This window comes from Micromonospora halophytica, from assembly GCF_900090245.1.
GTDB lineage: Bacteria > Actinomycetota > Actinomycetes > Mycobacteriales > Micromonosporaceae > Micromonospora > Micromonospora halophytica.
Genome location: NZ_FMDN01000002.1, coordinates 1 through 57,157, shown reverse-complemented (window position 1 = coordinate 57,157; position 57,157 = coordinate 1). Strand labels below are relative to the sequence as shown.

Here is a 57,157-nt window from a genome sequence, read left to right as displayed (position 1 = left end):
GACGGTGGTCGCCGCCGGGCTCGCCTGGCGGCACCGGCCCTGGCGGGCGGACCTGCTCAGCGTCCTCGGCACGGCCGGGGCCTTCCTGCCGCTGGTGGTGCTCGCCGTGGTCGCCGACGCGACCGCGTCGGGTCGGTCGGCTGTCGTGTTCCCGACCCAGAACGCGGTGGCGGCGGCGAGTCTCTGCACGCTGGCCTGGCTGTTGTCCCGCGACGCCCGCTGGCCGCTGGCGGTGGCCGCCTGGACCGCGGCGGCGGCCGGCATCGCGGTGGTCGGCGGAGCCCGTCTCTACCTGGGCTGGAGCACGGCCAGCGGCACGGCGACCGCAATTCTGCTCGGGGTGGCGTGGACCGCCGTCTTCGTGGTCGCCTGGATCACCCGCGACCGGACGGTGGCAGCCGGCCCGGCGCGGCATGCTCCCACGCGGTTCCGCGCCCCGGTCAGCGGCGGCTCGGGCACCGGGGGCACCACCGGGCAGTGAGCGACATGCGGTGCCTCCGCGACGTGCGGGCCGTGGTGGGTGAGGGTGCCCGCCCGGACCACCGACGGGGGCCGGAGCGCGTCGCGCCCCGGCCCCCGTCCGGTCGATCCGGTCAGTCGCGCGCGGCGACCGGCTCCCGCTCGGGCGCGGCGTCCACCGCCGGCTCCCGGGCGATCCGGCCCGGCCACCAGAAGCGGTCGCCGAGCAGGAACGCCAGCGCCGGCACGAGCACGGTCCGCACCAGCAGGGTGTCGAGCAGGACGCCGATGCAGACGATGATCCCGATCTGGGTCAGGGTGATCAGTGGCAGGACGCCGAGGACGGCGAAGACCGCGGCGAGCAGGACGCCCGCGCTGGTGATGACCCCACCGGTGACCCGCAGCGCGGAGAGCATCCCGTCGCGGGTGCCGGCGGTGCGGGCGTCCTCCCGGGCCCGGGTGACCAGGAAGATGTTGTAGTCGACGCCGAGGGCCACCAGGAAGACGAACGCGAGCAGCAGGACCCCGCTGTCCAGCGCCGGGAAGCCGAGCACGTGGTCGAAGAGCAGCCACGCCGCGCCCAGGCTGGCGAAGAAGGACGCGATGACGGTCAGCACGAGCAGCACCGGCGCGACCAGCCCTCGCAGCAGCAGCACCAGGACGGCGCCGACCAGCAGCAGGATGATCGGCAGGATCAGCCGCAGGTCCTTGCCGTTGGCCTCGTCCGAGTCGTACGTGGCGGCGACGGTGCCGCCGACGACTGCGCCGTCGAACTCCTCGACGCCGTCGAGGGCGGGCGGGGCGGAGTCGGGGACGGCGGCCACGGCGTCGCGCAGCGCCTCGATCGTCCGGTCCGAGGCGGGGGTGCCCGGCTCGGCCTCCAGCACGACGTCGACCTGGGCGACACCCGAGCCGGTCTCGCCGGGGCGCGCGGAGGCCACCCCGGGCACGGCCGTGGCGGCGTCGGTGACGGCTTGTACCGCCGACGGGGCGGTGAGCACGGCGACCGGCTGGGTCGTTCCGGCGGGGAACGCCTTGGCGAGGGTCTGTGCGCCGGCGACCGCCTCGGGCTCGACCCGGAACTGCTCGGTTTCGGACAGGCCGGTGCGGATCCCGAGCCCGCCGACGGCGAGCCCGGCCAGCAGCAGGGTGGCGAGCAGCGCGACCGGTGCCGGGCGGCGGACCACGACGGTGCCGAGGCGGCCCCAGAGCCGGCCCTCGCGGACCGTGCCGCCGACCCGGGGCACGAACGGCCAGAACAGGCCGCGGCCGAAGATCACCAGGGCTGCCGGGAGGACGAAGAGCGCCGAGAGCATGGCGAGGACCACACCGGTGGCGCAGGCGACCGCGAGGGCGCGGTTGAGTTCCTGCTCGGACAGCAGCAGGGTGAGCACGCCGAGGACCACCGTGAAGCCGCTGGCGAGGATGGGTTCGGCGGTGCGCCGCAGGGCGGCCCGCATGGCGACGAAGCGGTCCGGCTCGCGGCGCAGTTCCTCCCGGTAGCGGGCGATGAGCAGCAGGGCGTAGTCGGTGGCCGCGCCGAAGACCAGGACGCTGGCGATGCCGGTGACGGCGCCGCCGGCGAGGTTGATGCCGAAGGCCGGGACGATCGTGTCGAGGGCCCGCAGCGTCAGCTGCTCGGTGGCCGCCACGATGACCAGCGGCACGATCCACAGGAACGGGCTGCGGTAGGTGATGAGCAGCAGCAGCGCGACGACGCCGGCGGTGACGATGAGCAGGGTGGTGTCGGCGCCGGCGAAGACCTCGGTGAGGTCGGCGGTGAAGGCGGGCCCGCCGGTCACCTCGACGGTGAGCCCGTCGGGCAGCGCCGTCAGCGCGGTACGGAGCTGGTCGACCCGCTCGGCGACCTCCTCCTGACCGCCGGCGGTGGAGAGCGGTACGGCGACCAGGGCCACCGTGCCGTCGGGGGAGACCTGTGGCGGGCTGACCTGGCCGCCGACGGCGAGCCGGGCGAGGTCGCCGGAGGTGGCCGCGAGGGCGGAGCGGTCCGCCTCGGTCAGCGGGCCGGCGTCGTCGCGGCTGACCACGACGATCGCCGGTTGGGCGTTGCTCGACGGCAGTCGCTCCTGGAGCCGCTCGACCTGGGTCGACTGCCACTCGACGGAGAGGCCGGTGGCGGAGACGGGGGCGGGGTTGTCGGGCTTGGGCAGCCCGAAGACGACCGCCCCGAAGACGATCGCGGCCACCACGGTGAGCCAGGCGGCCAGCCGGCTACGGGCGACGCGGGTGAACAGAGACATCGGATGCCCTCACGGTCCCTCGACGTTGAAATCTCGACTCTCAAGAGTCTCGCTCAGCAAGGATAGTATGGCAACTTGTCGAGTATCTCGACAGACGAGATTGTTTCCGGCTGCTCTATGCTGCCTGCGGGCGGGGCAGACAAGGAGAAGCGACCAGACGTGGCATCGCACGGCATGTACCGGCGGCGGGACGACCCGCGCCAGAAGATGATCGCGGACATCGCCAACGACCTGCGGCGCTACTCGGTGGACGCGCAGCACATCGGGCACGCCTTCGCCAACCTGCACGGGCTCAACCCCACCGACCTGCACGCGCTGATCGCGGTCATGGACGCCGAGCTGACCGGCGACCCGATCACCCCGGGCCGGCTGGGCGAGCAGCTCAACCTCTCCTCCGGATCGGTGACCGCACTGATCGACCGGCTGGAGCGCGCCGGGCACATCCGCCGCGACCGGGACACCGTGGACCGGCGCAAGGTCCTCCTGCACTACGCCGACCAGGGCGCCGCCCTGGCGATGAGCTTCTTCGGTCCCCTCGGTCGGCGTACCGACGAGGTGATGGCCCGCTTCAGCGACGAGGAACTGGCCGTGGTCCACCGCTTCCTGGCCACGATGGTCGCCTCGATGCGGGAGCACCGGGACTCCGTCCGGGCCGCCCGCCCGGAGCCGCCCCGCCGTCCGGCGAGCTGACCCGCCTCGCCCGCGGACCCGGCCGGCGCAATAGTCACTGTCCGCACCGGACTGCGCCGCCGTCGCCCCGTGGTCGAACGCTCCCGTCACGGCCGACATCGTCCGTCCCAGCTGACGCACAGGTTTCTTCTATCTGAAGAAAGGGCCTGTGACCTGGGGGTTCATGTATTTCGGTGGTTATCGTTCGACCATCGCCCGACGACGTGCATCAGTGGTCGGGACTGCGCCTCATCTTTCGCGTCACCTACGCGGAGTCACCGTCGTGCCCGACCCTGATCTGACGCTGATGCAGCCGGCGAGGACGGGGCCGGCTGCGGAGAGGGGACCCCATGACCACGGCCCCGGCCAACCTGCTGGCCGTCCGCCGGCTGTTGCTCGACCACCTGAACGTCGACCCCGACACCGTACGCGCCGACGACCTCGAACCCGGTGAGGTCGGCATCGTCGGCGACGCCTCGCACCGCGGCGGCTACCACGTCGGCTCGGACCGGGTGGTGACCAACGACTACTCGGTCGTCGAGTCCACCCGGGACTCCTCGGGACTGACCCTCGACGCCTCGGCGTTGGACGTCGGCATGTTCAAGGTCCGGTCGGCGGGCCGTACCCACAACCTCTACACGTTCTCTACCTGGTGCGTCGCCCAGTGCGTGGCGAACACGGCGGACAGCCGCGACATCCGCGAGATCATCTACTCACCCGACGGCAGGACGGTGCGGCGGTGGGACCGGCTCGGCCGGCGGACCTCCGGCGACGACTCGCACCTGTGGCACACCCACTTCAGCTTCTTCCGCGACTCGACCAAGGCCAGGCGGGACCAGACCCCGCTGTTCCGCCGGTACCTGACCACCATCGGACTCCTGGAGGACGACGACATGACCCCCGAAGAGCACACCTGGCTGGAGACCGTCCACAAGAACCTGACCGTGCTGGACGGACGCAACCCGATCGGCCAGATCTACACCCGGATGGCCATGGGCGAGGACCACACGAACCCGTCGTTCGTCGTCCAGCACCCGACGCTGAAGTCGTTGGCCGCACAGCTCACCGCGTTGCAGACCGCGCTGACCGCGCTGTCGAACAAGGACTTCACCGACGAACCGGCGATCGTGCAGGGCGTGCTCGCCGGGCTCAAGCCGGAGGACATCGCCGCGGCGATCCCGCCGACCGTCGCCAGGCAGGTCGCCGACGAACTGGCCCGGCGGCTGGTGGCCTGACCGGCCACGATCGGCGCGCGCGACCCGCGCACGCCAACGGACGGGGCGCGCGACCCGCGCATCACGCCGGAGAACGCGCAGTGGCGGCGGCCCGACGGCCGCCGCCACCGGCACGGACCTACAGCGGACGGACGTTGTCCGCCTGCGGGCCCTTCTGCCCCTGGGTCACCTCGAACTCGACCTTCTGGGCCTCCTGCAGTTCCCGGTAACCGCTGCTCGCGATCGCTGAGTAGTGGACGAAGACGTCGGGTCCCCCGCCGTCCTGCTCGATGAAGCCGAAGCCCTTTTCCGAGTTGAACCACTTGACCGTGCCGGTTGCCATGCATCTCTCCCTGTTCAAGACGGGAGACCTCCGCCGTGGCGGATGATCGCCCTGTTCCACCCTGACAGTAACCGGCCGATCCCTCTTTTGCCGGCTGAAGTGCCGCAAGGCCGTCGGGAGAAATGTCGCGGGTCGCGGCGGAAATCGGCCCGGCGGGCGGCCTGGTCCGGCATGCTCGACCGGTGAGCGGACCGAGCACGGCGGCGTTGACCGTCCTGGAGCGCGAGATCGCCGCTCCCGGGGACGGGCTGGACCGCCTCCGGCTGGTCCCCACCCCGTTCGTGCCCGAGGTGTCGCTGCTGCTCGCCGAGGACGCGATCGTCTGGTGGGCCCGGATGGAAGCGGCAGCCGGCCGCGCCCTGCCGCCGCCGTACTGGGCGTCGGCCTGGGCCGGAGGCCAGGCGCTCGCCCGCCACCTGCTCGACCATCCCGAGTTGGCCGCCGGGCGGCGGGTGCTGGACCTGGCCGCCGGCTCCGGGCTGGTGGCCATCGCCGCCGCGCTGGCCGGCGCCGACCGGGTCGCCGCCAACGACATCGACCCGTACGCGGTGGCGGCGGTGACGGTCAACGCCCGGGCCAACGGGGTGATGGTGGCGGCCACCGCGGGTGACCTGCTCGACGGCGACGGGACCGACGTCGACCTGCTCGTCGCCGGGGACGCCCTCTACGACCGCGAACTCGCCGGCCGGGTGCTGCCGTTCCTGCGCCGTGCGGCGTCCGCCGGCGCGCTCGTGCTGGTCGGCGATCCCGACCGGGGTCACCTGCCCACCGACGCGCTGGAGGTGGTGGCGAGCTACCCGGTGCCCACCACCGAGCCGTCCGTCGACTCACCGGTGCGCCGGGTCCAGGTGCTCCGGCCCCGCTGACCCGCCCCCCGGCGGCGGGCCACCCGGCGGTGCTCCGGGCGCCCACCCTTTGCGGCGTGTTGCGGCATCAGCACTCGCCGACACCGCGACACGCCGCAAACGTCGGCAGCGGGCCGGAGGGTCACCGGGCCGCTCAGGGGCGACCCCTAGGCGGGATCAGGGCACTGTGGGGGATCGGGCCGGATGTGCGCCGCCGGGCCCGACCGTAGGGTCGTGGCCATGCTGGACGTCGTGGCCCAGATCGGGGAGCTGCCCACCGCACTGCTGATGGGGGTGCTGGGACTGGTCATGCTCGCCGACGCCGTACCCCTGCTCGGCGTACTGGTCCCCGGTGACGTGGCGATCCTGGCGGCGGTGGGCCTGGGCTCCCCGGCGGCCGGCGCGCCGACCCTCGTGGCGGTGGTGGCGGGCTGCGTCGCCGGCTGGTCGTTGAGCTTCGCCGCCGGCCGGGTCTACGGCGAACGGCTGCGGCACAGTCGCGTCGGCGGCTGGATCGGCGAGGTCCGCTGGGCCGCCGCCGAGGACATCCTGCGCACCGGGGGCGGACGGATGGTGCTGGTCGCGCCGTTCCTGCCGGTGTTCAACGCCCTGCTGCCCCTGGCCGCCGGTGGGCTGCGCATGTCGTACCGCCGGTTCGCCGCCTGCGCCACGACGGGCGCGGTGCTCTGGGCGGGCCTCTACCTGGCGCTGGGCACGGCATCGCGGTCGCTGGCCGGGCTGCTGCCCGGCGACGGCAGCCCGGTGCTCGTCACGACAGCGGTCGGCCTGGCGCTGGCCGGCGTGGTGCTGCTGGGCACCCGTCGGCGGTTGCGGGCGCTGACCGGCGCCGGTCAGCCGGGCTGACCGGCGCCGCGACGCCTCACCAGCCGCGGGCGCGCCACTGCGGCAACGACGGGCGCTCCGCGCCGAGGGTGCTGTCCCGGCCGTGCCCGGGGTAGAACCAGGTCTCGTCGGGCAACCGGTCGAAGAGCTTGTGCTCCACGTCGTCGATGAGCTGGCCGAACCGCTGCGGGTCCTGGTCGGTGTTGCCCACCCCGCCGGGGAAGAGCGAGTCCCCGGTGAACAGGTGCGGGGTGCCGGCCGGGTCCCGGTACAGCAGCGCGATGGAGCCCGGGGTGTGACCCTGGACGTGGATCACCTCCAGGGCGCAGTCCCCGACCGGCACGGTGTCGCCGTCGGTGAGGGTCTCCGCCTCGATGGGCAGCCCCTCGGCGTCGTCGGCGTGCACCAGGGCGCGCGCGCCGGTCTTGGCCACGACCTCCTCCAGCGCCACCCAGTGGTCCATGTGCCGGTGCGTGGTGACCACGGCGGCCAGGCCGCCGTCGCCGAGCAGTTCCAGCAGGCGGGGGGCCTCGTTCGCCGCGTCGATCAGCACCTGCTCGCCGGTGGTGCGGCACCGCAGCAGGTAGGCGTTGTTGTCCATCGGGCCGACCGAGATCTTGGTGACGGTGAGCCCGCCCAGCTCGCGGACGGCGGGCACGCCGCCCGCAGTGACGTCTCCGGTGTAGGTCATGACGTTGTCTATATCCATTCCGGTGGGGTCGGCAGGGCACCGTCCGGGGTGACGGTCAGCCCGTCGCCGCTGCTGCGGCCGATCAACCAGGCGGCCAGCTCGGCGGGGGAGCCGGTGACCAGGGGCGCGCCCTCGCGGTCGCCGACCACCAGCTCGTGCCGGCTGCCGTCGTACCGCAGCAGCATCGCCGGGGCGTCGGCGCGCTCGGCGAGCCCGCCCACCACCTCGTGCAGCAGGTGTCCGGCGAATGCCGGCGGCCAGTCGGTCGGCCGGTAGCCGGCGGCCAGGTCGACGTGGTGCACCTCGAGCTCCCGCAGCCGGCCCCAGACCAGCATCGCCGCCGGCCACGGGCCGCGCCGGGTCTCGACCGTCGCGGACCACGCCTGCACCGGCATGGCGGTGACCGCCTCGGCGAAGCGTTGTGCGGAGCGACGCAGGTCGTCCAGGTGGACCTCCGGTGCCCGGGCGGCGCCGGACTCGATGTCGGCGGCGCGGGCGGCGGGGCCGGCGTACATCGGCAGCTGTTCGCCGGTGCGGGCCGAGGTGAGCAGGTTGACGAAGCCGTCGGCGTTGCGGGCCAGGTGCGCCAGGACGTGACCGCGGGTCCACCCGGGCAGCAGCGAGGGCGCCGCGACGGCCGCGGCGTCGAGGGCGGCGGCGGTACGCAGCAGCCGGGCGGTGGCGTCGTCCACCTCGCCGGCCAGCAGAAGCGGATCCGTGGTCACGCACCGACCCTAGCGGCACCGGGCCGTCACGTCGCCGGGGAAATCGCTTTCGGCGCGTCGCTGCGCCCCCTACCGTCGGCCCGACGGCTTCAGGTCGCGGCGTCGGACGCGCCGGGCTGAAGTCGTCGCAGAACGCGGGCGCCGCGGACGACGGACGGAGGTGGTGAGCATGCCGGTCGTAGCACTCGTGTACCGCCACACCCCGTTCCGACACCGATGAGGATGCGATGACCATCGACCTTGCCGCCCTCGGCCTCGACGCCGAGCGGGCGGCGTACGCGCGACGCCACCCCGACCGCCGACCGGGCCGGGTGGCCCGGGTGGACCGCGGCGTCTGCACCGTGCTCTGCGCGGACGGTCCCGTCCGCGCCAGCCTGGGCCCGGCGGTGCTGGCCGCCGCCGCCCGTGACCTGACCACCCTGCCCTGCGCGGGCGACTGGGTGCTGCTCGCCACCTGGCCCGACGGGCCGGTGACCGTCGACGTGGTGCTGCCGCGCCGCAGCGCGCTGGTGCGCCGCACGGCGGGCAAGGACGCCAGCGGGCAGGTGCTCGCCGCCAACCTCGACGCCGCCGCGGTGGTCGAGCCGGTGCACCCCGAGCCGGACGTCGCCCGGATCGAGCGGCTGCTCTCGCTGGCCCACGAGTCCGGGGCCCGTCCCCTGGTCGTGCTCACCAAGGTCGACCTGGCCGCCGACCCCGCTCAGGTGGCCCGGCAGCTCGCCGCGGTGGCGCCCGGTGTGCCGGTGCTGCCGGTCAGCGCCGAGCGGGGCGCCGGCCTGGAGCAGCTGCGGCCGTTCGTCGCGCCCGGGCGGACCCTCGGGCTGCTCGGCCCCTCCGGGGCGGGCAAGTCGAGCCTGGTCAACGCGCTGGCCGGGGCGGTCGTCATGCCGACCCAGGCGATCCGTCGCTCCGACGGCAAGGGCCGGCACACCACCACCTGGCGGGCGCTGGTGCCGGTCCCCGGCGGAGGCGCGGTGCTGGACACCCCGGGGGTCCGCGCGGTGGGCCTGCTCGACGGCGTCGCCGGGCTGGACCGGGCGTTCGCCGACATCGCCGAGCTCGCCACCGGCTGCCGGTACGCCGACTGCGCGCACGAGGCCGAGCCGGCCTGCGCGGTGCGCGAGGCGCTGGAAGGCGGGGAACTGCCCGTCCGGCGTTGGGAGAGCTGGCGTCGGTTGCAGCGGGAGGTGGCCTTCGAGAGCCGACGCCGGGAGACCCGGGTCGCGGCCGAACGGCGGGGGAGTTGGCGAGGCGGGCGGCGTCGGACGGCGCGTCCGTCGTCGCCGCCGTCACCCGGCGGACACTGACCCGCTCAGCGGTCGCGCCCGCCCGCACCCGGGCCGGCGTGACCGTGGTGAGCTGGGGGAATGTGCGGGCGCGGGAAGTTGTCGTACCTCGGGGCTAGAGTTGCCGAGGCACCTTCCCTGCGCCTGTCAGAACCGCTCAGACCCCGCTCGGAGCGGACAGATCCGCCTCATTTTCTTCTTCCGGGAGCACACGCACCGTGGCCGACCGACTGATCATCCGTGGCGCGCGCGAGCACAACCTGCGTGACGTCAGTCTCGACCTGCCCCGGGACGCTCTGATCGTCTTCACCGGGCTCTCCGGGTCGGGCAAGTCGAGCCTGGCCTTCGACACGATCTTCGCCGAGGGGCAGCGCCGCTACGTCGAGTCGCTGTCGTCGTACGCCCGGCAGTTCCTCGGCCAGATGGACAAGCCCGACGTCGACTTCATCGAGGGTCTGAGCCCGGCGGTCTCCATCGACCAGAAGTCGACCTCGCGCAACCCGCGCTCCACGGTCGGCACCATCACCGAGGTCTACGACTACCTTCGGCTGCTCTTCGCCCGCATCGGCGAGCCGCACTGCCCGGTCTGCGGGGAGCGGATCTCCCGGCAGAGCCCGCAGCAGATCGTCGACCGGGTCCTGGCGATGGCCGAGGGCACCCGGTTCATGGTGCTCGCCCCGGTCGTGCGCGGCCGTAAGGGCGAGTACGTCGACCTCTTCGCCGAGCTGCAGTCCAAGGGCTACGCCCGGGCCCGGGTCGACGGCGTGGTGCACCAGCTCACCGAGCCGCCGAAGCTCAAGAAGCAGGAGAAGCACACCATCGAGGTGGTGATCGACCGGCTCAGCGTCAAGCCCGGCGCCAAGCAGCGGCTGACCGACTCGGTCGAGGCCGCGCTCGGCCTCTCCGGCGGGCTGGTCCTGCTCGACTTCGTCGACCTGCCCGAGGACGACCCGGAGCGGGAGCGCCGCTACTCCGAGCACCTGGCCTGCCCGAACGACCACCCCCTGGCGATCGAGGACCTGGAGCCGCGGGTCTTCTCCTTCAACGCCCCGTACGGCGCCTGCCCCGAGTGCACCGGCCTGGGCACCAAGAAGGAGGTCGACCCGGAGCTGCTCATCCCCGACCCGGAGCGCACCCTGCGCGAGGGCGCGATCCAGCCCTGGGCGACCGGGCACAACCTGGAATACTTCCTGCGCCTGCTGGAGGCGCTCGGCGAGGCCCAGCACTTCGACGTCGACACGCCGTGGCGGGCGTTGCCGTCGCGGGCGCAGAAGACGATCCTGCACGGCTCCGACGACCAGGTGCACGTGCGCTACCGCAACAAGTACGGCCGCGAGCGCTCCTACTACACCGGCTTCGAGGGCGTGGTGCAGTGGATCGAGCGGCGGCACTCCGACACCGAGTCGGAGTGGTCGCGGGAGAAGTACGAGGGGTACATGCGCGACGTGCCCTGCGCGGCCTGCGGCGGCGCCCGGCTCAAGCCCGAGGTGCTCGCGGTGACCCTGGCCGGCAAGAGCATCGCCGAGGTGTGCAACCTCTCCGTCGGTGAGGCCGCCGACCTGCTCGCCGGCATCGAGCTGACCGACCGGCAGAAGATGATCGCCGAGCGGGTGCTCAAGGAGATCAACGCCCGGTTGAAGTTCCTGCTCGACGTCGGCCTGGACTACCTCTCCCTGGACCGGGCGGCCGGCACCCTCTCCGGCGGCGAGGCGCAGCGCATCCGGCTCGCCACCCAGATCGGCTCCGGGCTGGTCGGCGTGCTGTACGTGCTCGACGAGCCCTCCATCGGCCTGCACCAGCGCGACAACCACCGCCTGATCGAGACCCTGCTGCGGCTGCGTGGCCTGGGCAACACCCTGATCGTGGTCGAGCACGACGAGGACACCATCCGGGTCGCCGACTGGATCGTCGACATCGGCCCCGGCGCGGGTGAGCACGGTGGGAAGATCGTGCACAGCGGCTCGGTGCCGGCGCTGCTGGAGAACGACGAGTCGGTCACCGGGGCGTACCTGTCCGGGCGCAAGGTGATCCCGACGCCACGGCAGCGCCGCCCGCAGACCCCGGGCCGGGAGCTGGTGGTGCACGGCGCGCGGGAGCACAACCTGCGCAACCTGACCGTGTCGTTCCCGCTCGGCCAGCTCATCGCCGTCACCGGGGTCTCCGGTTCCGGCAAGTCGACGCTGGTCAACGACATCCTGTACGCGGTGCTGGCCAACCAGATCAACGGCGCCCGACTGGTCCCGGGCCGGCACACCCGGGTCACCGGCCTGGAGCATGTGGACAAGGTCGTGGGCGTCGACCAGTCGCCGATCGGCCGTACGCCGCGGTCCAACCCGGCCACCTACACGGGGGTGTGGGACCACGTCCGCAAGCTCTTCGCCGAGACCACCGAGGCGAAGGTCCGGGGGTACGGCCCGGGCCGGTTCTCGTTCAACGTCAAGGGCGGCCGGTGCGAGGCGTGCTCCGGTGACGGCACCATCAAGATCGAGATGAACTTCCTGCCGGACGTCTACGTCCCGTGCGAGGTCTGCAAGGGCGCCCGGTACAACCGGGAGACGCTGGAGGTGCACTACAAGGGCAAGACCGTCTCCGACGTGCTGGAGATGCCGATCGAGGAGGCGGCGGAGTTCTTCTCCGCCATCCCGGCCATCCACCGGCACCTGAGGACCCTGGTCGACGTGGGTCTCGGGTACGTCCGGCTGGGCCAGCCCGCGCCGACCCTCTCCGGCGGTGAGGCGCAGCGGGTCAAGCTCGCCTCCGAGCTGCAGAAGCGCTCCACCGGCCGGACGGTCTACGTGCTCGACGAGCCGACCACCGGCCTGCACTTCGAGGACATCCGCAAGCTGCTGATGGTGCTGGAGGGCCTGGTCGACAAGGGCAACACGGTGATCACCATCGAGCACAACCTCGACGTGATCAAGAGCGCCGACTGGATCATCGACATGGGTCCGGAGGGCGGCCACCGGGGCGGCACGGTGCTCGCCACCGGCACCCCGGAGGAGGTCGCCGAGGTGCCCGACAGCCACACCGGCCAGTTCCTGCGGCCGATGCTGAAGCTCGACGGCGAGGCCAAGGGAGCCAGGGCGGCCACCACCCGGGCGGCCAAGGCCAACGGCGGCGTGGCGAAGTCGCGTACCCGGAAGGTGCCGGCCGGGGCGCGCTGAGCGGGGCGTACGACGGGCGGGCCGGGTCACCGGCCCGCCCGTCACTGTTCACGGGTCCGGCGGTGCGACGGTGAACCGTCCGGCACAGTGATGCGTGGGCACGAGTGCGGCCGCGCGTCCACGACCGGCGGCGGCACGTCGAGAGAGAGGCCGGAGATGAGTGACGATCAGGTGCTGACCGGGCCCGGAGCGCGTACACGACGTGCCCTGCTCGCCGGTGCCGGCGCGGTGGGGGCGTCGGTGGCGCTGGCCGCCTGCGGCGCTGACGACGACGGCGGCGCACCGAGCACCGCCCCGACCAGCGGTGGGCCGGGTGTGACGGACGTGCCGGACGCCGGCGGCGGCAACCGGGACAGCGCCGCCGCGCCGCTGGCGAGGACGACCGACATCCCGGTCGGCGGTGGCGCGATCTTCGCCGAGCGGGGCGTGGTGGTCACCCAGCCGAGCCCGGGGGAGTTCAAGGGTTTCGACCTGATCTGCACCCACAAGGGTTGTCCGGTGTCGAACATCGACGGCGGCACGATCAACTGCACCTGCCACGGCAGCCAGTTCGCCATCACCGACGGTGCGGTGAAGAAGGGCCCGGCGACCAGGCCGCTCGCGCCCAAGCAGATCAAGGTGAACGGCGACCAGATCATGCTCGGCTGACCGGCTCCCGGCCGGCGCGGGGTCAGCGCGCCGGCCGGGGTTCACCGGTCAGCGGGCGTACACCGCCATCTCCCACAGCGAGAAGCCGTACGAGGTGGCCCGGGTCAGCCCGCGAGTACGGACGTACCGCGCGCTCTGGGCCGGGAACGCCACCACGTCGGTGCCGCCGTCGCCCGCCGTGGTCGACCAGACCTCCCGCCAGGTGCTGCCGTCGGAGGAGACCTCGATCCGGTACGACCGGGCGTACGCCGACTCCCAGGCCAGGACCACCCGGCCGACCTGCCGTGCCGAGCCGAGGTCGACGGCGAGCCACTGGTCGTCCGACCAGGAACTCGCCCAGCGGGTGCCGAGGTCGGAGTCGACCGCCCGGCCCGGGCCGCGCAGGAACTCGCTGCTGGACGCCGTGGCCCGTCGGCCGGCGGCGAGGTTGGTCAGGTCGTCGCCCCGCCGGGCCGGGAAGGAGACCACCTGCTGGTAGGTCGGCCGGTTCTGCCAGGCGATCGTGGCGTGCTTGATGCCGCCCAGCGGGGACTGGACGATCGCGTCGGCGCACCACTGGTCGCCGGCGGCGCAGGAGGCGTCGCCGGGGTAGGTCGTGCTCGCCGGGGTGCCCGCCGCGGTGCGCAGGGTGTCGAGCAGGATCTGCCGGCAGCCGGCGAGGTCACCGCCGCCGCAGAAGGTCCGGCCGGGCCCGCCCCGGACCGGGTCACCGAGCACCGCGCGCAGGTCCTTGTCCACGTAGCCCCACCAGCCGTACTGGAACGCCGATCCCTTGTGCGCCTGGGCCTCGTTGGCGGAGCCGGGCAGGTTCGACACGTCGCCCTGCTGGTGGCCGGAGGGGGACTCGTTGATCTGCAGGGCGTTGACCAGCGACTGGTACAGGTCCGCGCCGAGCGGCGCCCGGAACATCCCCCGGACCAGCAGCGGCCACCAGGCGTCGAAGGTGCGGATCGCCTCCGCGTGCCGGTAGACCCTGGATCCCTTGGCGGTCTCCACCCGTAGCGCGCCGGCCTGCCGCCACGCCTTCAGCCGGCTGATCTCGGTGGCCAGCGCGGGGTCGGCGACGGGTTGGCTCTCCAGCACCCGGATCAGTTCGTCGAGCACCTCGGCGCCGCGCAGGTCGGTCAGGCCGGCCTGCTGCACCAGCGCGGTCAGCGAGGCCCGGTCGAACGTCCGCCCGGCCGCGACGGCCGCCTTCATCGGCCGGTCGAGCAGGTCGCCCCGGTGCACGGCGCCGAAGCTGAAGTTGCCGTCGGCGGCGCCGAAGTCCTTGGCCTGCTTGTTGTTCCAGCTCACGTAGTAGTCCTGGTCGACCGAGCGGGGGTGGGCGGCCAGCGGGGCGTACGCGGCGGTGTTCGTCGCCGGGTCGTAGCCCTGCCACTCGTACGCCTCCTCGGCCCGCATCGGCAGGTTCGGATCGGAGCCGGCGGCGCGTACCGGGTTGAGGCCGGAGTTGAAGTACGCCGACTGGGTGGAGTTGACGTAGAACCAGTTGAAGGCGTACTCGACGTTGTTCGCCGAGGCGATGAAGGCGTCGGCCGTGCCCATCTGCGCCGGGTCGTTGAACATCTGGAAGCCGATCGCCGAGTCGGCCTCGTGCCGGTACGTGGAGCGCAGCTGGGTGAACGCGTGCGGCTGGCCGGCGACGGTGCCCCGCCAGGCGACCAGCCCGAGGTTGGTGCGCCAGGCGACGAGCTTGTACGACCCGGCGGGCGTGCCGTCGGCGGTGGTCGGGCTCCACCGGTTGACGTGCGAGATCTCCTCCATCGGCAGGCAGGAGCCCCGGTACAGGTAGCGGTTGCTGGCCAGGGTCGGCGCGCTGCCGTCGGTGGTGCACAGCGGCAGGGCGTACGTGTCGGTGATGTCGTGGACCGAGGAGGTGGCGCTCCAGGCGTAGTCCTGCCCGCGCCCGAGCAGTACGTAGAGGTTGAGCCCGGCGAACGCGGCGCCCCGGGCGCTGATCCCCGGGCCCTGCAACTCCTGCACCATCAGCAGCTGCGGCGAGAAATAGCCGGTCTGCGGGCCGAAGACGGCGATCGGGTGGCCGGTGGCGGAGTGCGCGGCGTTGACCACGACCGCGTTGGACATGCCCCGCTGCTGCCGGGAGACGGTCAGCCCGGACAGCGCCGCCGCGAGGTCGGCGGAGCCGGAGCCGGTGGTCGTGGTGGCGGCGGAGCCGGTCGGGTCGGTGAACACCGGTTCCACCCGGGCGGAGCCGGCGTCCGGGAGCACCACGCTGGCGGGGTCCGGCGCGGCGGCGCCGTACGGGAAGCTCTGCCCGTCGTGCAGGGTCAGCACGGCCTCCGGGTCGTTCTGGGCCCGGAAGGCGTTCCACACCTTGTCGCCCTCGACGGTGCCGTAGCGGGCGCGGGCGGCGATGCGCACCAGCGCCGACTGCATCTCGGTGCCGCCTCCGCCGCCGAAGAGGCCACCGACCACGCCGGCGATGGCGATCAGGTCGGTCATCTCGAACGGCTGCGGGCCGCCGGCGTTGGTGATCGCGTCGAGGTGGCCGGTGAGGACGTACTCACCGGGGCAGTTCCGGTTGGCCATGCAGGTGCGGATGTAGGCGTTGATGCCGGCGATGTACTCCTGCACGTCGGCGTAGAGCTGCTCGCCCCGCGCGCCGCCCCTGGTGCGCAGCGCCTCGACCTGCGCCCGCAGGTCCGCCTCGGTGTACGGCGAGTTGCGCCAGACGCTCTGCTCCAGCGCCCGGTTGCCCGGGGCGCCGCCGGCGAACGGGGTGAGGGTGCCCCGGCCGACGTGCCGCAGCAGGTCCATGGTGAACAGCCGGTCCTCGGCCCCGGCGTAGCCGGCGCCGTACATGGTGCCGCCCCGGGTGGTGCCGGTGATGTGCGGGACGCCGGTGGCCCTGTCGCGCAGGATCCGCACGTCGGAGCGGGGCGAGTAGTCCCGTTCGACCTGGGTCGGCGGCACCCCGAAGGAGGCGTCGTGGAAGAACGAGCCGATCTGGTCCTGCTTCAGGCCGGCGTAGGAGTAGACCAGGTCGGCGTAGCGGCCGAGCTGGTCGGCGGAGTGCCGGGGCAGGGTGCCGATCGACTGGTTGCCGAGGATCTCGACCAGGGTGGCGTTGCCGTTCTGGCCGGGCGGCAGGATGTCGGCGCACTCGCCGAGGCAGTAGTCGCCGGCGGCGAAGGAGGTGGTCGCGGCGGCCGCGGGCGCCGCGGCGGCCGGGGACGGGGTGGGGCTGGCGACCAGGCCGGCGGCGACCAGGATGCCGGCGCTCAGGCCGGCGAGCAGACGTCGGGGGGTGGTGGTGGGGGAACGGTGCATGGTGATCCTCCGAGTGGGTGGGGATCAGTCGGGGGAGCGGAGAAGCATTACACGAAGAACATTCGGATACCGGATGGTAGCGTTCGCGGGCGGCACATCGGAAGTGGTCGATAACCCTGATCGCTGCGTCCAGAGAGGACGCCGGACGACGCGCGTACGACTGCTCGCCGCCGTGGTGTCCCTCGCCACCCTGGCCACCGCCTCGACGCCCGCCGCAGCGGCGGTCACGCCGGTCGCCCCCACCTCCGGCACCTTCTCGGTGCTCACCTACAACGTCGCCGGGCTGCCCGAACCCTTGTCCAGCGGGGACCCGGCCACCAACACCCGGCGTCGGTGACCCGGGTGTCACTGCGCGCCGGCTCCCGGCTCGACCAGGTCGGCGTCGACCTCGCCGACGGCGCCGCGCTGCGCCACGGCGGGACCGGTGGCACCGCCGCCTGGCTCGACCCGGCCGACGGTGAGCACGTCACCCAGGTCACCCTGACCCAGGCAGAAGGACGGCCGGACCCGGATCTTCTCCGCCCGGTTCACCACGAACCGGGGCCGTACCCTATCCGGCGGCACCCCGACCCCGGCGGTGGTGACCTTCGCCGCGCCGCCCGGCGGGCGGCTGGCCGGGTTCTACGGCCGCAGCGGGTCCGAGGTCGATCAGCTCGGCGTGATCTGGAGTGTCGGGGCCGGCGGATAGTCTCGGAGTCGTGGCTGATCCCTCGACCTACCGTCCCGCGCCCGGCACCATCCCCGAGTCACCGGGGGTCTACCGGTTCCGTGACGGCACCGGCCGGGTGATCTACGTCGGCAAGGCGAAGAACCTGCGCAGTCGGCTCAACTCCTACTTCGCCGACCTGTGGGGGCTGCACCAGCGCACCCAGCAGATGGTCACCACCGCCGAGTCGGTGGACTGGGTCACCGTCGGCACCGAGGTCGAGGCGCTCCAGCTCGAATACACCTGGATCAAGCAGTACGACCCGCGTTTCAACGTCCGCTACCGCGACGACAAGTCCTACCCCTACCTGGCGGTCACCCTCGACGAGGAGTACCCGCGACTGCAGGTGATGCGCGGCGCCAAGCGCAAGGGGGTGCGCTACTTCGGGCCGTACTCGCACGCCTGGGCGATCCGCGAGACGCTGGACCTGCTGCTGCGGGTCTTCCCGGCGCGGACCTGCTCCTCCGGGGTGTTCAAGCGGGCCGGCCAGGTCGGCCGGCCGTGCCTGCTCGGCTACATCGGCAAGTGCTCCGCGCCCTGCGTCGGCACCGTCTCCGCCGAGCGGCACCGGGAGATCGTCGACGACTTCTGCGACTTCATGGCCGGCCGCACCGACACCATGGTCCGCAAGCTCGAACGCGAGATGACCGAGGCCAGCGAGCAGTTGGAGTTCGAGCGGGCGGCCCGGCTGCGCGACGACGTGGCCGCGCTGCGCCGGGCCATGGAGAAGCAGACCGTGGTGCTCGGCGACGGCACCGACGCCGACGTGGTCGCCTTCGCCGACGATCCGCTCGAAGCCGCCGTCCAGGTGTTCCACGTCCGCGACGGCCGGGTGCGCGGCCAGCGCGGCTGGGTGGTGGAGAAGACCGAGGAGCTGACCACCGGCGACCTGGTGCACCACTTCTGCACCCAGGTCTACGGCGGCGAGCAGGGCGAGTCGGACGTCCCCCGGGAGCTGCTCGTACCCGAGCTGCCGGCCGACGCCGACGCCCTCTCCGACTGGCTCGCCACCCGCCGGGGCAGCCGGGTCGCCCTGCGGGTGCCGCAACGCGGCGACAAGCGGTCCCTGCTGGAGACCGTCGAGCGCAACGCGAAGGACGCCCTGACCCGGCACAAGCTCAAGCGGGCCGGCGACCTGACCACCCGCAGCAAGGCCCTCGACGAGATCAGCGACGCGCTGGGCATGCGCACCTCGCCGCTGCGCATCGAGTGCTTCGACGTCTCCCAGATCCAGGGCACCGACGTGGTGGCCAGCATGGTCGTCTTCGAGGACGGGCTGCCGCGCAAGGGTGAATACCGCCGTTTCATCGTCCGGGGCGCCACCGACGACCTGTCCGCCATGTCCGAGGTGCTGCGCCGCCGCTTCGCCCGCTACCTCGACGCCCGCGCCGAGACCGGGGAGATCGGCGAGGAGACCGCCGGCGACCCGGACCGGCCCGGCGGCGAGGACGCCGCCGCGCTCGTGTCCGACGAGCCGCGCGTCGGTGCCCTCGTCGACCCTCTCACCGGCCGGCCGCGCAAGTTCGCGTACCCGCCGCAACTGGTGGTGGTCGACGGTGGCGCGCCGCAGGTGGCCGCCGCCGCCCAGGCCCTGGCCGACCTGGGCATCGACGACGTGGCGCTCTGCGGGCTGGCCAAGCGGCTGGAGGAGGTCTGGCTGCCCGACGACGAGTACCCGGTCATCCTGCCGCGCACCTCCGAAGGGCTCTACCTGCTGCAACGGGTCCGCGACGAGGCGCACCGCTTCGCCATCACCTTCCACCGGCAGCGGCGCTCGAAGCGGATGACCGAGTCGGCGCTGGACAACGTCCCCGGCCTCGGCGAGGTACGCCGCAAGGCGCTGCTGCGACACTTCGGCTCGCTCAAGCGGCTCTCCGCCGCCACCGTCGAGGAGATCACCGAGGTGCCCGGGGTGGGCAGGCGGACCGCCGAGGCCATCCTCGCCGCCCTCGACAGCGACACCGCGAAGGCCACGGCCGCCGACTGACCGCCGGTGCGCTTGATCCACTCCGTGGCGGCGGCATGGCGGTATCCCCGGCAGGTGGACCGCCCGATGTCGCCGTAATGGAGCAGATCAAGCGGACGGCCGCACGCCGGACCGGCCCGGTCCCGGCCCGGTCCCGGCGTCGTGCGGTCCGCCGGCCGACCCGACGCGCGGACCGCCGGTCAGTCCGCCTCGGCGAGTACGGCGAGGATCTGCTCACCGTACTTGGCCAGCTTGTTCTCCCCGACGCCGCTGATCCGGGACAGCTCGGCCAGCGATGCCGGCGCGTCCGTCGCGATCTGCCGCAGCGTCGCGTCGTGGAAGATCACGTACGCCGGGACGCCCTGCTCCTTCGCGGTCGTCGCCCGCCAGCCGCGCAGCCGCTCGAACAGCGACGTGGCCTGCGGGGACAGCTCGGCGACCACGGTGGCCGCCCCGCGCGGCTTCGCCGACCGGCCCGAAGCCACCCTCTCCGGCTCCCGGCGCATGGTGACCACCCGGCGACGGCCCAGCACCTCCGCGCTGGCGTCGGTCAGCGCCAGCGTGCCGTAGTCGCCCTCGACGGCCAGCAGCCCCTCGGCGAGCAGTTGCCGGACCACCCCGCGCCACTCCGCCTCGCGCAGTTCGGTGCCGATGCCGAAGGTGCTCAACGCGTCGTGGCCGTACTGGGTGATCTTGTCAGTCTGTTTGCCGAGCAGGATGTCGACGCAGTGCCCCGCGCCGAAGCGCTGGTTGCGCTCCCGGTCCAGCCGGTAGACGGTGGAGAGCAGCTTCTGCGCCGCGACGGTGCCGTCCCAGGTCTCCGGCGGGGTGAGACAGGTGTCGCAGTTGCCGCAGCCGGCCGCCCCGGTCTGGCCGAAGTACTCCAGCAACTGCACCCGGCGGCAGCGGACCGTCTCGCACAGCGCCAGCATCGCGTCGAGGTGGGTGGCGAGGTTGCGCCGGTGGGCCAGGTCCCCGTCGGACGTCTCGATCATCTTGCGCTGCTGCACCACGTCCTGCAGCCCGTACGCGAGCCAGGCGGTCGACGGCAGCCCGTCCCGGCCGGCGCGGCCGGTCTCCTGGTAGTAGCCCTCGACCGACTTGGGCAGGTCGAGGTGGGCGACGAACCGGACGTCCGGCTTGTCGATGCCCATCCCGAACGCGATCGTCGCCACCATGACCAGGCCGTCCTCCCGCAGGAAGCGCTGCTGGTTGGCGGCGCGGGTGCCCGCGTCCAGGCCGGCGTGGTACGGCAGCGCGGCGACGCCGTTGGCGACCAGGAACTCGGCGGTCTTCTCCACCGAGGCCCGGGACAGGCAGTAGACGATGCCGGCGTCGCCCGGGTGCTCGTCGCGCAGCAGGCTGAGCAGTTGCTTGCGCGGCTCCCGCTTCGGCACGATCCGGTACTGGATGTTGGGCCGGTCGAAGCTGGCCACGAAGTGCCGCGCCTCGGTGAGCTTGAGCCGGGTGGCGATCTCCGCCCGGGTGGCGCTGGTCGCGGTGGCGGTGAGCGCGATCCGCGGGACGTCCGGCCAGCGTTCGTGCAGCATCGACAGGGCCAGGTAGTCGGGGCGGAAGTCGTGCCCCCACTGCGAGACGCAGTGCGCTTCGTCGATCGCGAACAGGCTGATCCGGCCCCGGTCGAGCAGTTGCTGCGCGCCCCGGGTGCCCAGCGCCTCGGGGGCGAGGTAGAGCAGGTCCAGCTCGCCGGCGACGAACGCCCGCTCGACCTGGCGGCGGGCGTCGAGATCCTGCGTGGAGTTGAGGAAACCGGCCCGGACGCCGACCGCGGTCAGCGCGTCGACCTGGTCCTGCATGAGCGCGATCAGCGGCGACACCACCACCGCGACACCGTCGCGGACCAGGGCCGGGATCTGGTAGCACAGCGACTTGCCGCCGCCGGTGGGCATCAGCACCAGCGCGTCGCCGCCGGCCACCACGTGGTCGATGACCTCTCGCTGGAAGCCGCGGAAGGCGTCGTAGCCGAAGACCCGGTTGAGCACCCGCAGGGCGTCGGAGGTGCGCGTCTCGGTGGGGGAGGTCACCCGGGGAGTCTACGAGCCGGCGCCGACACCGCCGCCCCGGCGACCGGCCGATGGGAATACCACGTCGCGCCCGGCGGCTCGCCAGGGAGACGGCGCGACCGCCGACGGCGACACCGGCACCGGTCGGACGGGCACGAACCGATCGATGCCGCCCGTCGGGATAGAGTCGCAGATCGACCATGCGTGGCCGGGGGACCGGACCCGGCGCCAGGGACTCGGGAGTGTGTGGTGAGCGAGGCGCGGACGGCCGACGGGTACGCCCCGGGCGACGGCACGGCGACGGCGGAGTCGGACACCTCGCTGGTGGTGGTCACCGGCCTGTCCGGCGGTGGCCGCAGCACGGTCGCCCGGGCGCTGGAGAACGTCGGGTACTACGTGGTGGACAACCTGCCCCAGGCGCTGCTGCTCGACATGGCCGAGCTGGCGGTCAAGGCCGGCGGGGCCGCCCGGCGTACCGCGATGGTGCTCGACGTGCGCTCGCGGGCCTTCTCCACCGACCTGGCCGGCGCGATCCGGGAGCTGAAGGAGCGCGGCTTCTCGCCCCGGGTGATCTTCGTCGACGCCGACGACGAGGTGCTGATCCGCCGGTTCGAGAGCGTGCGGCGCTCGCACCCGTTGCAGGGGGAGGGGCGGCTGGCCGACGGCATCGCGGTGGAGCGCGGCCTGCTGGAGGAGGCCCGCGACCAGGCCGATGTGATCATCGACACCAGCCACCTCAACGTCAACCAGCTCCGCCGCCGGGTCGAGGAGCTGTTCGGCGGCGAGGACGCCCGCCGGCTGCGGGTGACGGTGATCTCCTTCGGCTTCAAGTACGGCCTGCCGCCGGACGCCGACTTCGTGCTCGACGCCCGGTTCCTGCCCAACCCGTACTGGGTGCCCGAGCTGCGCGAGCACACCGGGCGGGAGGAGGCGGTCAGCGCGTACGTGCTCGGCCAGGAGGGGGCGGACGCCTTCGTGTCGTCGTACGCCGACCTGGTGGGCGCCACCACCGCAGGTTTCGAGCGGGAGGGCAAGCGCTACCTGACGGTGGCGGTGGGCTGCACCGGTGGCAAGCACCGCAGTGTCGCCATCGCCGAGGAGCTCGCCGGCCGGCTGCGCCAGTCCGGGCTCGCCGCCAACGCTCAGCACCGGGACCTGGGGCGGGAGTAGTGGCGGCGACGAAGGTGGTCGCCTTCGGCGGAGGGCACGGCCTCTCCGCCTCGCTGCGTGCGCTGCGGCACTGCACGGGAGAACTCGACCTGGACATCACCGCCGTGGTCACCGTCGGCGACGACGGCGGCTCCAGCGGGCGGCTGAGGGCCGAACGCGGCGGGCTGCCCCCGGGCGACCTGCGGCAGGCCCTCGTCGCGCTGGCCGGCGACCACCCGGCCACCCGGCGCAGCGCCGGGCTGTTCCAGCACCGCTTCGCCGGTGACGGCCGGGACGGGTTGACCGGGCACGCGGTGGGCAACCTGGTGCTCTGCGGCCTGATGGAGCAGCTCGGCGACCCGGTGGCCGCGCTGGAGCACGCCGGGGCGATGCTGGGCGCGGTCGGCCGGGTGCTGCCGATGTCGCCCCAGCCGGTCGACATCGAAGCCCGGGTGCGCGGCGCCGACCCGGGACGCCCCGGCGAGGTCCGCACCGTACGCGGGCAGCACCAGGTCGCGGTGACCGCCGGCCGGGTGGAGTCGCTGCGGCTCAACCCGGACGCCCCGGTCGCCTGCGCCGAGGCGGTCGCCGCCGTCGGCGAGGCGGACTGGCTGATCTTCGGCCCGGGCAGCTGGTACACCAGCGTGCTGCCGCACCTGCTGGTGCCGGGGCTGGCCGCCGCGATCGTCGCCAGCCCGGCCCGACGGCTGGTCACCCTCAACCTGGCGGTCGAGAAGGAGACCCTCGGGCTCTCCGTCGCCGACCACCTGGCCGCCCTGCACTGGTACCTTCCGCAGCTCACGGTCGACTTCGTGCTGGCCGATTCGAAGGCGGTGGGTGATCCCGAACCGGTCGCCCGTGCGGCAGAATCGCTGGGTGCCCGGCTGGTGCTCGCCCCCGTCGCCGTCGACGACGGCTCTGCCCGGCACGACCCTGCCGCCCTTGGCGCCGCGCTGGTGCCTGTCCTGGGCGCCGATCGTTAAGCACGTACGTAATCACCGGCGACACGCCGGTACCGGTCCGTGGAGGGGCGCACAATGGCGATGACGGCTGCGGTCAAGGACGAGCTGAGTCGGGTCGACGTGCCCAAGCCCTGCTGCCGACGGGCGGAGATGGCCGCGCTGCTCCGTTTCGCCGGCGGGCTGCACATCGTCTCCGGTCGGGTGGTGGTGGAGGCCGAGTTGGACACCGGGGCGGTGGCCCGGCGGCTGCGCCGGGAGATCGCCGAGGTGTACGGCTATCCCAGTGAGATCCACGTGCTCGCCTCGGGCGGGCTGCGCAAGGGCAGCCACTTCATCGTCCGGGTGGTCAAGGACGGCGAGGCGCTGGCCCGGCAGACCGGCCTGCTGGACGTGCGCGGCCGTCCGGTGCGGGGCCTGCCGCCGCACGTGGTGGCGGCGAACGTGTGCTGCGCGGTCTCGGCGTGGCGTGGCGCGTTCATGGCGCACGGTTCGTTGACCGAGCCGGGCCGCTCCAGCGCGCTGGAGATCACCTGCCCGGGCCCGGAGTCGGCGCTGGCCCTGGTCGGTGCGGCCCGTCGGATCGGCATCACCGCCAAGAACCGTGAGGTGCGCGGGGTGGACCGGGTGGTGGTCAAGGACGGCGACGCGATCGCCGCGCTGCTCACCCGCATCGGCGCGCACTCCAGCGTGCTGGCCTGGGAGGAACGGCGGGTGCGCCGCGAGGTGCGGGCCACCGCCAACCGGCTGGCCAACTTCGACGACGCCAACCTGCGCCGGTCGGCGCGGGCCGCGGTGGCCGCCGCCGCCCGGGTGACCCGGGCGCTGGAGATCCTCGCCGACGACGCGCCGAACCACCTCACCTCGGCCGGGCGGCTGCGCCTGGAGCACCGGCAGGCCTCGCTGGAGGAGCTGGGCGCGCTGGCCGACCCGCCGCTGACCAAGGACGCCATCGCCGGCCGGATCCGCCGGCTGCTGGCGCTGGCCGACAAGCGCGCCCGTGACCTGGGCATCCCGGATACGGAAGCGGCAGTCACGCCGGACATGCTCGTGGTCTGATAGGACGGTGAGGGCCGGTGGCGCGAGTGGGGTCACCACCCGACGCTGCACGGCGCGGCACGCTCGGATAGGGTCGCTGCGTACGGCAAGGGGGCCGGCACAGGCATCCCTCGCCGTGTTCACCGCCTCGGGCGGTCAGGTCCTCCAGGGCCGCGGCGGGGTGGCCGAGATGAACCGTCAACGGCCGGCTCCAACGGTCGGCGCACACACCTCCGCCGGTCCGGGTCTTACGCCGGCGGACCAGAACGCGAGGAGATGGGACCTGTGACCATCCGGGTTGGCATCAACGGCTTCGGCCGGATCGGCCGTAACTTCTTCCGGGCAGTGCTGGCGTCCGGCGCTGACATCGAGGTTGTGGCGGTCAACGACCTGACCGACAACGCGACTCTCGCCCACCTGCTCAAGTACGACAGCATCCTGGGCCGCCTGCCGCACGAGGTCAAGGCCACCGCCGACGAGATCACCGTGGGCGGCAAGACCATGAAGGCGTACGCGGAGAAGGACCCGTCGAAGCTGCCGTGGGGCGAGGTCGGCGCGGACGTCGTCATCGAGTCCACCGGCTTCTTCACCGACGCCACCAAGGCGAAGGCGCACGTCGACGGCGGGGCCAAGAAGGTCATCATCTCCGCCCCGGCGAAGAACGAGGACGTCACGGTGGTGATGGGCGTCAACCACGAGCAGTACGACGCCGCCAAGCACACCATCATCTCGAACGCCTCGTGCACCACCAACTGCCTCGCCCCGATGGCGAAGGTCCTGCACGACACGTTCGGCATCCAGCACGGCCTGATGACGACGATCCACGCGTACACCCAGGACCAGAACCTGCAGGACGCGCCGCACAAGGACCTGCGTCGGGCCCGGGCCGCCGCGCTGAACATCGTTCCGACCTCGACCGGCGCCGCGAAGGCGATCGGCCTGGTGCTGCCGGAGCTCAAGGGCAAGCTGGACGGCTACGCGCTGCGCGTGCCGATCCCGACCGGCTCGGCCACCGACCTGACGGTCAACGTCAACCGGGAGACCACGGTGGACGAGGTCAACGCCGCGATGAAGGCCGCCGCCGAGGGCCCGCTCAAGGGCTTCCTGACCTACAACGACGACCCGATCGTCTCGGCCGACATCGTCACCGACCCGGCGTCCTGCATCTTCGACGCGCCGCTGACCAAGGTCGTCGGCAACCAGGTCAAGGTCGTCGGCTGGTACGACAACGAGTGGGGCTACTCCAACCGCCTGGTCGACCTGGTCAAGCTGGTGGGTAGCTCGCTGTGAGTGCGAGGAGTGAGCTTGCGAGCCCCGCAGTCACGAACGGAGGCCTAGCTCGGTGAGCATCCGCAACCTCGACGACCTGCTCGCCGAGGGGGTGTCGGGTCGGCGCGTGCTCGTGCGCGCCGACCTGAACGTCCCACTCGACAAGCAGACCGGTGAGATCACCGACGACGGCCGCATCCGCGCGGTCCTGCCGACCCTGGGCGCGCTGGTCCAGGCCGGTGCCAGGGTGGTCGTCTGTTCGCACCTGGGCCGCCCGAAGGGCGCGCCGGACCCGCAGTTCAGCCTCCGCCCGGTCGCCGGCCGGCTCGGTGAGCTGCTCGGCGCGCCGGTGAGCTTCGCCTCCGACACCGTCGGCGACTCGGCCCGCTCCACCGTGGAGGGCCTGGCCGACGGCCAGGTCGCCCTGCTGGAGAACCTCCGTTTCAACAAGGGGGAGACCAGCAAGGACGCCGCCGAGCGGGGCGCCTTCGCCGACCAGCTCGCCGCCTTCGGCGAGGTGTACGTCGACGACGCGTTCGGCGCCGTGCACCGCAAGCACGCCAGCGTGTACGACGTGCCGGCGCGGCTGCCGGGCGTGGCCGGCCGCCTCGTCCTGCGCGAGGTGGAGGTGCTCTCCAAGCTGACCGGCGAGCCGGAGCGCCCGTACGTGGTGGTGCTCGGGGGGTCCAAGGTCTCCGACAAGCTGGCGGTCATCGAGGCCCTGCTGCCGAAGGTCGACCGGCTGCTCATCGGCGGCGGGATGTGCTTCACCTTCCTCAAGGCCCAGGGCCACGAGGTGGGCACCTCGCTGCTGGAGGAGGAGATGGTCGAGACCTGCCGCAACCTGCTGGAGCGCTCCGAGGGCAAGATCATGCTCCCGGTCGACGTGGTGGCCGCGGACGCCTTCGCCCCGGACGCCGCGCACGACACGGTGCCCGCCGACGGCATCCCCAGCCACCGGCTCGGCCTGGACATCGGCCCGGAGACGGTGGCCGGCTTCGCCGCCGCGCTCTCGCAGGCGAAGACCGTCTTCTGGAACGGCCCGATGGGCGTGTTCGAGATGGCGGCGTTCGCGGGCGGCACCCGTGGGGTCGCCGAGGCGATCACCAAGGCCGACGCGTTCAGCGTGGTCGGTGGCGGTGACTCCGCCGCTGCGGTCCGTGCGTTGGGCCTCGACGAGTCCTCCTTCGGGCACATCTCGACCGGCGGCGGCGCGTCCCTGGAGTACCTGGAGGGCAAGACCCTCCCCGGCATCGCGGCCCTGGAGAAGTGATGGCGAGCGTCAGCCGCCGGCCGTTGATGGCCGGCAACTGGAAGATGAACCTCAACCACCTCGAGGCCAACCTGCTGGTGCAGAAGCTGGCCGCGAGCCTCACCGAGAAGCAGCTCACCGACGTCGAGACGGTGGTCCTGCCGCCCTTCACCGACCTGCGTACAGTGCAGACCGCGGTGGACGGCGACAAGCTGCTGATCGGCTACGGCGCGCAGGACCTGTCGCCGTACCAGTCGGGCGCCTACACCGGGGACGTCTCCGGTGCGATGCTGGCCAAGCTGGGCTGCACGTACGTGGTGGTCGGGCACTCCGAGCGGCGCGCGTACCACTACGAGGACGACGCGATCGTCAACGCCAAGGTGGCGGCGGCGCTGGCCAACGGGCTCACCCCGATCCTCTGCATCGGTGAGGGTCTGGAGATCCGGGAGCAGATGCGGCACGTGCCGCACTGCTGCGACCAGCTCGACGGCGCCCTCAAGGGGCTCACCGCCGAGCAGGTCACCAAGGTCGTCGTGGCGTACGAGCCGGTCTGGGCAATCGGCACCGGCAAGACGGCCACCCCGGAGGACGCCCAGGAGGTCTGTGGCGAGGTCCGCAAGCGGCTGGTCGAGACCTTCGACCAGGGCACCGCGGACCAGGTCCGGGTCCTCTACGGCGGATCGGTCAAGTCCTCGAACGTGGCGGCGATCATGGCCCAGCCGGACGTGGACGGGGCCCTGGTCGGCGGCGCCAGCCTGGATGCCGAGGAGTTCGCGAAGATCTGCCGGTTCCCGGAGCACACGGCCCGCTGATCGCTCGCTATCCTTGACTCCGCCCGTCCACCGGTCGGTGCCGCCGTGCCCGATCTGCCCGGGCGAGGATCGTAACGAGAGGACTGACCCCAGCCATGCCGATCTGGTTCGCATACACGTTGATCGTGTTGCTGGTCATCACGAGCGTTCTGCTCACCATGCTGATCCTGCTGCACCGCGGTAAGGGCGGCGGTCTGTCGAGCATGTTCGGCGGTGGGGTCAGCTCCAGCCTGGCCGGCTCGTCGGTGGCCGAGAAGAATCTGGACCGCTACACCGTCCTGGTGAGTATCGTCTGGTTCGCCTGCATTGTCGGGCTGGGCCTCTGGCTCCGGCTCCAGCTCAGCAGCGGGGCCTGATCCCGTCGGAGTCTCGGCGTACAATCTGCGCGCGGTCCGTTACGGACCGCGCGCAGATTTTTGTGCACCGCGTCGCCGCCGCCCTCCCCTCCGGGTGGTGGTCCCCTCCGACGGACAGGAACGAGCAGCCGTGCCGAGTGTCAACATCATCCGGGGCGCACGGGTCGGTTCGGCCCCGGAGCGCCCCGCCGAGCGCTACCAGTTGGCGCCCCGCCACGCGGTGACCTACTGGTGCCGCAACTCGCACGCCACCCAGATCCGGATGGCGCTCGACGCCGACGTCCCCACCCTCTGGGACTGCCCCCACTGCGGCCTGCCCGCCGGCCGGGACGCCGACAACCCGCCCGGCCGGGCCCGCCCCGAGCCCTACAAGACCCACCTGGCCTACGTGAAGGAGCGGCGCAGCGACGCGGAGGGGGAGGCCATCCTGGCCGAGGCACTCGCGGCGCTGCGCCGGCGTCGCGGCCGCGACTGAGACGCCGGAGCCCCGGTCCTCCCGCTGGGGGGCCGGGGCTCCGTGCTGTCTTCTCAGCGCAGGCTGCGCGAGCGTGGCGGCACGTCGGCCGCCGCCGCCCGGTCCAGCAGCCAGAGGGTACGCGTGACACCCTGCACGCCCGCCGCCGGCAGCTGCACCGGCCCTGCGCCGGCCAGGGCCATGCCCACCGCCCGGGCCTTGTCCGCGCCGCTGGCCACCAGCCAGACCTCCTCGGCGGTGTTGATCGCCGGCAGGGTGAGCGTGGTCCGCAGCGGCGGCGGCTTCGGGCTGCCCCGCACGGCGCTGACCGGCCGGTTGTCGTGGTGCACCGGGTGCTCCGGGAAGACCGACGCCACGTGCCCGTCCTCGCCGACGCCCAGCATCAGCACGTCGAAGTGCGGCAGCGTGGCGTGCCCGGGGCGGGCCGCCCGGGCCAGCTCCTGGGCGTACGCGGCGGCCCCCGCCTCCGGGTCCGCCCCGGCCGGGCCGTCCGAGGCCGGCATCGGGTGCACCCGGGCCGGGTCCAGCGGTACGGCGTCCAGCAGCGCGGCCCGCGCCTGCGTCTCGTTGCGCTCCGGGTCACCGGCCGGCAGGAAGCGCTCGTCGCCCCACCAGACGTCCACCCGGGACCAGTCGACCGCGTCCCGGGCCGGCAGCGCCGCCACCGCCCGGTAGACCGCCGCGGCGATCCGCCCGCCGGTCAGCACCACGGCGGCCTGGCCCCGCTCCGCCTGCGCGTCGAGCAGCTTCACCACCAGCCGGGCCGCCACCGCCTGCGCCAGCAGGTCGGCATCGGCGTGGACGGCGACACTCGCCTCACTCATGTGTTGTGCCTTCGTCTCCCGACCGCGTCCACGCGGTCCCTGTTCGTCGTGCCCGGGGGCCGGTCGGCCCGTGGGTCGCGGGCCCTCGCCCGCCCGTCGGTGTGGGTGGCGGCCGGACGGCTCCCACCCACACCACGGCGGTCAACTGCCGGCGCTGGTGCCCGCGTGGGCGGTCACCCCGGCCTCGGCGCGCCGCGCGGTCGCCGGGTCCTTCCAGACGTGCACCCGCTGGGCGGGGCGCTGGTCGAGGCCGGACAGCCCGGCCGCGGCGCCGAGCGCCTCGGCGTACACCTGGTCGGCGTCGAGTCGGCGCAGCTCCTCGGCCAGCTCGTCGCCGAGTGGGCGGCGCACCAGTGGCAGCGTCCGGTCCTCCTGACCGGTACGCCGGAAGACCGCCAGGCTGTCGGTACGGGTGAGGGTCAGCACGTCGCCGTTGGCACAGCGCAGCTGCACCTCACGCATCCGGGGGTGCTCGTCGGTGTGCTGCCACTGCGGGTCGACGCCGAGCCGGGCGGCCAGCCAGCCGCGCATCAGCGCCGCCGTCGGGTCGGCGCGCGGCGCGACCACCGTCGCGTCGGTGACCCGGGCCCCGGTGGTGTCGAACGCCCCGGCGACCAGGGTGCGCCACGGGGTGATCCGGGTCCAGGCCAGGTCGGTGTCGCCCGGGGCGTAGTCCCGGGCCCGCTGCCGCAGCGCCTCGAGCGGGTCGGCGGCCTGCGCGGAGTCGGTGATCCGCCGGTCGGCCACCACGCCGAGGAAGTCGGTGGCGATCTCCTGCGGCGGCTCGCCGTGCCACCAGGTGACCACCGGGACGTCCGGCACCAGCAGCGGCATCACCACCGACTCGGCGTGCAGCGCCAGCCGCCCGTACATCCGGGTGACCACGGCCTCGCAGGGGCCGAGCCGGCCGCCGACGACGATCTCCGCGTCCAGCCGGTTGCGTTCCCGCTCGACGTCCGTGCGGACGACGACCAGCAGCCGGCACGGGTGGGCCGCCGCGGCGATGGTCGCGGCGGCCTCCGCCTCGCGGACCCGCTTCTCGTCCACCACCACGATCAGGGTGAGGGCCATGCCGCTGGCCACCCCACCCGCGCTGCGCCGTTCCGCGGCGAGCGCCTTGACCACCTCGTTGCCGGTGGTGTCCCACAGGCCGATCACTGGAGCCTCCCGGTCCGCTCGCTTCGACTGTCCACGGCCGCCGTCCGGCGGTGGCCGCTCACGCCCGCCGCCAGGCGCGGCCCTCGCGGGCCAGCATCTCGTCGGCCGCCCGCGGCCCCCACTCGCCGGCCCGGTACGGCTCCGGCTTCGTGCCCGCCCAGGCGTGCTCCAGCGGGTCCACCACCGCCCAGCTCTGTTCGACCTCGGCGGCGTCCGGGAAGAGGGTCCGGTCGCCGATCAGCACGTCCAGCACCAGCCGCTCGTACGCCTCGGGGCTGGACTCGGTGAACGCCTCGCCGTACTGGAAGTCCATCGCGATGTCGCGGACCTCCATCGTGGTGCCCGGCACCTTGGAGCCGAACTTCAGCACCACGCCCTCGTCCGGCTGCACCCGGATGACCAGCTGGTTGGGGCCCAGCGACTCCATGTCGGCCGGGTTGAAGGGCAGGTGGGGCGCCTTCTTGAACATGACGGCCACCTCGGTCACCCGGCGCGGCAGCCGCTTGCCGGCGCGGATGTAGAACGGCACCCCCGCCCAGCGGCGGTTCTGGATGCCCAGCTCGACGGCGACGTACGTCTCGGTGGTGGAGTCCGCCGGCACGTCGTCCTCGTCCAGGTAGCCGACCGCCCGCTGACCGCCGACCCAGCCGGGCAGGTACTGCCCGCGTACGGTGCCCCGGGAGATGTCCCTGGGCAGGGTGATCGCCTTGAGCACCTTCAGCTTCTCGGCCCGGATCTCGTCGGCGTCGAAGCTGGTCGGCTCCTCCATCGCCACCAGGGCGAGCAGCTGGAGCAGGTGGTTCTGGAGCACGTCGCGGGCGGTGCCGACCGAGTCGTAGAACCCGGCCCGGGTGCCGATGCCGACGTCCTCGGCCATGGTGATCTGCACCGAGTCGACGTACTTGGAGTTCCACAGGGGTTCGAAGAGGTTGTTGGCGAACCGCAGGGCGAGGATGTTCTGGACCGTCTCCTTGCCCAGGTAGTGGTCGATGCGGAAGACGTCCTGGCGGGTGAAGACGTCGTCGACGAGGTCGTTGAGCTCCTTGGCCGACGGCAGGTCGTGCCCGAACGGCTTCTCCACCACCACCCGGCGCCAGCCGCCGCACTTCTCGTTGTCGGCCATGCCGGTGCGGGCGAGTTGCTTGAGCACCACGGGGAAGGCGGTCGGGGGGATGGAGAAGTAGAAGGCGGCGTTGCCGTGGATGCCGTGGCTGGCGCGCAGGTCGTCCAGTGTCCGGGCGAGCTTGTCGAAGGCCGCGTCGTCGTCGAACGAGCCGCCGACGAACTTGATGTTGCCGGCCAGCCGCGACCACACCTCCTCCCGCCACGGTGTACGGGCGTGCTTCCGCGCCGCCTCGTGGGCCAGCGACTCGAAGTCGCCGTCACCCCAGTCGCGCCGGGCGAAGCCCAGAACCACGAATCCGGGGGGCAGCAGTCCCCGGTTGGCCAGGTCGTAGACCGCCGGCAGCAACTTCTTGCGCGCCAGGTCGCCGGTCACCCCGAAGATCACCAGAGCGCAGGGCTCCGGGATCCGGGGAAGTCGTCGGTCCTGCGCGTCGCGCAGCGGATTCACGCCGCCTCCTCGCTCGGTCTGGTCCATGTCGTCCATCGTCACGCCCGCCATCGTCCGATCGCATCCCGCAGCTGGGCCAGCCCGGCCGCCCTGTCGGTCAGGTGCAGCCGCAGCACCGGTCGGCCCCGCTCGATCAGCGCCTGCCGGTCGCCGGTGGCCTGTGCCGCCTGTAACTCTCCGAAGGAGTACGGCCGTCCCGGCACCGGCAGATCAACGTCCACCGCCCCGGTGAGCTGAAGATAGCTGCCGACCGGCGGGCCACCCTTGTGGTACTGCCCGGTGGAGTGCAGGTACCGGGGGCCCCACCCGAAGGTGACCGGCCGCCCGAGCGTCCGGGCCAGCAGCGGTCGCAGCTCCGCCGCGTCGGCGTCGGCGACCCGGTCCAGGTACGCCGTCACGGCGAGGTGACCGGCGACGTCCACCCCGTCGAGCAGGTGCCGCAGCGCGCCGTCGAGGTCGGCGGGGGCGCCCGGTGGGGCGTACACCTCGATGGCGCCCTCGGTGCGCGACGGTGTCTGCGTCGGTGGCCCGGACTCCAGGATCCGCCGGGTGTTCTCCTTGCTCGCGGCGACGTCCGGCTGGTCGAAGGGGTCGACACCGAGCACCGTCGCGGCGACGGTCGTGGCGTACTCCCAGGCGAGGAAGTGCGCGCCCAGCGGACCGTTCACCGCCAGGTCCGGCGCGCATCCGCCGCCGGGGACGTCTCCGGCGGCCAGGGCGCCGCCGTAGCTGACGGTCAGCACGTCCGGCCCGGCGACGCCGGGTGCCACGGGTGACTCCACGACCACCGGCAGGATGCCGGTGCCGGCCTTGCCGGTCGACTCGGCCAGCAACTGCTCGGCCCAGTCACCGAGGCCGTCCAGGCCGGTGCCGTCGCCGACCAGGGCGACCGTGCCCCGGCCCCCGGTGGCCGCCGCGCCCAGCGCCGCGCCCAGCGCCAGGGCGGGATTGTCCGCGTCCCGGCCCAGCGACGCCGAGAACGCCTCGGCGTCGTCCAGCAGGGCGGTCACCTCGGCCCCGGCCAGCGCGGCCGGGACCAGGCCGAAGGCGGTCAGCGCCGCGTACCGGCCGCCCACCTCCGGGTCGGCGGGCAGCACCACCGCGCCCATCTCGTGGGCGACGGCCTCCAGCGGCGAACCCGGGTCGGTCACCACCACGAAGTGCCGGGCCGCCTCGGCCTCGCCCATCCCGGCGTCCAGGAACGCCTGCCAGTACGCCCGGCGGTGGCTGTCGGTCTCCACGGTGGCGCCGGACTTGCTGGCGACCACCACCACGGTGCGCTCCAGCCGGTCGGCCAGCACCGCCCGGATTCGTCCCGGGTCGGTCGTGTCGAGCACGGTCAGCGGCCGGCCCAGCGTACGGACGATGGTCTCGGCGGCCAGCGACGAGCCGCCCATCCCGACGAGGACCACGTGGTCCAGGTCGGCCAGCTCCGCCGTCAGCTCGGCGAGCTGGGGGAGCAGCTCCCGGCTGCGCCGGTGGGTGTCCAGCCAGCCCAGCCGCAGGCGCGCCGTCGGCTCGGCGTCCGGCCCCCACAGCGCGGGGTCCTTGCCGGCCAGCCGCGCCGGCAGGCCCCGACCGACCAGGTCCTCCCGCAGCCGGGTGGCGCCGTCGACGGCGTCCGCGCCGTGCACGGCCAACCCGGCGGCCGCGACCGCCGGCTCGGCCGTCAGGTCACTCATGCGGCCACCGGGCCGGGCGGGCGACGGCGTGACGCGCCGCGGGGCGGAACCCCGCGGCGCGTCCGACGCCCAACGTCACGCGTTGCCCCCGGCCTGCTCGGCGGCCTGTGCGTCGCCCTTGGCGGCCCGGTTCGGCCTGCCGGTGCCCTTCGCCGCCTCGACCAGCGACTTCGTCACGCCGTCGAGCAGCTCCAGCCAGCTGGCCTCGAACTTCTCCACGCCCTCGCGCTCCAGGGTGGCGATCACGTCGGACATGTCCACCCCGACCGACTCCAGGTCGGTGAAGACCGTGCGCGCCGCGTCGTACGACCCGGTGATGGTGTCGCCCCGGGTCTCGCCGTGGTCGGCGTACGCGTGGATCACCGACTCGGGCATGGTGTTGACCGTGCCGGGGGCGATCAGCTCCTCGACGTAGATCACGTCCCGGTACTCCGGGTTCTTCGTCGAGGTGGACGCCCAGAGCGGCCGCTGCGGGTGGGCGCCCGCGTCGGCCAGGGCCTGCCAGCGGTCCGAGGAGAAGACCTGGCCGTAGCGTTCGTAGGCGAGCTGGGCGTTGGCGACGGCGGCGCGCCCCTTGAGCCCCAGCGCGCGCTCCTTGCCCGCGGCGTCGGAAGCCTCGCCGGCCATCCGGTCCAATCTCTTGTCGACCTCGGTGTCGACCCGGGAGACGAAGAAGGACGCCACCGAGCCGATCCTGGACAGGTCGTGACCGTTCGCCTTCGCCTGCTCCAGCCCGGCGAGGAACGCCTCCATCACCTGCGAGTAGCGGTCCAGGCCGAAGATCAGCGTCACGTTCACGCTGATCCCCTCGGCCAGGGTCGCGGTGATCGCCGGCAGGCCGGCCTCGGTCGCCGGGATCTTGATGAACAGGTTCGGCCGGTCGACCAGCCACCACAGCGCCTTGGCCTCGGCGACGGTCCGCTCCGTCTCGTGCGCCAGCCGGGGGTCCACCTCGATGGAGACCCGGCCGTCGACGCCGTGGCTCTTGTCGTACGACGGGCGCATCACGTCGCAGGCCCAGCGCACGTCGTACGTGGTGAGCATGCGGACGGCCTCTTCGACCTCCACGCCACGGGTGGCCAGGTCCCGCAGCTGCCAGTTGTACTCGTCGGCGTCGCTCAGCGCCTTGGCGAAGATGGTCGGGTTCGTGGTCACCCCGGCCACGTGCTTCTCGCGGCGCAGCTGGTCCAGCCCGCCGGAGCTCAGTCGTACCCGGGAGAGATCATCGAGCCAGACCGCCACGCCCGCGGCGGTGAGTTCGCTCAGCCTGTCCGTCGTCATGCCGTCCACGCTCCCCTCAGTTGCCGGTCGTGAAACCGGTGATGTCGCCCACCCGGGCCAGCGACGCGTGAGCCGCCGCCACGATCCGGTCCGGGGTGAACCCGAACTGCTCGAAGAGCACGGTGTGCGGCGCGCTCGCCCCGTAGTGCTCCAGGCTCACGCTCTCGCCGAGGTCCCCGACGACGCCGCGCCAGGACATCGCGATGCCCGCCTCCACGCTCACCCGAGCCTTTACCCCGCGCGGCAGCACCGACTCCCGGTACGCCTCGTCCTGCGCGTGGAACCACTCCTGGCAGGGCATCGAGACGACCCGGGTCGGGGTGCCGTCGGCCTCCAGCCGCTCCCGGGCGGTGAGGCAGAGCTGCACCTCCGAGCCGGTGCCGACGATGATCACCTGCGGCTTGCCGTTGGACGCCTCGGCCAGCACGTACCCGCCCTTGGCGACACCCTCGGCACCGCCGAGCTGCGTACGGTCCAGCGTCGGCAGCGCCTGCCGGCTCAGCGCCAGCGCGGTCGGCCGGTCGGTGTGCTCCAGCGCCTGCCGCCAGGCCCAGGCGGTCTCGTTGGCGTCGGCGGGCCGGACCACGTCCAGGCCGGGGATGGCGCGCAGCGCGGTCAGGTGCTCCACCGGCTGATGGGTCGGGCCGTCCTCGCCGAGGCCGATCGAGTCGTGCGTCCAGACGTAGACCACCGGCAGCTTCATCAGCGCGGCGAGCCGCACCGAGGGGCGCATGTAGTCGCTGAACACCAGGAAGGTGCCGCCGTACGGGCGGGTGCCGCCGTGCAGGGCGATGCCGTTGAGGATCGCGCCCATGGCGTGCTCACGGATGCCGAAGTGCAGCGTGCGGCCGTACTCGTGGCCGGGGAAGTCCTTGGTGGCGTGCGCGGCCGGGATGAACGACGGCTCGCCCTTCATGGTGGTGTTGTTGCTCTCCGCCAGGTCGGCCGAGCCGCCCCACAGCTCCGGCAGCACCGGGGCGAGCGCCTCCAGCACCTTGCCGGAGGCGGCCCGGGTGGCCACGCCCTTGGCGTCCGCCGGGAAGGTCGGCAGGACGTCGGCCCAGCCGGCGGGCAGCACCCGGCCGGCCATCCGGTCGTGGAGCGCCTTGCGCTCGGCGTTGGCGCCGGCCCAGGCGTCGAAGGCCTGCTGCCACTGCCGCTGGGCCGCGTCACCCCGGCCCATCACCAGCCGGGCGTGGCCGAGGACCTCCTCGTCGACCTCGAAGTTCTGCTGCGGGTCGAAGCCGAGGATCTGCTTGGTGGCGGCCACCTCGTCGGCGCCGAGCGCCGAGCCGTGGATCTTGCCGGTGTTCTTCTTGTTCGGGGCGGGCCAGCCGATGATGGTGCGCAGCGCGATGAAGGAGGGGCGGTCGGTCTCCGCCTTGGCGGCCAGCAGCGCCTGGTACAGCGCCTCGACGTCCTCGTGGTAGTCGCCCTGGTCGGCGTCGCCGGCGCGCCAGTCGACGGTCTGCACGTGCCAGCCGTACGCCTCGTAGCGGGCCGCGACGTCCTCGCTCTTGGCGATCCGGGTGTCGTCCTCGATCGAGATCTCGTTGTCGTCGTAGATCACGCAGAGGTTGCCGAGCTGCTGGTGGCCGGCGAGGGCGCTGGCCTCGTGGCTGATGCCCTCCTCGATGTCGCCGTCGGAGGCGATGCACCAGATGTCGTGGTCGAAGACCGACGCGCCGGGCTCGCTCTCCGGGTCGAAGAGGCCGCGTTCGCGACGGGCGGCCATCGCCATGCCCACCGCGTTGCCCATGCCCTGGCCCAGTGGGCCGGTGGTGGTCTCGACGCCGGGGGTGTGCCCGTGCTCGGGGTGGCCCGGGGTCAGCGAGCCCCACTGCCGCAGCGACTTCAGGTCTTCCAGGCTCAGCGGGTAGCCGGAGAGGAAGAGCTGGATGTAGAGAGTCAGGCTGGAGTGCCCGGCGGAGAGCACGAACCGGTCCCGGCCGGGCCAGTTCGGGTCGGCCGGGTTGTGCCGCATCACCCGGTTGAAGAGCAGGTACGCCGCGGGCGCGAGGCTCATCGCGGTGCCCGGGTGACCGTTGCCGGATTTCTCCACGGCGTCCATGGCCAGCACGCGGACGGTGTCGACGGCCCTGCGGTCGAGGTCGGACCAGTTGAGAGCGGAGTGCTCGGGACGGTTGGCAGCCACGATGGTTGTGCTCCTCGGCAGATGGGCGGAACCCTCACCAGTGACCCTATCGAGCGGCCCTAAACCTCCGCCCGGGGATCACTGCACGCCGACGGGTACGTGTCGGACGCCGGGACCGTTCGGTCGCCAGGTGTGACGGCTCGCACCGTTGTCGGGTCGCCCGGGCAGCCAAAACGACAGCGCGTAGTGTGTGGGGCGGTGTGTGGACCCAGTCGGGTCCGGCCGACCCGATCCCCCTGCCGAAGCCGGAAGGTGGCAATCCGTGAGCATGATCACCGAGCGCCCCGTCAGCAACTCTGCCGGGCAGCCGCCGGTGCGCACGGTGGCCGAGGAGTCGGCGAAACCGCGCCGCGACGTCCGGGCGGTGGTCGCCGCGTACGTGGCGCTGACCAAGCCGCGGATCGTCGAGCTGCTGCTGGTGACCACGGTGCCGGCGATGATGCTCGCGGACGGTGGCATGCCGTCGCTCTGGCTGGTGGCGGTGGTGCTGATCGGCGGCTCGCTCGCCGCCGGCGCGGCGAGCGTGCTCAACTGCTACATCGACCGGGACATCGACCAGTTGATGCGGCGTACCAAGCGCCGCCCGCTGCCGGCGCACACCGTGTCGCCGCGTAACGCGCTGATCTTCGGCCTGGTGCTGGCGGCGGTGTCGACGGCGCTGATGGTGGCGTTCACCAATCTGCTGGCGGCCGGGCTGACCCTGGCCGCGATCGCCTACTACGACCTCGTCTACACGCTCTGGCTCAAGCGCACCACGACGGCGAACACCTTCTGGGGCGGTGCCTGCGGGGCCGCGCCGGTGCTGATCGGCTGGGCGGCGGTCACCGGTTCGCTCGCGCCGCAGGCGTGGGCGCTCTTCGCGGTGGTCTTCTTCTGGCAGATGCCGCACTTCTACCCGCTGGCCATGAAGTACAAGGACGACTACGCGCGGGCCGGCATCCCGATGCTGCCGGTGGTGGCCTCGGCCCGCCGGGTCAACGCCGAGATCCTGGTCTTCGCCTGGCTCACCGTGTTGACCTCGCTGGCGCTCTGGCCGATGGGGATGAGCCCGATCTACGGTGTGCCGACGCTCGTGGTGGGGGGCATCTTCCTGGTCGAGGCGCACAAGCTGTGCCGCCGGGTGAGGCGGGGCGAGGCGGTCAAGCCGATGCGGCTGTTCCACTGGTCGACCACCTACCTGACGATCCTCTTCGCCGCTGTCGCGGTCGACGCGCTGATCTGACACCCGAAGGTGGCACGGTGTGGCCCGGTGTCACACCGTGCCGCCCCGGCGTGCCGTTCGTCACGCCTGCGGCCTCGCTGAACATCAATTTCCGGAATCTTTTTCACCCTGAGCGGCATCGACTCAAGTTGGACGCATTAGGGCGATCCGGGCCGCCCGGTTTGTCCCACCCTTTACGACTTGTCAGGGCAAATTACCTGTGGTCTTCCTTAAACCCGTAGGTAATTGGCATCACAAAAGGTTCATCGTTCTCGCACCAACGGGTGGCTCTCTGCTTAGGCTTCGCGTCATGGCAGATGGTTCCGATACGACGCTGACGGCTGAGCAGACCGCGGAGCAGGCCCCCAACGGCCTGGTCTCCGGCATCAGGTCGTTCGCCGCCGGGCACGGCGGCGCGAAGGCGGTCATCGAGTACGTCGGCAAGCGTGGCGCGCGGATCGTCCTCGTCGGCGAGGACGGCGCGTGGGCCGACCAGTTCGCGGACGACACCGTCGTCGCACGCCAGGCGTGCGCGAAGGCGGGAGTCACCGTCGAGAACGCCTGGGAGCGTGAGCTCATGGACCAGATGCGCCCGAGCAACGACCTCTGGCGGTCGATGGCCCGGCGCACGATGGCCCGTTGACATAAATTGACCCACCACCACCAGTCGACCCGGGGGGAACCCCGGGTCGCTCTCGTCACCTGCGACCGGCTCGCCGACCTCGACCCGGACGACCGGCTCGTGCTCGCCCCGCTGGCCGCCCACGGCGTCACCGTCGAGGCGGCCGTCTGGGACACCCCGGACGTCGACTGGGCCGCGTACGACCTGGTCGTGCTCCGCTCGCCCTGGGACTACGCGCTGCGCCGCGACGAGTTCGTGGCCTGGGCGGAGAGCGTGCCGCAGCTGGTCAACCCGGCCGACGTGGTGCGCTGGAACACCGACAAGCGCTACCTGGGCGAGCTGGCCGCCGCCGGGGTGCCGACCGTGCCGACCGGCTGGGTCGAGCCGGGGCAGGACTGGACGCCGCCCGCGGACTCCGGCGAGTACGTCATCAAACCCGCCGTCAGCGCCGGCAGCCAGGACACCGGCCGGTACGACCTCGCCGACCCGGAGCACCGCGAGCTGGCCGCGGCACACGTGCGGCGGCTCTCCGCGGCCGGCCGGGTCACCATGGTCCAGCCGTACCTGACCGCCGTGGACACGGCGGGGGAGACGGCGCTGCTCTTCCTGGCCGGTCCGCAGGGGCTGGCCTACAGCCACGCGATCCGCAAGGGCCCGATGCTGGACGGCCCGGACCTCGGCGTGGAAGGGCTCTACAAGCCCGAGGAGATCACCGCCCGTACCGCGACGCCGGAGCAGCTGGCCGTCGCCGAGCAGGTCCTGTCGGCGGTCCCCGGCGGGTCGCAGCGCCTGCTCTACGCCCGGGTGGATCTCATCCCCGGCGCGGACGGCACGCCCGTCCTGGTGGAGCTGGAGCTGACCGAGCCGTCCCTGTTCCTCGGGTACGCCGACGGCGCCCCCGAGCGCCTCGCCGACGCGATCGTCGCCCACCTGTCCCGTCAGGCGACCTGACTTCCGGCGGCCCGCCTTGACGGCGGCGCTCGGAGGGCGGGCGGCGCGCCGAGCAGCCGGACGGCGCTGATCAGGTCGGCCTTGATCGACTCTGTGTCGCCGATGTGGCGGTGTCGGAGCGGCGCGGACACCGCCACATCGGCGACCTCGCGGCGAGGTGCTGGTGGGTCAGGCGACGGCGGGTACGCGGTCGGCCGTCGCGGTGGCTGCGGGAGCGGGAGCGGGAGGGGCCGGGCGGCGCTCGCGGGTCGACCAGAGCACCGACAGGGTCGCCAGCAGCACCAGGCAGGAGCCGAGCATGTGCGCGCCGACCAGCAGCGCGGGCAGGTCGGTGAAGTACTGCACGAAGCCGATCACGCCTTGACCCAGCTCCACCGCGACCAGCACCACCGCCGCCCGGGCGGCGGCGGTGGCGCCGACCGCCTGGAACGCGAAGACCAGCGCCACGGAGAGCCCGATCAGCAGGAACACCCCGTCGGCGTGCACCTGGGAGATCTGCTCCGGGTCCAGGCCGTTGCGGGCCGCGCCGCCGTCGCCGGCGTGCGGGCCGCTGCCGGTCACCCACGTCCCGACCACCAGCACCGACGCGCTGACCACGGTGGTGAGCAGCGCGAGGGTACGCAGCGGGCCGGGCACCACGGCCACCGCCGGCCCGTCCGGCTCCTTGATCCGCCGCCACAGCGCGTACGCGGCCGCGATCACCACCATCGAGGCGAGGAAGTGCAGCCCGACCACCCAGGGGTTCAGGTTGGTCAGCACGGTGATCCCGCCGATGACCGCCTGCGCCGGGATGCCGAACAGCACCGCCACGGCGAGCGGCAGCAGCCCGCGCCGGCGCGGGCGGTGCAGCAGCACGGCCAGCACCACGGCGAGGGCGATGATCCCGACGGCGAAGGTCAGCAGTCGGTTGCCGAACTCGATCATCCCGTGCACGCCCATCTCGGGCGTGGTGGTGTACGAGGCGTCGGTGCACCGGGGCCAGGTCGGGCAGCCCAGGCCGGAGGCGGTGAGCCGGACGGCCCCACCGGTCACGACGATGGCCACGTTCGCCACGATCGAGGCGTATGCGAGGCGGCGCAGCAGGGTGGTGGACACCGGGAACCGGTCGGATGCCTTCACGCAGCGAATCCTACGGCGTGTAGTGGAGCCCGATCGGGTGACTCCGCCGCCCCGGTGTCGGGGATCACCGGGACCCGGGTTTGCGGGCCTTGGGCGAATTACGTAACGTTGGCGTTGTGAAAAACGCGGCGGCGCTCTCGGAGCACCTGCCGGCGGCCGCCCCGGTCGCCGGCGGCTCCAGGTCGCGGCGCGGCGCCGGACGCGCCGAGCTGGAGCTGTCTCCGGCCGCGTCCGCCGATCTCTCCACCCGGGACCGGGTCACCCAGCTGCTGCTGGAGCGGGGGGCGACCACCGCCGCGCAGCTCGGCTCGGCGCTCGGCCTCAGCCCCGCCGCGATCCGCCGGCACCTGGACGCGATGCTCGCCGACGGCGACGTGGTCGCCCGGGAGCAGGTGGTGCGGGGCAGTCGGGGTCGGGGTCGCCCGGCGAAGGTGTTCCTGCTGACCGACGCCGCCCGGGTCCGCTGCGGCACGCACCACTACGACAACATGGCCACCGCCGCGCTGCGCTGGATCGCCCGCAACGGCGGTTCCGACGCGGTGCAGGAGTTCGCCGCCGAGCAGGTGGCCGCGCTGGAGGCCCGCTGCCGGGCCGCGATGGAGGACGCCGGCGACGAGCCCCTGGCGCGGGCGGAGGCGCTCGCGGGGGCGCTCACCGCCGAGGGCTACGCTGCCAACGCGTCCACGATCGCCTCCGGCGGCCAGCTCTGTCAGCACCACTGCCCGGTGGCGCACGTGGCCGCCGAGTTCCCCCAGCTGTGCGAGGCCGAGACCGCGGTCATCTCCCGCCTGGTCGGCACTCACGTGCAGCGCCTGGCCACCATCGCGCACGGCGACGGGGTGTGCACCACGCACATCCCGGCCCAGCCGCGTGCCCAGTCCGGTACCACCGTCACCACTGTGAGGACAGATAGATGACCGAGCAGATCGTCCAGCCCCTGACCCAGGAAGAGCAGCTCGCCGCCCTCGGTCGCTACGAGTACGGCTGGGCCGACCCCGACGTCGCCGGGGCCGCCGCCCAGCGTGGCCTCAGCGAGGCGGTGGTGCGGGACATCTCGGCGAAGAAGAACGAGCCGGCCTGGATGCTCGACCTGCGCCTGAAGGGCCTGCGGCTGTTCGGCCGCAAGCCGATGCCGGCCTGGGGCGCCGACCTCACCGGGATCGACTTCGACAACATCAAGTACTTCGTGCGGTCCACCGAGAAGCAGGCCACCAGTTGGGAGGACCTGCCGGAGGACATCAAGAACACCTACGACCGGCTGGGCATCCCCGAGGCGGAGAAGCAGCGCCTGGTCGCCGGTGTCGCGGCGCAGTACGAGTCCGAGGTGGTCTACCACAAGATCCGTGAGGACCTCGAGGAGCAGGGCGTCGTCTTCCTGGACACCGACACCGCGCTCAAGGAGCACGAGGAGCTGTTCAAGGAGTACTTCGGCACGGTCATCCCGGTCGGCGACAACAAGTTCGCGGCGCTGAACACCTCGGTGTGGTCCGGTGGCTCGTTCATCTACGTGCCGAAGGGTGTGCACGTGGAGATCCCGCTGCAGGCCTACTTCCGGATCAACACGGAGAACATGGGCCAGTTCGAGCGGACGCTGATCATCGTCGACGAGGGCGCCTACGTGCACTACGTCGAGGGCTGCACCGCTCCGCTGTACTCCTCCGACTCGCTGCACAGCGCGGTGGTGGAGATCGTCGTCAAGAAGAACGCCCGCTGCCGTTACACGACCATCCAGAACTGGTCGAACAACGTCTACAACCTGGTCACCAAGCGTGCCGTCTGCCACGAGGGCGCGACCATGGAGTGGGTCGACGGCAACATCGGCTCCAAGGTCACCATGAAGTACCCGGCGGTCTACATGACCGGCGAGCACGCCAAGGGCGAGGTGCTGTCGGTGGCCATGGCCGGTGAGGGCCAGCACCAGGACGCCGGCGCGAAGATGGTCCACGCGGCCCCGCACACGTCCTCGACCATCGTGTCGAAGTCGATCGCCCGGGGTGGCGGCCGCACCTCGTACCGGGGTCTGGTGCAGGTGCTGGAGGGCTCGCACCACAGCCGGAGCACGGTCAAGTGCGACGCGCTGCTGGTCGACACCATCTCCCGCTCGGACACCTACCCGTACGTCGACATCCGCGAGGACGACGTGGCGATGGGGCACGAGGCGACCGTCTCCAAGATCAGCGACGACCAGCTCTTCTACCTGATGAGCCGTGGCCTGAGCGAGGACGAGGCGATGGCGATGATCGTGCGCGGCTTCATCGAGCCGATCGCCAAGGAGCTTCCGATGGAGTACGCCCTGGAGCTCAACCGCCTGATCGAGCTCCAGATGGAGGGCGCGGTCGGCTGACGCCGCCCGACGTGGGCCGACCCGCGTGCGGCCCCGGCCCGTCGTGCCGCGTCGCGACCGGCCCGACCTGCCCTCCGATCAATGCCACCGTCGCCACGGAACAGACAGACCAAGGAAGAGATGACTACCCAGGCTTCCGCGCCGCCCAGCACCAAGACGCAGGCGCTCCGTTCGTACGACGTCGCCGACTTCCCGGCCCTCACCGGCCTGGAGGAGGAGTGGCGCTTCACCCCGCTCAAGCGGCTGCGCGGGCTGGTCGGCGAGGCGCAGGCCGCCGCCGCCACGGTCCGCCACGAGTACGGTGACCTGCCCTCCGGCGTCACCGTCGAGCGGATCACCAAGGAGGACCCGCGGGTGGGCAGCGTGCTCACCCCGGTCGACCGGGTCAGCGCGCTGGCGTACGGCGGGGCCGACCAGGCGCTGCTCGTGACGGTCGCGGCGGACGCCGTGGTCGACCGGCCGGTGACCCTGCGGGTCGTCGGCGACGGCGCCGAGGGGCTGGCCTTCGGGCACACCTTCGTCGAGGTGGGCCGCTTCGCCGAGGTGGTCGTGGTGCTGGAGCACCTCGGCTCGGCCACCCTGGCCGACAACGTCGAGGTGTCCGTGGCCGACGGCGCGAAGCTGACCCTGGTCACCGTGGCCGACTGGTCCGCCGACGCGGTGCAGGCCCAGCACCTGAAGATCAGGCTGGGCCGCGACGCGAAGGCGACGCACGTGCACGTGAGCCTCGGTGGAGACCTGGTCCGGCAGTACACCTCGGTGGAGTACACCGGCCGCGGCGGCGAGGCCGAGCTGTACGGCGTCTACTTCGCCGACGGCGGGCAGCACCTGGAGCACCGGCAGTTGGTCGACCACAACGTGCCGGACTGCCGCAGCTACGTCGGCTACCGGGGCGCGCTGCAGGGCGACGACGCCCGTACCGTCTGGGTCGGCGACGTGCTGATCCGGGCCGAGGCGACCGGCACCGACACGTACGAGATCAACCGGAACCTGCTGCTCTCCGACGGTGCCCGGGCCGACTCCGTGCCGAACCTGGAGATCGAGACCGGCGAGATCGCCGGCGCCGGCCACGCGAGCGCGACCGGCCGCTTCGATGACGAGCAGCTCTTCTACCTGATGGCCCGGGGCATCCCGGAGGGCGAGGCCCGCCGCCTGGTGGTGCGCGGCTTCTTCGCCGAGCTGATCAACAAGATCCCGGTCGAGGAGCTGCGCGAGCGGCTCGGTCACGCGATCGAGGCCCGCCTGGCGAAGGCCGGCGCGTGATGATCAGGATCTGCTCGACCGAGGACGTGCCCAAGGGCACCGTGATCAGCGCCGACGTGGACGGCACGCAGATCGCCCTCGTGCACGGCGAGGACGGCCAGTTCTACGCCGTGTACGACGAGTGCTCGCACGCCGCGGTCGCCCTCTCCGAGGGGGAGGTCGAGGGGTGCACGTTGGAATGCTGGCTGCACGGTTCCCGTTTCGACCTGCGTACCGGCGAGCCCACCGGGCTGCCCGCCACCGAACCCGTTCCCGTCTACCCCGTCGAAGTCCGCGACGGCGACATCTACGTCAGCCTGACGCCGAGCAATGGAGTGACCCGATAATGAGCACCCTGGAGATCCGCGACCTGAAGGTGTCGGTCAAGCTGCCCGAGGGTGAGCTCAAGCCGATCCTGTATGGGGTAGACCTGACGGTTGATTCGGGAAGCACCCACGCGATCATGGGTCCGAACGGCTCCGGCAAGTCGACCCTGGCGTACTCGATCGCCGGCCACCCCAAGTACGAGATCACCGGTGGCTCGGTGACCCTCGACGGCGCCGACGTGCTGGCCATGTCCGTCGACGAGCGGGCCCGCGCCGGCCTCTTCCTGGCCATGCAGTACCCGGTCGAGGTCCCCGGCGTCTCGGTGGCGAACTTCCTGCGCACGGCCAAGACCGCCATCGACGGCGAGGCCCCGAAGTTGCGCACCTGGGGCGGCGAGCTGCGTGGCGCCATGCAGCGCCTCCAGATGGACCCGGCGTTCGCCCAGCGCAACGTCAACGAGGGCTTCTCCGGCGGGGAGAAGAAGCGGCACGAGATCGTGCAGCTGGAGCTGCTCAAGCCGAAGATCGCCATCCTCGACGAGACCGACTCCGGCCTCGACGTGGACGCGCTGCGCGTGGTCAGTGAGGGCGTCAACCGGGTCCGCGACACCGGTGACACCGGCGTGCTGCTGATCACCCACTACACCCGGATCCTGCGCTACATCAAGCCGGACTTCGTGCACGTCTTCGTCGCCGGCCGGATCGTCGAGCAGGGCGGGCCGGAGCTGGCCGACAAGCTCGAGGCCGAGGGCTACGAGCGCTACGCCGCCGGGGCCGGTTCGGCGCGGGCCTGACACGCACACGACAGGGGCCGCTGAGATGACCACCATCGCCATCCCCGAGGGCATGCCGCAGTACGACGACGTGCCCCGCTTCGACGTGGCCGCGGTGCGCGCCGACTTCCCGATCCTGGACCGGGAGATCAACGGGCACCGGCTGGTCTATCTCGACAGCGCCAACACCTCGCACAAGCCGCGGCAGGTGCTCGACGTGCTCGCCGAGCACTACGCGATGCACAACGCCAACGTGTCGCGCTCGGTGCACACCCTGGGCACCGAGGCGACCGAGGCGTACGAGGGGGCCCGGGCGAAGATCGCCGCATTCATCAACGCGCCGAGCGTGGACGAGGTGGTGTTCACCAAGAACTCCACCGAGGCGATCAACATCGTGGCGTACGCGTTCTCCAACGCGTCGCTGCGGCCCGACGCCGACGAGCGGTTCCGGCTCGGCCCGGGCGACGAGATCGTGATCTCCGAGATGGAGCACCACTCGAACATCGTCCCCTGGCAGTTGCTCTGCGAACGCACGGGCGCGACCCTGCGCTGGTTCCCGGTCACCGACCAGGGGCGGCTGGACGAGTCGGGGTTGGAGGAGCTGGTCACCGAGCGGACGAAGATCGTCTCGCTGGTGCACACCTCCAACATCCTCGGCACGGTCAACGCCACCGCGCGGATCACCGAGCGGGTCCGCCAGGTGGGCGCGCTGCTGCTGCTCGACTGCTCGCAGTCGGTGCCGCACATGCCGATGGACGTGGTCGACCACGACGCCGACTTCATCGTCTTCACCGGGCACAAGATGTGCGCCCCGACCGGCATCGGCGTGCTGTGGGGCAGGGGCGAGCTGCTCGCCGCGATGCCCCCGGTGCTCGGCGGCGGCTCGATGATCGAGACGGTGTCGATGGCGCGTTCGACGTTCGCCGCGCCGCCGGCCCGGTTCGAGGCGGGTACCCCGCCGATCGCCGAAGCGGTCGCGCTCGGGGCGGCGGTCGACTACCTGAGCGGGATCGGCATGCGGGCCGTCCAGTGGCACGAGAAGGAGCTGACGGCGTACGCGTTGGACGCCCTCGCCACGGTTCCCGGGTTGCGGATCTTCGGCCCGAACGTGCCGGTCGGCCGGGGCGGAACGATCTCGTTCGCGCTCGGCGACGTCCACCCGCACGACGTGGGGCAGGTCCTCGACTCGCTCGGCGTGCAGGTACGGGTGGGGCACCACTGCGCGAAGCCGGTGTGCACCCGGTTCGGCGTCCCGGCGATGACCCGGGCGTCGTTCTACCTGTACACCACCACGGAGGAGATCGACGCCCTGGTGGCGGGTCTCGAGCAGGTGCGGAAGGTGTTCGACTGAGATGCAGCTGGATCAGCTCTACCAGGAGATCATCCTGGACCACTACAAGCACCCGCACGGGCGTGGGCTGCGTGACGCCGAGGACCCGCAGGCCCGGGTGGCCGAGGCGCACCACGTCAACCCGACCTGCGGTGATGAGATCACCGTCCGGGTGGCCACCGGCGGCGACGTGCTCGACGACATCTCGTACGACGGGATGGGCTGCTCGATCAGCCAGGCGTCGGCGAGCGTGTTGCACGAGCTGCTGCGCGGCCGGGGCGCGGGTGAGGCGTTCGCCGTGCACGAGGCGTTCGTCGAGTTGATGTCCGGGCGTGGCCAGGTCACGCCGGACGAGGACGTGCTCGGTGACGGGGTGGCGTTCGCGGGTGTCGCGCGCTACCCGGCCCGGGTCAAGTGCGCGCTGCTGCCGTGGATGGCGTTCAAGGATGCCGCGGCACGCGCCGGCGTGGGCGCGAGCCCGACGGAGGTGAAGGCATGAGCGACGAGACGACGGCGCCGGAGAACGGCGCGGTGGCGACCGAGGGCGCGGCGCCGGCGGCCGGCGGCAGGGCCGCCGTCGCCGACATCGAGGAGGCGATGAAGGACGTCGTCGACCCCGAGCTGGGCATCAACGTGGTCGACCTCGGCCTGGTGTACGGCGTGCACGTCGGAGACGACAACGTCGCGACGCTGGACATGACGCTCACCTCGGCGGCCTGCCCGCTCACCGACGTGATCGAGGACCAGGCCCGACAGGCGCTGACCACCGGCCCGGGTGGCGGCCTGGTCGACGACATCCGGATCAACTGGGTCTGGCTGCCGCCGTGGGGGCCGGACAAGATCACCGACGAGGGGCGCGACCAGCTCCGCTCGCTCGGCTTCAACGTCTGACCGTCACCGTCGAGCGCGGCACCCGGCACCGGGGTGCCGCGCTCGACGCGCGGGTCATCCGGGCTGTCCCCCCGCCGGGGCCTGGACAAGCCCGTCCCGGGCCTTCGCCGGGGTGCTCACGTTGACCCTGCTGAACCCGGCCACCGTGGTTTACTTCACGGCGCTCGTCATCGGCCGCCGGGGCTCCGTCGACCCGGACCTGCCGGTCGCGTCCGCCTTCTGCTCGGGGCGATCTCGCCCTCGGCGAGCTGGCAACTGCTGATCGCCGGTGGCGGTTCCCTGGTCGGACGGGTGCTGGCGGGTCCGCGCGGCCGCCTGGTCACCGCCCTGGTGTCCAGCGCGATCATCGCCGCCCTCGCCGTCGCGGTGCTGTTCGTCGGGTGATTCCGACCCGACCCCGGCCGCCTGCCGCGATCATGCGGTTCCGGTCGCCTTTTCGCGGCCTTCGCGCCGGTTCGGTGGGGCCACCTCTGCAAGATCGCGGTACTGAGGGGCGGGGGCAGGGGCCAGTGGCGTAGGTTCGGGAGCGTGAGCAGCCGACCCGCAGCCGGCGGCGGCCGCTGGGTCGAGGTCGAACCGGCCCGGGTGGCCCGGTGGACCGAGGGCTTCGCCGAGCGGCACGGTCCGCCCACCACCACCGTTCTTGGGTACGGCCTGCTGCTGACCGCCCCGGACGGCGCCACGGCCGAGCTGCACACCCCGCCCGGCGCACGCCCCGCGCCGGACCTGCCCGGATTCGTCGGGGCGGCGGCCGCACCCCGCCGGATCGGCCTGCTGCTCGCCCGCAAGGGCGCGGTCGCCGTCGGCGTGGCCGAGGGCCTCGACCTGGTGGTCTCCAAGGTGGACACCCGTTACGTGCAGGGGCGTACCGCCGCCGGTGGGTGGTCCCAGCAGCGGTTCGCCCGGCGGCGCGACAACCAGGCGAAGGCGGCCCTCGGTGACGCGGCGGAGTTGGCCGTACGCCTGCTGCTGCCGGAGGTGTCGACCCTTGCGGCCCTGGTCTGCGGCGGTGACCGGCGGGCGGTGGAGACCGTGCTGGCCGATCGCCGGCTGGCCCCGCTCGCCGCGTTGCGCGCCGGCCGCCTCCTCGACGTGCCGGAACCCCGGCACGCAGTCCTGGTCGCCGCCGTCTCCGCCGCCCGAGCGGTCCACATTCTGGTCCGCTGAACGGAAAAGATCCCATCAAGGCGGGTCAATCCAACCCGTCTAATGTGCATCGAAGGCAGCCGATGCATATCGTCGGTGCGACGAAGTGGTGGGTCTCCGGGCGCCCGCCGGGGCAGCTTCGTCGTCCAGGCACCGACATCGTTGGGAGAGAGCAGTACATGAACGGACATCAGGACGGCCGGCTGCGGGCCCGGTGGCGCCGTGCGACGAGACTCCTCGCCGCCGCAGCGGCGATGTCCATCGGAAGCGCCGTGCTCACCGGGGCACTGACGGCCGGCGCGGCGGCGGCGGGCGTCACCCAGGCCGAGCGCGGCGCGCTGGCCGCCCCGGCGGTCACCAGCGTCACCGCGGGCGCGGCACACACCTGTGCGATCAGCGCCGACGGGGGACTGTGGTGCTGGGGTTCGAACTACGGTGGCCAGCTCGGTGACGGGACCACCACGAACCGGAGCACCCCGGCGCGGGTCGGCACCGCCACCTGGACCGGGGTCGACGCCGGCTCCGGGCACACCTGCGGGGTGCAGGCGGACGGGTCGCTGTGGTGCTGGGGCAGCAACTTCCGGGGCCAGGTCGGTGACGGGACCACCACGAGCCGGAGCACCCCGGTGCGGATCGGTACGGCCACCTGGGCCAGTGTCGACGCCGGCCCCGCCCACACCTGCGCCGTGCGGACCGACGGCGCCCTCTGGTGCTGGGGCTTCAACCGGACCGCGCAGTTGGGCGTCGGCAACTCGCCCTATGTCGCGACCACCCCGCTGCAGGTCGACACGGCGACCAACTGGGCGAGCGTCTCGACCGGCTTCGCGCACACCTGTGGTGTCCGCACCGACGGAACGCTGTGGTGCTGGGGTTACAGTTCGGACGGGCAGCTCGGTCTCGGCACCCTGGGCTCTCAGACGACGCCGGCGCAGGTCGGCACCGCGACCACCTGGACCGGCGTGACGGCCGGGTACGCGCACACCTGCGGGATCCGGTCCGGCACCCTCTGGTGCTGGGGTGAGAACGGGTACGGGCAGTTGGGCGTGAACACCAACTTCCAGACCACGCCGGTCCAGGTCGGCACGACCACGACCTGGAGCAGGGTCGGCGCGAGCGGCGACACGTCGTGTGCGGTCCGCAGCGACGGCGGCCTGTGGTGCTGGGGCAAGAACGCGGAGGGGCAGGTGGGCGACGGCACCACCGTCCACCGGTCCGCGCCCACCCGGGTCGGCGACGCCACCACCTGGACCGGCGGCCCGGCCGCCAGCAGCCACAGCTGCGCGATCCGCGCCGACGGCGGCCTGTGGTGCTGGGGCGACAACAGCGGTGGGCAGTTGGGCGACGGCACCACCATCGAGCGGTCCACCCCGGCCCAGGTGGCCCTGCCGAGCTGAGCCGCCGCCGGGTCACGATGCCGGGTCGTCGGCCTGTACCGCTGGCTGCGCGTCAGCGGTACAGGCCGACGGCCGGCCGGGTGCCGGACGCTCAGAGGCTGCCGCCGAAGGTGTCGCAGGACTTCGGGTCCCCGCTCGCGTAGCCCCGGGTGAACCATTCCTTGCGCTGCGCGGACGAGCCGTGGGTGAACTCCTCCGGGTTCACCGGGCGGTCGGCCCGCTCCGAGATGGCGTCGTCACCGATCTTCTCGGCCGTGTCGATCGCCTGCGCGATGTCCTGCTCCGAGATGCTCCTGAAGATCTTCTGACCGGATTCGTCGGCGGTGCCGGTGGCGTTCTTCGCCCAGGCCCCGGCGTAGCAATCAGCTTGGAGCTCCAACTTCACCGACAGCGCGTTGGCGTTGTCCGGGTCGCGCTGCTGCTGGCGGCGCACCTGTTCGTTGGTGCCGAGCAGATTCTGGACGTGGTGGCCGTACTCGTGGGCCAGCACGTACGGCTGGGCGAACTCGCCCTCGGCGCCGAGTTGGTCGGCCAGCACCCGGTAGAAGGTGAGGTCGATGTAGACGAGCGAGTCGGCGGGGCAGTAGAACGGGCCGACGCCGGAGCCGGCCTGGCCGCAGGCGGTGTTCACGCCCTGGCTGAAGAAGACCGTCTTCGACGGGCGGTACTGCTCGCCGAACGCCTCGGGCAGCGCCGTACGCCAGTACGCCTGGACGGAGTTCACGTAGAGGGTGTTACGGCAGTCCAGCTGCCGCAGCGCGTCGTCGGTCGAGCACTTCTGCTCCAGGGCGGTGTTGTCCCCCTGCCCGCCCCCGCCGCCGTTCATCGCGTTCAGCCCGAAGCCGCCGCCGACCAGCGCCACCAGCACGGCGATGACGATGCCGACGACGCCCCCGCGACCGCCGCCGATCGGGATGGGGATGCCCATCCCGCCGCCTCCGCCGGACCCTCGCCGGTCGTCCACCTGGCTGGTGTCGATCCGCGCGTTCTCGTTCAGCTCCATGTTGACCCCGATCACCGATTCGTCACGTCTGGTGGTTGCGGTACCGGACCGGGTCCGGACGGCGATTCGGTACCCGATGATCTTGCCAGGTAATCCGGGCGGCGCGTCACGGGCCGCCCGGTACACTTGCCCCCGTGCTGCTCTGCGAAGGCTGAACCGCCCCGCGCCGACGGTCCCTGAGGCCCGCCGGCCGTTTCGCGTGCCCTGAGTCAGCCCTTCCAGACCCCGAGAGCGAGTACCGGAAATGATCACTGCCACCGGCCTGGAGCTGCGCGCCGGCGCCCGGATCCTGCTGTCCGACACCACCCTGCGGGTGCAGCCCGGTGACCGGATCGGCCTGGTCGGCCGCAACGGCGCCGGCAAGACCACCACGCTGAAGGTGCTGGCCGGGGAGGGACAGCCGTACGCCGGCCAGATCGACCGGCGCAGCGCGATCGGCTACCTCCCGCAGGACCCGCGAACCGGCGACCTGGACGTCACCGGGCGGGACCGGGTGCTCTCCGCCCGCGGGCTGGACGTGCTCATGGCCCAGATGAAGGAGTTGGAGGCCCGGCTCGCCGTCGACGCCGACGAGAAGCTGGTCCGGCGCTACGGCGCGCTGGAGGATCAGTTCGCCGCCCTCGGTGGGTACGCCGCCGAAGCCGAGGCCGCCCGGATCTGCGCCAACCTCGGGCTGCCCGACCGCGCCCTGGCGCAGACCATCGGCACCCTCTCCGGCGGTCAGCGCCGACGCATCGAGCTGGCCCGGATCCTGTTCCGCGACGCCGGCGAGAACGGCGGCGGCATCCTGCTGCTCGACGAGCCGACCAACCACCTCGACGCCGACTCGATCACCTGGCTGCGCGGCTTCCTCGCCAACCACAAGGGCGGCCTGATCGTGATCTCCCACGACGGTGCGCTGCTGGAGTCGGTGGTGAACAAGGTCTGGTTCCTCGACGCCACGCGCTCGGTGGTCGACGTCTACAACCTGGGCTGGAAGGCGTACCTGGAGGCCCGGGAAGTCGACGAGCGGCGTCGCCGCCGGGAGCGGGCCAACGCCGAGAAGAAGGCCGGCGCGCTGATGGCGCAGGCCGACAAGATGCGGGCGAAGGCCACCAAGACCGTCGCCGCGCAGAACATGGCCCGCCGGGCCGAGAAGCTGCTCTCCGGCCTGGACGAGGTCCGGATCGCCGACAAGGTGGCCAAGGTGCGGTTCCCGAACCCCGCGCCCTGCGGCAAGACCCCGCTCACCGCGACCGGCCTGTCGAAGTCGTACGGCTCGTTGGAGATCTTCACCGACGTGGACGTCGCGGTGGACCGCGGTTCCCGGGTGGCCATCCTCGGCCTCAACGGCGCCGGCAAGACCACCCTGCTGCGGATGCTCGGCGGCCTGCTGGAGCCGGACACCGGCTCGGTGAACCCGGGCCACGGGCTGCGGCTCGGCTACTACGCCCAGGAGCACGAGACGCTGGACGTGGAGCGGACGATCCTGGAGCACATGCGCAGCGCCGCGCCGGACCAGACCGACACCGACCTGCGCAAGATCCTCGGCGCGTTCCTCTTCTCCGGCGAGGACGTGGACAAGCCGGCCGGGGTCCTCTCCGGCGGGGAGAAGACCCGGCTCGCCCTGGCCACCCTGGTCTGCTCCGGCGCCAACGTGCTGCTGCTCGACGAGCCGACGAACAACCTCGACCCGGTCAGCCGGGAGCAGGTGCTCGACGCGATCGCCCGCTACCCGGGGGCCATCGTGCTGGTCACCCACGACCCCGGCGCCGTGCTGGCCCTCAAGCCCGACCGCGCGATCCTGCTGCCCGACGGCGACGAGGACGCCTGGTCCGACGACCTCCTGGAACTCGTCGAACTCGCCTGACGGCGCGCCGGGGTGTGGTCAGGGGAGGAGGTGGGTGGGGAGGCCGGAGCCGGCTGCGCGCCGCCACGAAGAGCACGGTCAGCACCACGATGTCGTCGACGTTGGTGGCCGTGAACACCAGCGCCGCGGCCGCCGCGGCGGCGAGCAGGCCGGTCATGCCCGGCAGGGTACGGGTGGCGGCCCGGGCCGTCGAACCGGACGCCCACCACACGTGGACGTCGGCAGGATCACTCTATCGGGAAGCTGACATTGCATAGCGTGTCGGTTGGCGAAGAGTTGATATCTGGCGCATGATCGTTCGAGGCGGTCTAATAGGTGGGACCGTATCCGAACCGCACAGTCTGGGACGTGAGGAATCAGCATGGCAGCCACTGGCACAGCCACCAGCACTGAGAAGGGTCGCCGGATCGTCGGAGCCGAGCGTCAGACGCTCGCCAAGGACCTGGTAAAGCGGTACACCGGCGGAGAGAGCATCCGTGCTCTCGCGGCCTCGACGGGGCGATCCTACGGGTTCATCCACCGAGTGCTCACCGAGTCCGGGGTGCAGCTGCGCCAGCGTGGCGGTGCCCGGCGCCGCAAGAAGGCGTGACCCGCCCACCGGCGTCGTCCACCAGCGTCGTCCTCCGGGCGGTCCGGTGACCGCCGAGACGACCGGGGTACGCCTCGACTGCGACGGGCCGGTCGCGACGGTCACGTTGTGCCGGCCCGACGTGCTCAACGCCCAGACCCCGGCGATGTGGCGCGCGATGAGCGACTTCTCCCGGGATCTTCCCGGCGACGTGCGTGTCGTCGTGGTGCGCGGCGAGGGGCGGGCCTTCTCGGCCGGTCTCGACCTGTCGGTGGCCGGCGCCTCCGGGCCCGGTTCCTTCGCCGAGCTCTCCACCCTGCCCGAGCAGGAGTGCGCGGACCGGATCGCCGAGTACCAGCAGGGCTTCACCTGGCTGCACCGCCCCGACGTGATCTCGGTGGCCGCCGTGCAGGGGCACGCCATCGGCGCGGGCTTCCAGTTGGCGCTCGCCTGCGACCTGCGGGTGCTGGCCGAGGACGCCCGGTTCTCCATGGCCGAGGTGACCCTCGGGCTGGTCCCCGACCTGGCCGGGACCAAGCGCCTGGTGGAACTGGTCGGCTACTCCCGCGCGCTGGAGATCTGCGCGACGGGCCGTCGGCTGGACGCCGCCGAGGCGGACCGGATCGGTTTGGCCACCCTGGTCGTGCCCGGCGCCGAACTGGACGGGGCGGTCCGCGACCTCACCGCCGGGCTGCTCTCGGCCAACCGTGACGCGGTGGTGGAGATCAAGGCGCTGCTCGCCGGCGCGGGTGGCCGTACCCACGCCGAGCAGCAGCGCGCGGAGCGGGAGTCGCAGACCCGTCGGCTGCGTGATCTCGCCGGGCGGGGAGAATAGTAAGGACCGTTCGGGAAGATCCGGGTTACTGCCGAGGTTGTCGTAGTCGTCGGGAGAATTGGACCCGACGGCGCAGCGCTGCCCACGATCCGGAGGTGACCGATGTCCAACCCGATGTCCGGCGGGGGCATGGCCGGGTGGAGCATGCTCCGGTCGATGCGTAGCCAGGACGAGGTCTCCACGCACCGGCTCAAGCGCGGCACCGCCCGGCGGATCGTCGCCTTCGCCCAGCCGTACCGGCGGGACATCGTCGTCTTCCTGATCACCGTGGTGATCGCCGCGATCATCGGGGTCGCCACCCCGGTCCTGGCCGGCGACGTCATCAACACCATCACCCGGGGCGGCCCGGACGCCGGCGACGCGGTCGTCCGGCTGGCGCTGTTCATCGCCGCCCTGGCGGTCGCCGACGCGCTCTTCTCCCTGGCCCAGCGGTGGTACTCGGCCCGCATCGGTGAGGGGATCATCCTCGACCTGCGCACCCGGGTCTACGACCACGTGCAGCGGATGCCGTTGCAGTTCTTCACCCGCACCCAGACCGGCGCCCTGGTCAGCCGGCTCAACAACGACGTGATGGGCGCCCAGCGGGCGTTCACCTCGACGCTGTCCGGCGTGGTCAGCAACGTCATCCAGCTGGTCCTCACCGCCGGCGTGATGTTCACCCTCTCCTGGCAGATCACCACCCTCTCGCTGGTGCTGCTGCCGATCTTCATCATCCCGGCCCGTCGGGTCGGCAAGCGGCTGGCCGAGATCACCCGCGAGTCGTACAACCTCGACGCCAAGATGAACGCGACCATGACCGAACGGTTCGGGGTGGCCGGGGCTCTGCTGGTCAAGCTCTTCGGCTCGCCCGAGGAGGAGGCCCGCCGGTTCGCCGGCCGGGCCGAGCGGGTCCGCGACATCGGCATCCAGTCGGCGATGTACTCGCGCACGTTCTTCGTCGCGATGCTCCTGGTCGCCTCGCTGGCCCAGGCCCTGACCTACGGGCTCGGCGGCTGGCTGGCGGTCACCGGCGCGGTCAGCGCCGGCACCGTGGTCACCCTCGCGCTGCTGCTCACCCGCCTGTACGGCCCGCTTACCGCGCTGTCCAACGTCCGGGTGGACGTGATGAGCGCCCTCGTCTCCTTCGACCGGGTCTTCGAGGTGCTCGACCTGCGCCCCGGCATCGAGGAGAAGCCGGACGCGGTGCCGGTGCCCCGGGGCGCCGGTCGGGTCGAGTTCCGCGACGTGCGGTTCCGCTACCCGGCCGCCGCCGAGGTGTCGCTCGCCTCGCTGGAGGAGGTCGCCACCCTCGACCGCACGGTCAACGAGCCGGTGCTCAAGGGCGTCTCGTTCACCGTCGAGCCGGGTCAGATGGTGGCCCTGGTCGGCCCCTCCGGCGCCGGAAAGTCGACGCTGTCGATGCTGATCTCCCGGATCTACGACGTCACCGACGGCGAGGTGCGCGTCGGCGGGATGGACGTCCGCGACGCCACCCTCGCCTCGCTGCGCGACGAGATCGGCGTGGTCACCCAGGACAGCCACCTCTTCCACGAGACGATCCGGGAGAACCTGCGCTACGCCAAACCGGAGGCCACCGACGACGAGATCTGGGCGGCGCTGGCCGGCGCGCAGGTCGCCGACCTGGTCCGGGCCCTGCCCGACGGGCTGGACACCATGGTCGGCGAGCGCGGGTACCGCTTCTCCGGCGGGGAGAAGCAGCGCATCGCGATCGCCCGGCTGCTGCTCAAGGCGCCGTCGATCGTGATCCTCGACGAGGCCACCGCCCATCTGGACTCGGAGAGCGAGGCGGCCGTGCAGCGGGCGCTGTCGGTGGCGCTGACCGGGCGTACCGCGCTGGTCATCGCGCACCGGCTCTCCACCGTCCGGGAGGCCGACCAGATCCTGGTCCTCGACGACGGCCGGATCGTGGAGCGGGGCCGGCACGACGAGCTGGTCGCCGTCGGCGGGCTCTACGCCGAGCTGTACCGCACCCAGTTCGCGGTCGCCGACTCGCCCACCCCGTACGCCGACGAGGTGGAGTCCGAGCCGGTGGTGACCACCGTGCCGATGGGCACGTACGTCGCCCAGGAGGCCCTGCCGCCCGCCGCCGCCAACTAGGGCGTGTCTCCTGGATCTTGGGGCGTGGCTCGACTATTCATCTCTGTTGTGGGTGGACGGTTTGAGCTGAGCGATGTCGAGTACGCGCGGATCGCGCCGTTGCTGCCGGCGATGACGCCGCAGCGTGGTGGGCGGTGGCGTGATCACCGGCAGGTGATCAACGGGATCGTGTACCGGGTGCGGACCGGGGTGCCGTGGCGTGACGTGCCGGAGCGATACGGATCGTGGAAGACGCTGTACAAGCGGTTCACCCGCTGGCAGGAGGACGGGACCTGGGCGCGGATCGAGGCGATGCTGCAGGCCGACGCGGACACCGCGGGAGATCTGGACTGGCATGGCAATGCC

The 57,157-nt window shown here is 72.4% G+C and carries 52 protein-coding genes (1 of these 52 cut by a window edge); 37 read left to right on the top strand and 15 right to left on the bottom strand.

Annotated features, from left to right (window positions below; genetic code table 11):
- A protein-coding gene (locus tag GA0070560_RS02935) for a DedA family protein (RefSeq protein ID WP_091291058.1) crosses the window boundary here: on the top strand, window positions 1–481 show its end. 935 nt of this gene lie to the left of the window's left edge; 481 of the gene's 1,416 nt are visible here — the last part of the coding sequence; its start codon lies beyond the left edge, outside the window; its stop codon occupies window positions 479–481.
- 112 nt (window positions 482–593) lie between these two features.
- On the opposite strand, the gene GA0070560_RS02930 is transcribed toward GA0070560_RS02935, so the two are convergent.
- Window positions 594–2,720 (bottom strand): MMPL family transporter, encoded by a 2,127-nt coding sequence (locus tag GA0070560_RS02930; RefSeq protein ID WP_091291055.1) that lies wholly within the window; start codon window positions 2,718–2,720, stop codon window positions 594–596.
- 174 nt (window positions 2,721–2,894) lie between these two features.
- On the opposite strand from GA0070560_RS02930, the gene GA0070560_RS02925 reads away from it, so the two are divergent.
- Together GA0070560_RS02925 and GA0070560_RS02920 are read left to right on the top strand one after the other, a co-directional pair.
- The gene (locus GA0070560_RS02925; protein WP_091291051.1) at window positions 2,895–3,410 is read left to right on the top strand and encodes a MarR family winged helix-turn-helix transcriptional regulator; all 516 of its coding nucleotides are present in this window, start codon (window positions 2,895–2,897) and stop codon (window positions 3,408–3,410) included.
- A 329-nt stretch (window positions 3,411–3,739) separates the two neighbouring features.
- Window positions 3,740–4,624 (top strand): hypothetical protein, encoded by an 885-nt coding sequence (locus GA0070560_RS02920; protein WP_091291047.1) that lies wholly within the window; start codon window positions 3,740–3,742, stop codon window positions 4,622–4,624.
- A gap of 118 nt (window positions 4,625–4,742) precedes the next feature.
- Here the strand turns inward: GA0070560_RS02920 and GA0070560_RS02915 are convergent, their stop codons facing one another.
- Window positions 4,743–4,946 (bottom strand): cold-shock protein, encoded by a 204-nt coding sequence (locus GA0070560_RS02915; protein WP_088975147.1) that lies wholly within the window; start codon window positions 4,944–4,946, stop codon window positions 4,743–4,745.
- Window positions 4,947–5,128: 182 nt separating this feature from the next.
- Here GA0070560_RS02915 and GA0070560_RS02910 point away from each other — a divergent pair, with 182 nt between their 5' ends.
- Both GA0070560_RS02910 and GA0070560_RS02905 read left to right on the top strand, forming a co-directional pair.
- Window positions 5,129–5,812 (top strand): class I SAM-dependent methyltransferase, encoded by a 684-nt coding sequence (locus GA0070560_RS02910; RefSeq protein ID WP_425412595.1) that lies wholly within the window; start codon window positions 5,129–5,131, stop codon window positions 5,810–5,812.
- A 219-nt stretch (window positions 5,813–6,031) separates the two neighbouring features.
- Complete coding sequence (locus GA0070560_RS02905; RefSeq protein WP_091291884.1) at window positions 6,032–6,655, top strand: DedA family protein; 624 nt, start codon at window positions 6,032–6,034, stop codon at window positions 6,653–6,655.
- Between the two features lie 16 nt (window positions 6,656–6,671).
- On the opposite strand, the gene GA0070560_RS02900 is transcribed toward GA0070560_RS02905, so the two are convergent.
- Complete coding sequence (locus GA0070560_RS02900) at window positions 6,672–7,325, bottom strand: MBL fold metallo-hydrolase (RefSeq protein WP_091291040.1); 654 nt, start codon at window positions 7,323–7,325, stop codon at window positions 6,672–6,674.
- 8 nt (window positions 7,326–7,333) lie between these two features.
- Complete coding sequence (locus GA0070560_RS02895) at window positions 7,334–8,050, bottom strand: maleylpyruvate isomerase family mycothiol-dependent enzyme (protein WP_091291037.1); 717 nt, start codon at window positions 8,048–8,050, stop codon at window positions 7,334–7,336.
- Between the two features lie 227 nt (window positions 8,051–8,277).
- Between GA0070560_RS02895 and rsgA the strand changes: the two genes are divergently transcribed.
- The 3 genes from rsgA to GA0070560_RS02880 all read left to right on the top strand — a co-directional run bounded on the left by rsgA (window position 8,278) and on the right by GA0070560_RS02880 (window position 13,148).
- Entirely contained in the window at window positions 8,278–9,357 is a 1,080-nt protein-coding gene (gene rsgA / locus GA0070560_RS02890; RefSeq protein WP_091291035.1) for a ribosome small subunit-dependent GTPase A, read from the top strand.
- A gap of 197 nt (window positions 9,358–9,554) precedes the next feature.
- Window positions 9,555–12,500, top strand: coding sequence for an excinuclease ABC subunit UvrA (uvrA, locus tag GA0070560_RS02885; RefSeq protein ID WP_091291032.1), 2,946 nt, complete (start codon window positions 9,555–9,557; stop codon window positions 12,498–12,500).
- Between the two features lie 156 nt (window positions 12,501–12,656).
- Window positions 12,657–13,148: a Rieske (2Fe-2S) protein gene (locus GA0070560_RS02880; protein ID WP_091291029.1), complete on the top strand. Its 492-nt coding sequence runs from the start codon at window positions 12,657–12,659 to the stop codon at window positions 13,146–13,148.
- 48 nt (window positions 13,149–13,196) lie between these two features.
- Here the strand turns inward: GA0070560_RS02880 and GA0070560_RS02875 are convergent, their stop codons facing one another.
- Window positions 13,197–16,442 carry a penicillin acylase family protein gene (locus GA0070560_RS02875; RefSeq protein WP_091291027.1) on the bottom strand — a complete coding sequence of 1,082 codons (3,246 nt, stop codon included), beginning with the start codon at window positions 16,440–16,442 and terminating at the stop codon, window positions 13,197–13,199.
- A gap of 172 nt (window positions 16,443–16,614) precedes the next feature.
- Here GA0070560_RS02875 and GA0070560_RS29000 point away from each other — a divergent pair, with 172 nt between their 5' ends.
- Window positions 16,615–16,779 (top strand): hypothetical protein, encoded by a 165-nt coding sequence (locus tag GA0070560_RS29000; RefSeq protein ID WP_211565738.1) that lies wholly within the window; start codon window positions 16,615–16,617, stop codon window positions 16,777–16,779.
- Between the two features lie 8 nt (window positions 16,780–16,787).
- Here the strand turns inward: GA0070560_RS29000 and GA0070560_RS28995 are convergent, their stop codons facing one another.
- Window positions 16,788–16,976: a hypothetical protein gene (locus GA0070560_RS28995; protein WP_211565736.1), complete on the bottom strand. Its 189-nt coding sequence runs from the start codon at window positions 16,974–16,976 to the stop codon at window positions 16,788–16,790.
- On the opposite strand from GA0070560_RS28995, the gene GA0070560_RS30005 reads away from it, so the two are divergent.
- Entirely contained in the window at window positions 16,954–17,130 is a 177-nt protein-coding gene (locus GA0070560_RS30005; protein WP_211565753.1) for a jacalin-like lectin, read from the top strand. The genes GA0070560_RS28995 and GA0070560_RS30005 overlap by 23 nt on opposite strands.
- 10 nt (window positions 17,131–17,140) lie before the next feature.
- The gene (gene uvrC, locus GA0070560_RS02865) at window positions 17,141–19,135 is read left to right on the top strand and encodes an excinuclease ABC subunit UvrC (RefSeq protein WP_091291025.1); all 1,995 of its coding nucleotides are present in this window, start codon (window positions 17,141–17,143) and stop codon (window positions 19,133–19,135) included.
- 179 nt (window positions 19,136–19,314) lie between these two features.
- On the opposite strand, the gene recQ is transcribed toward uvrC, so the two are convergent.
- On the bottom strand, window positions 19,315–21,159 hold the full coding sequence (gene recQ, locus GA0070560_RS02860; protein ID WP_091291022.1) for a DNA helicase RecQ: 1,845 nt from the start codon (window positions 21,157–21,159) through the stop codon (window positions 19,315–19,317).
- Between the two features lie 300 nt (window positions 21,160–21,459).
- Here recQ and rapZ point away from each other — a divergent pair, with 300 nt between their 5' ends.
- From rapZ to GA0070560_RS02820, 8 genes are all read left to right on the top strand, one after another.
- The gene (rapZ, locus tag GA0070560_RS02855; RefSeq protein ID WP_424090594.1) at window positions 21,460–22,308 is read left to right on the top strand and encodes an RNase adapter RapZ; all 849 of its coding nucleotides are present in this window, start codon (window positions 21,460–21,462) and stop codon (window positions 22,306–22,308) included.
- Entirely contained in the window at window positions 22,308–23,270 is a 963-nt protein-coding gene (locus GA0070560_RS02850; protein WP_091291018.1) for a gluconeogenesis factor YvcK family protein, read from the top strand. Before rapZ ends, GA0070560_RS02850 begins: the two co-directional genes overlap by 1 nt.
- Window positions 23,271–23,324: 54 nt before the next feature.
- Entirely contained in the window at window positions 23,325–24,305 is a 981-nt protein-coding gene (whiA, locus tag GA0070560_RS02845) for a DNA-binding protein WhiA (RefSeq protein WP_076467662.1), read from the top strand.
- A 264-nt stretch (window positions 24,306–24,569) separates the two neighbouring features.
- Window positions 24,570–25,574 (top strand): type I glyceraldehyde-3-phosphate dehydrogenase, encoded by a 1,005-nt coding sequence (gene gap, locus GA0070560_RS02840; RefSeq protein WP_091291016.1) that lies wholly within the window; start codon window positions 24,570–24,572, stop codon window positions 25,572–25,574.
- 52 nt (window positions 25,575–25,626) lie between these two features.
- Entirely contained in the window at window positions 25,627–26,826 is a 1,200-nt protein-coding gene (locus tag GA0070560_RS02835) for a phosphoglycerate kinase (RefSeq protein ID WP_091291013.1), read from the top strand.
- A complete protein-coding gene (gene tpiA, locus GA0070560_RS02830) occupies window positions 26,826–27,617 on the top strand; it encodes a triose-phosphate isomerase (protein ID WP_091291010.1) in 792 nt (263 codons plus the stop codon). The genes GA0070560_RS02835 and tpiA overlap by 1 nt, the downstream gene beginning before the upstream one ends.
- 95 nt (window positions 27,618–27,712) lie before the next feature.
- The gene (secG, locus tag GA0070560_RS02825) at window positions 27,713–27,973 is read left to right on the top strand and encodes a preprotein translocase subunit SecG (RefSeq protein WP_091291006.1); all 261 of its coding nucleotides are present in this window, start codon (window positions 27,713–27,715) and stop codon (window positions 27,971–27,973) included.
- A 130-nt stretch (window positions 27,974–28,103) separates the two neighbouring features.
- Complete coding sequence (locus GA0070560_RS02820) at window positions 28,104–28,448, top strand: RNA polymerase-binding protein RbpA (RefSeq protein ID WP_091291001.1); 345 nt, start codon at window positions 28,104–28,106, stop codon at window positions 28,446–28,448.
- A 53-nt stretch (window positions 28,449–28,501) separates the two neighbouring features.
- Here the strand turns inward: GA0070560_RS02820 and pgl are convergent, their stop codons facing one another.
- From pgl to tkt, 6 genes are all read right to left on the bottom strand, one after another.
- Window positions 28,502–29,272, bottom strand: coding sequence for a 6-phosphogluconolactonase (pgl, locus tag GA0070560_RS02815; protein ID WP_091290997.1), 771 nt, complete (start codon window positions 29,270–29,272; stop codon window positions 28,502–28,504).
- Window positions 29,273–29,413: 141 nt separating this feature from the next.
- The gene (locus GA0070560_RS02810) at window positions 29,414–30,430 is read right to left on the bottom strand and encodes a glucose-6-phosphate dehydrogenase assembly protein OpcA (protein WP_091290994.1); all 1,017 of its coding nucleotides are present in this window, start codon (window positions 30,428–30,430) and stop codon (window positions 29,414–29,416) included.
- A 58-nt stretch (window positions 30,431–30,488) separates the two neighbouring features.
- Entirely contained in the window at window positions 30,489–32,039 is a 1,551-nt protein-coding gene (gene zwf / locus GA0070560_RS02805; RefSeq protein ID WP_091290991.1) for a glucose-6-phosphate dehydrogenase, read from the bottom strand.
- 2 nt (window positions 32,040–32,041) lie between these two features.
- Window positions 32,042–33,685 (bottom strand): glucose-6-phosphate isomerase, encoded by a 1,644-nt coding sequence (locus GA0070560_RS02800; RefSeq protein WP_091290988.1) that lies wholly within the window; start codon window positions 33,683–33,685, stop codon window positions 32,042–32,044.
- Window positions 33,686–33,760: 75 nt separating this feature from the next.
- Window positions 33,761–34,966, bottom strand: a complete 1,206-nt coding sequence (gene tal, locus GA0070560_RS02795) for a transaldolase (RefSeq protein WP_091291880.1) — start codon at window positions 34,964–34,966, stop codon at window positions 33,761–33,763.
- 16 nt (window positions 34,967–34,982) lie between these two features.
- Window positions 34,983–37,121 carry a transketolase gene (tkt, locus tag GA0070560_RS02790; protein ID WP_091290984.1) on the bottom strand — a complete coding sequence of 713 codons (2,139 nt, stop codon included), beginning with the start codon at window positions 37,119–37,121 and terminating at the stop codon, window positions 34,983–34,985.
- 262 nt (window positions 37,122–37,383) lie between these two features.
- Between tkt and GA0070560_RS02785 the strand changes: the two genes are divergently transcribed.
- The 3 genes from GA0070560_RS02785 to GA0070560_RS02775 all read left to right on the top strand — a co-directional run bounded on the left by GA0070560_RS02785 (window position 37,384) and on the right by GA0070560_RS02775 (window position 39,895).
- The gene (locus tag GA0070560_RS02785; protein WP_091290981.1) at window positions 37,384–38,343 is read left to right on the top strand and encodes a heme o synthase; all 960 of its coding nucleotides are present in this window, start codon (window positions 37,384–37,386) and stop codon (window positions 38,341–38,343) included.
- A 289-nt stretch (window positions 38,344–38,632) separates the two neighbouring features.
- Entirely contained in the window at window positions 38,633–38,965 is a 333-nt protein-coding gene (locus GA0070560_RS02780; RefSeq protein WP_091290978.1) for a hypothetical protein, read from the top strand.
- 6 nt (window positions 38,966–38,971) lie between these two features.
- Window positions 38,972–39,895, top strand: coding sequence for an ATP-grasp domain-containing protein (locus GA0070560_RS02775; RefSeq protein ID WP_091290975.1), 924 nt, complete (start codon window positions 38,972–38,974; stop codon window positions 39,893–39,895).
- 168 nt (window positions 39,896–40,063) lie between these two features.
- Here GA0070560_RS02775 and GA0070560_RS02770 read toward each other — a convergent pair whose 3' ends face one another.
- Window positions 40,064–41,014: a COX15/CtaA family protein gene (locus GA0070560_RS02770; protein WP_091290972.1), complete on the bottom strand. Its 951-nt coding sequence runs from the start codon at window positions 41,012–41,014 to the stop codon at window positions 40,064–40,066.
- Between the two features lie 116 nt (window positions 41,015–41,130).
- On the opposite strand from GA0070560_RS02770, the gene GA0070560_RS02765 reads away from it, so the two are divergent.
- The 10 genes from GA0070560_RS02765 (at window position 41,131) to GA0070560_RS02715 (ending at window position 50,460) form a co-directional block, all read left to right on the top strand.
- The gene (locus GA0070560_RS02765) at window positions 41,131–41,931 is read left to right on the top strand and encodes a helix-turn-helix transcriptional regulator (RefSeq protein WP_091290971.1); all 801 of its coding nucleotides are present in this window, start codon (window positions 41,131–41,133) and stop codon (window positions 41,929–41,931) included.
- A complete protein-coding gene (gene sufB / locus GA0070560_RS02760) occupies window positions 41,928–43,358 on the top strand; it encodes a Fe-S cluster assembly protein SufB (protein WP_091290968.1) in 1,431 nt (476 codons plus the stop codon). The genes GA0070560_RS02765 and sufB overlap by 4 nt, the downstream gene beginning before the upstream one ends.
- Before the next feature lie 120 nt (window positions 43,359–43,478).
- Window positions 43,479–44,621 (top strand): Fe-S cluster assembly protein SufD, encoded by a 1,143-nt coding sequence (gene sufD, locus GA0070560_RS02755; RefSeq protein ID WP_091290965.1) that lies wholly within the window; start codon window positions 43,479–43,481, stop codon window positions 44,619–44,621.
- Window positions 44,621–44,947 carry a non-heme iron oxygenase ferredoxin subunit gene (locus GA0070560_RS02750; RefSeq protein ID WP_088975117.1) on the top strand — a complete coding sequence of 109 codons (327 nt, stop codon included), beginning with the start codon at window positions 44,621–44,623 and terminating at the stop codon, window positions 44,945–44,947. Before sufD ends, GA0070560_RS02750 begins: the two co-directional genes overlap by 1 nt.
- Window positions 44,947–45,720, top strand: coding sequence for a Fe-S cluster assembly ATPase SufC (sufC, locus tag GA0070560_RS02745; protein WP_091290964.1), 774 nt, complete (start codon window positions 44,947–44,949; stop codon window positions 45,718–45,720). Before GA0070560_RS02750 ends, sufC begins: the two co-directional genes overlap by 1 nt.
- Before the next feature lie 25 nt (window positions 45,721–45,745).
- Entirely contained in the window at window positions 45,746–47,050 is a 1,305-nt protein-coding gene (locus GA0070560_RS02740; RefSeq protein WP_091290961.1) for a cysteine desulfurase, read from the top strand.
- Window position 47,051: 1 nt separating this feature from the next.
- Complete coding sequence (sufU, locus tag GA0070560_RS02735) at window positions 47,052–47,528, top strand: Fe-S cluster assembly sulfur transfer protein SufU (RefSeq protein ID WP_091290958.1); 477 nt, start codon at window positions 47,052–47,054, stop codon at window positions 47,526–47,528.
- The gene (locus GA0070560_RS02730; protein WP_091290956.1) at window positions 47,525–47,920 is read left to right on the top strand and encodes a metal-sulfur cluster assembly factor; all 396 of its coding nucleotides are present in this window, start codon (window positions 47,525–47,527) and stop codon (window positions 47,918–47,920) included. The genes sufU and GA0070560_RS02730 overlap by 4 nt, the downstream gene beginning before the upstream one ends.
- Before the next feature lie 528 nt (window positions 47,921–48,448).
- A complete protein-coding gene (locus GA0070560_RS02720; RefSeq protein WP_091290953.1) occupies window positions 48,449–49,087 on the top strand; it encodes an acVLRF1 family peptidyl-tRNA hydrolase in 639 nt (212 codons plus the stop codon).
- A 158-nt stretch (window positions 49,088–49,245) separates the two neighbouring features.
- Complete coding sequence (locus GA0070560_RS02715) at window positions 49,246–50,460, top strand: RCC1 domain-containing protein (protein ID WP_091290950.1); 1,215 nt, start codon at window positions 49,246–49,248, stop codon at window positions 50,458–50,460.
- Between the two features lie 91 nt (window positions 50,461–50,551).
- On the opposite strand, the gene ypfJ is transcribed toward GA0070560_RS02715, so the two are convergent.
- Window positions 50,552–51,463, bottom strand: a complete 912-nt coding sequence (ypfJ, locus tag GA0070560_RS02710) for a KPN_02809 family neutral zinc metallopeptidase (protein WP_091291878.1) — start codon at window positions 51,461–51,463, stop codon at window positions 50,552–50,554.
- 244 nt (window positions 51,464–51,707) lie between these two features.
- Here ypfJ and GA0070560_RS02705 point away from each other — a divergent pair, with 244 nt between their 5' ends.
- The 5 genes from GA0070560_RS02705 to GA0070560_RS28005 form a co-directional block, all read left to right on the top strand.
- Window positions 51,708–53,312, top strand: coding sequence for an ABC-F family ATP-binding cassette domain-containing protein (locus GA0070560_RS02705; RefSeq protein WP_091290947.1), 1,605 nt, complete (start codon window positions 51,708–51,710; stop codon window positions 53,310–53,312).
- Window positions 53,313–53,673: 361 nt separating this feature from the next.
- Window positions 53,674–53,901, top strand: coding sequence for a helix-turn-helix domain-containing protein (locus GA0070560_RS02695; RefSeq protein WP_007072022.1), 228 nt, complete (start codon window positions 53,674–53,676; stop codon window positions 53,899–53,901).
- A gap of 46 nt (window positions 53,902–53,947) precedes the next feature.
- Window positions 53,948–54,715, top strand: a complete 768-nt coding sequence (locus GA0070560_RS02690) for an enoyl-CoA hydratase/isomerase family protein (RefSeq protein ID WP_091290945.1) — start codon at window positions 53,948–53,950, stop codon at window positions 54,713–54,715.
- Between the two features lie 114 nt (window positions 54,716–54,829).
- Complete coding sequence (locus GA0070560_RS02685) at window positions 54,830–56,812, top strand: ABC transporter ATP-binding protein (RefSeq protein WP_170839280.1); 1,983 nt, start codon at window positions 54,830–54,832, stop codon at window positions 56,810–56,812.
- Window positions 56,813–56,860: 48 nt separating this feature from the next.
- Window positions 56,861–57,157 (top strand): IS5 family transposase (locus GA0070560_RS28005; RefSeq protein WP_139131431.1); only part of this gene is annotated, 297 nt, incomplete at its 3' end.

What these genes read in the sequence shown, in the direction of transcription:
- GA0070560_RS02705 (WP_091290947.1), top strand. Translation starts at nt 51,708, where the DNA reads ATGATCACTGCCACCGGCCTGGAGCTGCGCGCCGGCGCCCGGATCCTG.
- zwf (WP_091290991.1), bottom strand. Translation starts at nt 32,039, where the DNA reads ATGGACGACATGGACCAGACCGAGCGAGGAGGCGGCGTGAATCCGCTG.
- GA0070560_RS02780 (WP_091290978.1), top strand. Translation starts at nt 38,633, where the DNA reads ATGGCAGATGGTTCCGATACGACGCTGACGGCTGAGCAGACCGCGGAG.
- tal (WP_091291880.1), bottom strand. Translation starts at nt 34,966, where the DNA reads ATGACGACGGACAGGCTGAGCGAACTCACCGCCGCGGGCGTGGCGGTC.
- GA0070560_RS02740 (WP_091290961.1), top strand. Translation starts at nt 45,746, where the DNA reads ATGACCACCATCGCCATCCCCGAGGGCATGCCGCAGTACGACGACGTG.
- GA0070560_RS02875 (WP_091291027.1), bottom strand. Translation starts at nt 16,442, where the DNA reads ATGCACCGTTCCCCCACCACCACCCCCCGACGTCTGCTCGCCGGCCTG.
- tpiA (WP_091291010.1), top strand. Translation starts at nt 26,826, where the DNA reads ATGGCGAGCGTCAGCCGCCGGCCGTTGATGGCCGGCAACTGGAAGATG.
- secG (WP_091291006.1), top strand. Translation starts at nt 27,713, where the DNA reads ATGCCGATCTGGTTCGCATACACGTTGATCGTGTTGCTGGTCATCACG.
- rsgA (WP_091291035.1), top strand. Translation starts at nt 8,278, where the DNA reads ATGACCATCGACCTTGCCGCCCTCGGCCTCGACGCCGAGCGGGCGGCG.
- GA0070560_RS02900 (WP_091291040.1), bottom strand. Translation starts at nt 7,325, where the DNA reads ATGACCTACACCGGAGACGTCACTGCGGGCGGCGTGCCCGCCGTCCGC.
- sufB (WP_091290968.1), top strand. Translation starts at nt 41,928, where the DNA reads ATGACCGAGCAGATCGTCCAGCCCCTGACCCAGGAAGAGCAGCTCGCC.
- GA0070560_RS02920 (WP_091291047.1), top strand. Translation starts at nt 3,740, where the DNA reads ATGACCACGGCCCCGGCCAACCTGCTGGCCGTCCGCCGGCTGTTGCTC.
- GA0070560_RS02925 (WP_091291051.1), top strand. Translation starts at nt 2,895, where the DNA reads ATGTACCGGCGGCGGGACGACCCGCGCCAGAAGATGATCGCGGACATC.
- GA0070560_RS02905 (WP_091291884.1), top strand. Translation starts at nt 6,032, where the DNA reads ATGCTGGACGTCGTGGCCCAGATCGGGGAGCTGCCCACCGCACTGCTG.
- GA0070560_RS02915 (WP_088975147.1), bottom strand. Translation starts at nt 4,946, where the DNA reads ATGGCAACCGGCACGGTCAAGTGGTTCAACTCGGAAAAGGGCTTCGGC.
- GA0070560_RS02695 (WP_007072022.1), top strand. Translation starts at nt 53,674, where the DNA reads ATGGCAGCCACTGGCACAGCCACCAGCACTGAGAAGGGTCGCCGGATC.
- GA0070560_RS02800 (WP_091290988.1), bottom strand. Translation starts at nt 33,685, where the DNA reads ATGAGTGACCTGACGGCCGAGCCGGCGGTCGCGGCCGCCGGGTTGGCC.
- GA0070560_RS02880 (WP_091291029.1), top strand. Translation starts at nt 12,657, where the DNA reads ATGAGTGACGATCAGGTGCTGACCGGGCCCGGAGCGCGTACACGACGT.
- GA0070560_RS02730 (WP_091290956.1), top strand. Translation starts at nt 47,525, where the DNA reads ATGAGCGACGAGACGACGGCGCCGGAGAACGGCGCGGTGGCGACCGAG.
- whiA (WP_076467662.1), top strand. Translation starts at nt 23,325, where the DNA reads ATGGCGATGACGGCTGCGGTCAAGGACGAGCTGAGTCGGGTCGACGTG.
- GA0070560_RS02685 (WP_170839280.1), top strand. Translation starts at nt 54,830, where the DNA reads ATGTCCGGCGGGGGCATGGCCGGGTGGAGCATGCTCCGGTCGATGCGT.
- sufU (WP_091290958.1), top strand. Translation starts at nt 47,052, where the DNA reads ATGCAGCTGGATCAGCTCTACCAGGAGATCATCCTGGACCACTACAAG.
- GA0070560_RS02750 (WP_088975117.1), top strand. Translation starts at nt 44,621, where the DNA reads ATGATCAGGATCTGCTCGACCGAGGACGTGCCCAAGGGCACCGTGATC.
- GA0070560_RS02930 (WP_091291055.1), bottom strand. Translation starts at nt 2,720, where the DNA reads ATGTCTCTGTTCACCCGCGTCGCCCGTAGCCGGCTGGCCGCCTGGCTC.
- sufD (WP_091290965.1), top strand. Translation starts at nt 43,479, where the DNA reads ATGACTACCCAGGCTTCCGCGCCGCCCAGCACCAAGACGCAGGCGCTC.
- ypfJ (WP_091291878.1), bottom strand. Translation starts at nt 51,463, where the DNA reads ATGGAGCTGAACGAGAACGCGCGGATCGACACCAGCCAGGTGGACGAC.
- pgl (WP_091290997.1), bottom strand. Translation starts at nt 29,272, where the DNA reads ATGAGTGAGGCGAGTGTCGCCGTCCACGCCGATGCCGACCTGCTGGCG.
- sufC (WP_091290964.1), top strand. Translation starts at nt 44,947, where the DNA reads ATGAGCACCCTGGAGATCCGCGACCTGAAGGTGTCGGTCAAGCTGCCC.
- GA0070560_RS02715 (WP_091290950.1), top strand. Translation starts at nt 49,246, where the DNA reads ATGAACGGACATCAGGACGGCCGGCTGCGGGCCCGGTGGCGCCGTGCG.